56 protein-coding genes (1 of these 56 running past the window's edge) are annotated in these 57,671 nt (G+C 42.6%); 29 read left to right on the top strand and 27 right to left on the bottom strand.

Going from position 1 to position 57,671, the window contains the following annotated elements:
* The 7 genes from BK820_RS15060 to pal form a co-directional block, all read left to right on the top strand.
* A protein-coding gene (locus BK820_RS15060) for a hypothetical protein (protein ID WP_081409045.1) crosses the window boundary here: on the top strand, positions 1-288 show its 3' portion. Its footprint begins 108 nt before the window's first position; the window shows 288 of its 396 coding nt (coding positions 109-396); its start codon lies off the left edge, out of view; its stop codon occupies positions 286-288.
* A 225-nt stretch (positions 289-513) separates the two neighbouring features.
* Entirely contained in the window at positions 514-921 is a 408-nt protein-coding gene (gene ybgC / locus BK820_RS05630) for a tol-pal system-associated acyl-CoA thioesterase (protein ID WP_004815113.1), read from the top strand.
* A gap of 27 nt (positions 922-948) precedes the next feature.
* Positions 949-1,647: a protein TolQ gene (gene tolQ, locus BK820_RS05625; protein ID WP_004815111.1), complete on the top strand. Its 699-nt coding sequence runs from the start codon at positions 949-951 to the stop codon at positions 1,645-1,647.
* A complete protein-coding gene (gene tolR, locus BK820_RS05620) occupies positions 1,647-2,096 on the top strand; it encodes a protein TolR (RefSeq protein ID WP_071320355.1) in 450 nt (149 codons plus the stop codon). The genes tolQ and tolR overlap by 1 nt, the downstream gene beginning before the upstream one ends.
* Positions 2,097-2,099: 3 nt before the next feature.
* Positions 2,100-3,350 (top strand): cell envelope integrity protein TolA, encoded by a 1,251-nt coding sequence (gene tolA / locus BK820_RS05615; RefSeq protein ID WP_071320354.1) that lies wholly within the window; start codon positions 2,100-2,102, stop codon positions 3,348-3,350.
* A gap of 204 nt (positions 3,351-3,554) precedes the next feature.
* Positions 3,555-4,838 (top strand): Tol-Pal system beta propeller repeat protein TolB, encoded by a 1,284-nt coding sequence (gene tolB, locus BK820_RS05610; RefSeq protein WP_008302437.1) that lies wholly within the window; start codon positions 3,555-3,557, stop codon positions 4,836-4,838.
* A 40-nt stretch (positions 4,839-4,878) separates the two neighbouring features.
* On the top strand, positions 4,879-5,451 hold the full coding sequence (gene pal / locus BK820_RS05605; RefSeq protein ID WP_004815103.1) for a peptidoglycan-associated lipoprotein Pal: 573 nt from the start codon (positions 4,879-4,881) through the stop codon (positions 5,449-5,451).
* A 78-nt stretch (positions 5,452-5,529) separates the two neighbouring features.
* Here the strand turns inward: pal and BK820_RS05600 are convergent, their stop codons facing one another.
* Positions 5,530-5,715, bottom strand: a complete 186-nt coding sequence (locus tag BK820_RS05600; RefSeq protein ID WP_004815102.1) for an NF038105 family protein — start codon at positions 5,713-5,715, stop codon at positions 5,530-5,532.
* A gap of 181 nt (positions 5,716-5,896) precedes the next feature.
* Between BK820_RS05600 and BK820_RS05595 the strand changes: the two genes are divergently transcribed.
* The 5 genes from BK820_RS05595 (at position 5,897) to BK820_RS05575 (ending at position 9,184) form a co-directional block, all read left to right on the top strand.
* Positions 5,897-6,871: a class 1 fructose-bisphosphatase gene (locus BK820_RS05595; RefSeq protein WP_071320353.1), complete on the top strand. Its 975-nt coding sequence runs from the start codon at positions 5,897-5,899 to the stop codon at positions 6,869-6,871.
* Between the two features lie 51 nt (positions 6,872-6,922).
* On the top strand, positions 6,923-7,699 hold the full coding sequence (locus tag BK820_RS05590) for a TrmH family RNA methyltransferase (RefSeq protein WP_008302432.1): 777 nt from the start codon (positions 6,923-6,925) through the stop codon (positions 7,697-7,699).
* Between the two features lie 168 nt (positions 7,700-7,867).
* On the top strand, positions 7,868-8,482 hold the full coding sequence (locus BK820_RS05585; RefSeq protein WP_004815096.1) for an RNA polymerase sigma factor: 615 nt from the start codon (positions 7,868-7,870) through the stop codon (positions 8,480-8,482).
* On the top strand, positions 8,479-8,796 hold the full coding sequence (locus BK820_RS05580) for a hypothetical protein (protein WP_004815094.1): 318 nt from the start codon (positions 8,479-8,481) through the stop codon (positions 8,794-8,796). Before BK820_RS05585 ends, BK820_RS05580 begins: the two co-directional genes overlap by 4 nt.
* On the top strand, positions 8,786-9,184 hold the full coding sequence (locus BK820_RS05575) for a DUF3106 domain-containing protein (RefSeq protein ID WP_004815093.1): 399 nt from the start codon (positions 8,786-8,788) through the stop codon (positions 9,182-9,184). Before BK820_RS05580 ends, BK820_RS05575 begins: the two co-directional genes overlap by 11 nt.
* Positions 9,185-9,274: 90 nt before the next feature.
* Here BK820_RS05575 and BK820_RS05570 read toward each other — a convergent pair whose 3' ends face one another.
* From BK820_RS05570 to cxpE, 4 genes are all read right to left on the bottom strand, one after another.
* Positions 9,275-11,713 (bottom strand): CSLREA domain-containing protein, encoded by a 2,439-nt coding sequence (locus tag BK820_RS05570; protein ID WP_071320352.1) that lies wholly within the window; start codon positions 11,711-11,713, stop codon positions 9,275-9,277.
* 103 nt (positions 11,714-11,816) lie between these two features.
* Positions 11,817-13,676, bottom strand: coding sequence for a rhombotarget A (gene rbtA / locus BK820_RS05565; RefSeq protein ID WP_071320351.1), 1,860 nt, complete (start codon positions 13,674-13,676; stop codon positions 11,817-11,819).
* Between the two features lie 122 nt (positions 13,677-13,798).
* Positions 13,799-14,503 carry a DnaA regulatory inactivator Hda gene (gene hda / locus BK820_RS05560; RefSeq protein WP_004815088.1) on the bottom strand — a complete coding sequence of 235 codons (705 nt, stop codon included), beginning with the start codon at positions 14,501-14,503 and terminating at the stop codon, positions 13,799-13,801.
* A gap of 14 nt (positions 14,504-14,517) precedes the next feature.
* Positions 14,518-15,738 carry a chloramphenicol efflux transporter CxpE gene (gene cxpE, locus BK820_RS05555; protein ID WP_004815086.1) on the bottom strand — a complete coding sequence of 407 codons (1,221 nt, stop codon included), beginning with the start codon at positions 15,736-15,738 and terminating at the stop codon, positions 14,518-14,520.
* Positions 15,739-15,872: 134 nt separating this feature from the next.
* Here cxpE and purM point away from each other — a divergent pair, with 134 nt between their 5' ends.
* Together purM and purN are read left to right on the top strand one after the other, a co-directional pair.
* A complete protein-coding gene (gene purM / locus BK820_RS05550) occupies positions 15,873-16,943 on the top strand; it encodes a phosphoribosylformylglycinamidine cyclo-ligase (protein WP_004892154.1) in 1,071 nt (356 codons plus the stop codon).
* Positions 16,944-16,947: 4 nt separating this feature from the next.
* A complete protein-coding gene (gene purN, locus BK820_RS05545) occupies positions 16,948-17,577 on the top strand; it encodes a phosphoribosylglycinamide formyltransferase (RefSeq protein WP_071320350.1) in 630 nt (209 codons plus the stop codon).
* A gap of 56 nt (positions 17,578-17,633) precedes the next feature.
* Here the strand turns inward: purN and BK820_RS05540 are convergent, their stop codons facing one another.
* Positions 17,634-18,440: an alpha/beta fold hydrolase gene (locus tag BK820_RS05540; RefSeq protein WP_071320349.1), complete on the bottom strand. Its 807-nt coding sequence runs from the start codon at positions 18,438-18,440 to the stop codon at positions 17,634-17,636.
* On the bottom strand, positions 18,437-19,459 hold the full coding sequence (gene sppA, locus BK820_RS05535) for a signal peptide peptidase SppA (RefSeq protein WP_004815079.1): 1,023 nt from the start codon (positions 19,457-19,459) through the stop codon (positions 18,437-18,439). The genes BK820_RS05540 and sppA overlap by 4 nt, the downstream gene beginning before the upstream one ends.
* Positions 19,460-19,587: 128 nt before the next feature.
* On the opposite strand from sppA, the gene BK820_RS05530 reads away from it, so the two are divergent.
* Positions 19,588-20,598, top strand: a complete 1,011-nt coding sequence (locus BK820_RS05530; protein WP_034591971.1) for a lysophospholipid acyltransferase family protein — start codon at positions 19,588-19,590, stop codon at positions 20,596-20,598.
* Here BK820_RS05530 and BK820_RS05525 read toward each other — a convergent pair.
* The 3 genes from BK820_RS05525 to BK820_RS05515 all read right to left on the bottom strand — a co-directional run bounded on the left by BK820_RS05525 (position 20,585) and on the right by BK820_RS05515 (position 25,046).
* On the bottom strand, positions 20,585-23,038 hold the full coding sequence (locus BK820_RS05525) for a DNA internalization-related competence protein ComEC/Rec2 (protein WP_071320348.1): 2,454 nt from the start codon (positions 23,036-23,038) through the stop codon (positions 20,585-20,587). The two genes, BK820_RS05530 and BK820_RS05525, sit on opposite strands and share 14 nt — an antisense overlap.
* Positions 23,039-23,134: 96 nt before the next feature.
* The gene (gene lolD, locus BK820_RS05520; RefSeq protein ID WP_004815072.1) at positions 23,135-23,818 is read right to left on the bottom strand and encodes a lipoprotein-releasing ABC transporter ATP-binding protein LolD; all 684 of its coding nucleotides are present in this window, start codon (positions 23,816-23,818) and stop codon (positions 23,135-23,137) included.
* Positions 23,811-25,046: a lipoprotein-releasing ABC transporter permease subunit gene (locus BK820_RS05515; protein WP_004815071.1), complete on the bottom strand. Its 1,236-nt coding sequence runs from the start codon at positions 25,044-25,046 to the stop codon at positions 23,811-23,813. Before BK820_RS05515 ends, lolD begins: the two co-directional genes overlap by 8 nt.
* A 26-nt stretch (positions 25,047-25,072) precedes the next feature.
* Here BK820_RS05515 and BK820_RS05510 point away from each other — a divergent pair, with 26 nt between their 5' ends.
* On the top strand, positions 25,073-25,639 hold the full coding sequence (locus tag BK820_RS05510) for a PilZ domain-containing protein (protein ID WP_004815068.1): 567 nt from the start codon (positions 25,073-25,075) through the stop codon (positions 25,637-25,639).
* Positions 25,640-25,649: 10 nt separating this feature from the next.
* Here BK820_RS05510 and BK820_RS05505 read toward each other — a convergent pair whose 3' ends face one another.
* Both BK820_RS05505 and BK820_RS05500 read right to left on the bottom strand, forming a co-directional pair.
* Positions 25,650-26,552, bottom strand: a complete 903-nt coding sequence (locus tag BK820_RS05505; protein WP_071320347.1) for a DMT family transporter — start codon at positions 26,550-26,552, stop codon at positions 25,650-25,652.
* 15 nt (positions 26,553-26,567) lie between these two features.
* Positions 26,568-27,071, bottom strand: coding sequence for a YaiI/YqxD family protein (locus BK820_RS05500; RefSeq protein WP_163165409.1), 504 nt, complete (start codon positions 27,069-27,071; stop codon positions 26,568-26,570).
* Between the two features lie 229 nt (positions 27,072-27,300).
* On the opposite strand from BK820_RS05500, the gene BK820_RS05495 reads away from it, so the two are divergent.
* Positions 27,301-28,230, top strand: a complete 930-nt coding sequence (locus BK820_RS05495; RefSeq protein ID WP_071320346.1) for a hypothetical protein — start codon at positions 27,301-27,303, stop codon at positions 28,228-28,230.
* A 608-nt stretch (positions 28,231-28,838) separates the two neighbouring features.
* Here BK820_RS05495 and serC read toward each other — a convergent pair.
* Entirely contained in the window at positions 28,839-29,921 is a 1,083-nt protein-coding gene (gene serC / locus BK820_RS05490) for a 3-phosphoserine/phosphohydroxythreonine transaminase (protein ID WP_008302395.1), read from the bottom strand.
* 145 nt (positions 29,922-30,066) lie between these two features.
* Positions 30,067-30,693: a hypothetical protein gene (locus BK820_RS05485; RefSeq protein WP_228145418.1), complete on the bottom strand. Its 627-nt coding sequence runs from the start codon at positions 30,691-30,693 to the stop codon at positions 30,067-30,069.
* 413 nt (positions 30,694-31,106) lie between these two features.
* Here BK820_RS05485 and BK820_RS05480 point away from each other — a divergent pair, with 413 nt between their 5' ends.
* The 4 genes from BK820_RS05480 to BK820_RS05465 are packed head-to-tail and all read left to right on the top strand — an operon-like array spanning position 31,107 to position 35,888.
* The gene (locus BK820_RS05480) at positions 31,107-32,570 is read left to right on the top strand and encodes a TolC family protein (protein ID WP_071320392.1); all 1,464 of its coding nucleotides are present in this window, start codon (positions 31,107-31,109) and stop codon (positions 32,568-32,570) included.
* Positions 32,571-32,581: 11 nt separating this feature from the next.
* The gene (locus tag BK820_RS05475; protein WP_071320345.1) at positions 32,582-33,667 is read left to right on the top strand and encodes an HlyD family secretion protein; all 1,086 of its coding nucleotides are present in this window, start codon (positions 32,582-32,584) and stop codon (positions 33,665-33,667) included.
* The gene (locus BK820_RS05470) at positions 33,667-34,797 is read left to right on the top strand and encodes an ABC transporter permease (RefSeq protein WP_071320344.1); all 1,131 of its coding nucleotides are present in this window, start codon (positions 33,667-33,669) and stop codon (positions 34,795-34,797) included. The genes BK820_RS05475 and BK820_RS05470 overlap by 1 nt, the downstream gene beginning before the upstream one ends.
* On the top strand, positions 34,794-35,888 hold the full coding sequence (locus tag BK820_RS05465; protein WP_071320343.1) for an ABC transporter permease: 1,095 nt from the start codon (positions 34,794-34,796) through the stop codon (positions 35,886-35,888). Before BK820_RS05470 ends, BK820_RS05465 begins: the two co-directional genes overlap by 4 nt.
* 26 nt (positions 35,889-35,914) lie before the next feature.
* Here BK820_RS05465 and BK820_RS05460 read toward each other — a convergent pair whose 3' ends face one another.
* The 6 genes from BK820_RS05460 to BK820_RS05435 all read right to left on the bottom strand — a co-directional run bounded on the left by BK820_RS05460 (position 35,915) and on the right by BK820_RS05435 (position 43,307).
* Positions 35,915-36,331, bottom strand: a complete 417-nt coding sequence (locus BK820_RS05460; protein ID WP_008302383.1) for a DUF4878 domain-containing protein — start codon at positions 36,329-36,331, stop codon at positions 35,915-35,917.
* A gap of 67 nt (positions 36,332-36,398) precedes the next feature.
* The gene (gyrA, locus tag BK820_RS05455; RefSeq protein ID WP_071320342.1) at positions 36,399-39,374 is read right to left on the bottom strand and encodes a DNA gyrase subunit A; all 2,976 of its coding nucleotides are present in this window, start codon (positions 39,372-39,374) and stop codon (positions 36,399-36,401) included.
* Between the two features lie 586 nt (positions 39,375-39,960).
* Complete coding sequence (locus BK820_RS05450) at positions 39,961-40,227, bottom strand: hypothetical protein (protein ID WP_228715851.1); 267 nt, start codon at positions 40,225-40,227, stop codon at positions 39,961-39,963.
* A gap of 214 nt (positions 40,228-40,441) precedes the next feature.
* A complete protein-coding gene (locus BK820_RS05445) occupies positions 40,442-41,374 on the bottom strand; it encodes an electron transfer flavoprotein subunit alpha/FixB family protein (RefSeq protein WP_071320340.1) in 933 nt (310 codons plus the stop codon).
* A gap of 18 nt (positions 41,375-41,392) precedes the next feature.
* Positions 41,393-42,145, bottom strand: a complete 753-nt coding sequence (locus BK820_RS05440) for an electron transfer flavoprotein subunit beta/FixA family protein (protein WP_004815037.1) — start codon at positions 42,143-42,145, stop codon at positions 41,393-41,395.
* A gap of 556 nt (positions 42,146-42,701) precedes the next feature.
* On the bottom strand, positions 42,702-43,307 hold the full coding sequence (locus tag BK820_RS05435; RefSeq protein WP_048882434.1) for a LysE family translocator: 606 nt from the start codon (positions 43,305-43,307) through the stop codon (positions 42,702-42,704).
* Between the two features lie 114 nt (positions 43,308-43,421).
* On the opposite strand from BK820_RS05435, the gene BK820_RS05430 reads away from it, so the two are divergent.
* Positions 43,422-43,916, top strand: a complete 495-nt coding sequence (locus tag BK820_RS05430; RefSeq protein WP_071320339.1) for an Lrp/AsnC family transcriptional regulator — start codon at positions 43,422-43,424, stop codon at positions 43,914-43,916.
* Positions 43,917-43,971: 55 nt separating this feature from the next.
* Here the strand turns inward: BK820_RS05430 and BK820_RS05425 are convergent, their stop codons facing one another.
* The 6 genes from BK820_RS05425 to BK820_RS05400 all read right to left on the bottom strand — a co-directional run bounded on the left by BK820_RS05425 (position 43,972) and on the right by BK820_RS05400 (position 49,488).
* Positions 43,972-44,352 (bottom strand): hypothetical protein, encoded by a 381-nt coding sequence (locus BK820_RS05425; RefSeq protein WP_071320338.1) that lies wholly within the window; start codon positions 44,350-44,352, stop codon positions 43,972-43,974.
* 197 nt (positions 44,353-44,549) lie between these two features.
* Positions 44,550-45,482, bottom strand: a complete 933-nt coding sequence (gene xerA, locus BK820_RS05420) for a site-specific tyrosine recombinase/integron integrase (protein ID WP_071320337.1) — start codon at positions 45,480-45,482, stop codon at positions 44,550-44,552.
* 109 nt (positions 45,483-45,591) lie between these two features.
* Positions 45,592-46,437, bottom strand: a complete 846-nt coding sequence (dapF, locus tag BK820_RS05415) for a diaminopimelate epimerase (protein ID WP_008302374.1) — start codon at positions 46,435-46,437, stop codon at positions 45,592-45,594.
* Positions 46,438-46,449: 12 nt separating this feature from the next.
* A complete protein-coding gene (gene lysA / locus BK820_RS05410; protein WP_071320336.1) occupies positions 46,450-47,694 on the bottom strand; it encodes a diaminopimelate decarboxylase in 1,245 nt (414 codons plus the stop codon).
* A 24-nt stretch (positions 47,695-47,718) separates the two neighbouring features.
* Positions 47,719-47,952, bottom strand: a complete 234-nt coding sequence (gene lptM / locus BK820_RS05405) for an LPS translocon maturation chaperone LptM (protein ID WP_071320391.1) — start codon at positions 47,950-47,952, stop codon at positions 47,719-47,721.
* 132 nt (positions 47,953-48,084) lie between these two features.
* Positions 48,085-49,488, bottom strand: a complete 1,404-nt coding sequence (locus tag BK820_RS05400) for an amino acid permease (RefSeq protein WP_004815018.1) — start codon at positions 49,486-49,488, stop codon at positions 48,085-48,087.
* 322 nt (positions 49,489-49,810) lie between these two features.
* Here BK820_RS05400 and BK820_RS05395 point away from each other — a divergent pair, with 322 nt between their 5' ends.
* Complete coding sequence (locus tag BK820_RS05395; RefSeq protein WP_048882429.1) at positions 49,811-51,157, top strand: alanine/glycine:cation symporter family protein; 1,347 nt, start codon at positions 49,811-49,813, stop codon at positions 51,155-51,157.
* A 74-nt stretch (positions 51,158-51,231) separates the two neighbouring features.
* Here the strand turns inward: BK820_RS05395 and BK820_RS05390 are convergent, their stop codons facing one another.
* Complete coding sequence (locus BK820_RS05390; protein WP_004815014.1) at positions 51,232-51,660, bottom strand: hypothetical protein; 429 nt, start codon at positions 51,658-51,660, stop codon at positions 51,232-51,234.
* Positions 51,661-51,847: 187 nt separating this feature from the next.
* On the opposite strand from BK820_RS05390, the gene radA reads away from it, so the two are divergent.
* From radA to BK820_RS05360, 6 genes are all read left to right on the top strand, one after another.
* The gene (gene radA / locus BK820_RS05385) at positions 51,848-53,233 is read left to right on the top strand and encodes a DNA repair protein RadA (RefSeq protein WP_004815011.1); all 1,386 of its coding nucleotides are present in this window, start codon (positions 51,848-51,850) and stop codon (positions 53,231-53,233) included.
* A gap of 121 nt (positions 53,234-53,354) precedes the next feature.
* Entirely contained in the window at positions 53,355-54,362 is a 1,008-nt protein-coding gene (locus tag BK820_RS05380) for a Tim44 domain-containing protein (protein WP_004815009.1), read from the top strand.
* A 230-nt stretch (positions 54,363-54,592) separates the two neighbouring features.
* On the top strand, positions 54,593-54,955 hold the full coding sequence (locus BK820_RS05375; RefSeq protein ID WP_004815006.1) for a hypothetical protein: 363 nt from the start codon (positions 54,593-54,595) through the stop codon (positions 54,953-54,955).
* Position 54,956: 1 nt separating this feature from the next.
* Positions 54,957-56,645, top strand: coding sequence for a PepSY-associated TM helix domain-containing protein (locus BK820_RS05370; protein ID WP_004815005.1), 1,689 nt, complete (start codon positions 54,957-54,959; stop codon positions 56,643-56,645).
* Entirely contained in the window at positions 56,642-56,980 is a 339-nt protein-coding gene (locus BK820_RS05365; protein ID WP_071320335.1) for a DUF3325 domain-containing protein, read from the top strand. The genes BK820_RS05370 and BK820_RS05365 overlap by 4 nt, the downstream gene beginning before the upstream one ends.
* Before the next feature lie 97 nt (positions 56,981-57,077).
* The gene (locus BK820_RS05360) at positions 57,078-57,602 is read left to right on the top strand and encodes a tetratricopeptide repeat protein (protein ID WP_004815000.1); all 525 of its coding nucleotides are present in this window, start codon (positions 57,078-57,080) and stop codon (positions 57,600-57,602) included.
* Positions 57,603-57,671: the final 69 nt, after the last annotated feature.

Below are 57,671 nucleotides of genomic sequence, written 5' to 3'. Positions count from 1 at the left end.
CCAAATTGTATTAAAAACCCATCTAGTTCTTCACCAGATAAATTAACAATCTCAGTCAATCGTCATAAACATGTCTCCATCTGTGCCGAAAATGCCTGCTGGAATGGTGAAGCTTCAGTGACTTACGTCAACGCTCAACCCCTACTTCAACTTCCTCAAATTCGCTGGGTAGATCGTGATCACCCTCATAACAGTCCAAGTTATGTACTGTCCATAAACCGCGATACGCAATCCATTTTCTTTAAAGGCGACTATGACAATCATCCAGTTCAATGTAGGACTGTTTAAAAATTAATTGATTAGTTCTTATCGCTAGCGGTCTCTCTAATACCGCCCCTACAGGTAAAATTTTTCACGTCTTTGAAATCTTGTGCCATTGGTCAAAGAAGTCAGTATGCTAAACTGCCCAGCCTGATATCACTTGACTTGTAGCCTGATTTTGGCAAATTCTAAGCTCAAAATTAGGTGCAGAAAGCAGCATTAATCTGCATGTAAAACCAATGGAAAAGCATTATGGCGAATAAATTTGAATTCAATATCCGCGTTTATATTGAAGACACAGATGCGGGTGGCATTGTCTATCACGCCAATCATATTCGCTTTATGGAACGTACACGTACCGAATGGCTGCGTGCATCAGGCATTAGCCACTACTGGCATCAAAAAGATTACAATTTTGTCGTACATAAAATTAACGTGAAATATTCGCGTCCTATTATGATGGATGACTTAATTACCGTCACTGCAAGTGTCGTTTCACTTAAAGCTTCATCTTTTGTATTGCAACAAAATATTTATCGTGGTGAAATCATGCTTGCATCGGGTGAGGTAGAGCTGGCCTGTATCGGCGCTGATATGCGTCCACGTCGCCTACCTGATGAAATACGCGACCTGATTCGACAAGAATTGGAACAAGATTAAAAAAATGAATTGGCACATGTAAACACTATGGCAACCGAGTTAGCATCATCCCTACAAGTATCAGATCTTATTTTACAAGCAAGCCCTGTCGTACAACTGGTTATGCTGTCTCTTTTACTGGCATCTCTGTATAGCTGGTATCTGATTGCCAAGCTTTACATGGGCTACAAAAAAGCACAGGCTGAAGATGAACATTTTCAGAAGATCTTCTGGTCTGGTGCTGAACTGAATACCCTTTATAACAATGCTCAGCTGAACTCTAAACGTACCGGTCTGGAAGATATTTTCTATCAGGGCCTGGGTGAGTTTCTTAAACTGAAAAAACGCAATGCCTCTACCACCCAGTCGATTGAAGGCACTGAACGTATTCTGCGCGTGGGCTTAAGCCGTGATCAGGGTAGCCTGGAAAATGGCTTAGGTGCCTTGGCCAGTATTGGTTCAGTTGCGCCTTATGTCGGTCTGTTCGGTACAGTCTGGGGCATCATGAATGCTTTCATTGGTCTGGCAGATGTGGATCAGGTCACGCTAGCAACTGTAGCGCCAGGCATTGCGGAAGCTTTAATTGCAACCGCAATTGGTTTATTTGCTGCCATTCCAGCAGTATTGGCATTCAACCATTACACAGCTAAAGGTGAAGCAGTTTATTCTGATCGTGCCCTGTTCGCAGAAGAAATGGTGGCCCTGTTACAACGTCAGTCACTTGGCCAGCCTCAGGACAATGACTAATGACTATTCAACGTTCAGGACGCTTTGAGCGTATTAAAAAACCACTGAAAAGTGACATGAACGTCGTGCCTTATATTGACGTGATGTTGGTGCTTCTGGTGATTTTTATGGTGACGGCACCTATGATTACTACCGGTATTAAGGTTGATTTGCCACAAGCCAATAGCAATCCAATTCAAGCTGAGGACCGCCCTGCGATCGTGACTTTAGAAGCAGATGGTACGATTAAATTAGAAGATAAAAATCACGCAAATGATGTGTTAACGCTCGATGAATTAAAAACAGTCCTGACCAATGCACAAAATGAAGCACAGACTGCGAACAAACAGCTTAGCGTTTTGATTAATGGGAGTGAGACTCGTCCTTATGGCGAAGTCATGAAACTCATGTCTGCCCTACAGGATGCCGGTCTCGCACAAGTCGGCTTGCTTACCGCCCCTATAAAGTAATTTATGAAAGATTTCAAAAAGCCACCCTCTAAGCAGAAAGTGCTTGCGATTGGATTCACGATTGGAGTCCATACAGTCGCTTTGGTGGGATTACTTTATCTGGGGATGAGCAAACCGCCGGAACCGCCAAAACAGATTAAAACTGTACTGGTAAATCCTGAAGACTTAAAACCGGTCACACGTGAAGAAACCGAGTTTGATGAAACTGCCCATGAAAATGTGGCAGAACAGATCACGCAGACTGCTGAGCCTACGGAAGCAGCCCCAGTAATTCCAACTGCTGCTCCGCCAGTTATATCGCCTGCAACGCCACCAACACCAAAAGTAGACATTCAGAAAGCAGCACAAGAAGCCAAAGCCGCAGAAGCAGCACAACGTAAGGCTGAACAGCAGGCAGCAGAAGCAGCAAAACGTGCTGAGGCTGCGGAACAGGCCAAGGCAGCTGCTGCTAAAGCAAAAGCCGAAGCTGCAAACAAATCAAAAGCTGAACAAGAAGCTGCCCGCCGTGCAGAACAGCAAGCTCAGCAGAAAGCAGTTGCTGCAGACAAAGCAAAACTAGAAGCACAAAAGCGAGCTGACTTAGCAGCTAAACAGCAAGCGGATGCACAGGCGAAAGCCAAGGCTGAAGCTGCTGCTAAGGCAAAAGCCGATGCTGCTGCGAAAAATAAAGCTGCCGCTGATGCAAAAGCGAAAGCTGATGCCGAAGCAAAACGTAAGGCTGATGCTGCCGCGAAAGCCAAAGCAGATGCCGCTGCCAAGGAAAAATCGGATACCGCTGCAAAAGCGAAAGCCGATGCTGAGGCCAAACGCAAAGCAGAAGCAGATGCTAAAGCTAAAGCGGATGCCGCCGCCAAAAATAAAGCTGCTGCCGATGCGAAAGCTAAAGCGGATGCCGAAGCTAAAGCACAGGCTGAAGTTGAAGCAAAAGCTTCTGCTGCTAAACAGGCTGCTGAAGAAGCTGCCCAGAAAAAAGCTGAAGTAAAACGGATTGCCTCTACAGCAAAACGCGACTTTGAAAATAAGATCAAGCGTGCCTGGGATACGCCTACTGGTTCTTCCGGTCAGAAAGCGACTGCCCGGGTTACCTTAAGTGACAGCGGTTCTGTGGTTTCTGTGATCGTGAATGCTAGCGATCCGGACATGAAAGCCAGTGTAGAAGCCGCAGTTCGTGCTGCTGCACCTTACCCGATGCCATCTGATCCAGATGCACGGCGTGAAGCCCGGAGTTTCACCTCTACCTTCACTGCACAATAAAAATTTAAGCCATAATCTGAAAAACAGTTATGGCTTTTATTTTTTTAAGTTAAACTTCAGCAAAAAGCGGCAAAATAATATTCACTTTTCACAGTGTTATAACAGTTTGATCATTGCTGAGTGGTTTCATTCAGCCAAATTCATGCGATGATGTAACGCAATCATATTCACAATAAATCCGTTGATTTGAGTAAATAACGAATGATGGAAAAAACGCGCAAACACTTACTCTGCCTTGCCATATTCGCTGCGCTGGGTACACTGACTGCAACACAATCACAGGCGCAACTGCATCTTGAAATTACCAAGGCCCCTGAAGCAGCTCCAAAGATTGCGATCGTGCCATTCAGTCAGGACCAGAGCATCTACCCGATTGTGGAAAATGACCTGAACCGTTCTGGCAAGTTTACTAGTGCTTCAAAAAACCTGCCAGCAACAGCAACCCTGAATAATCCGAATGCGGATGCCTGGGCGGCTGCAGGTGTCCCTTATGTGGTAACAGGCTCATCCAAAACCAATGCTGATGGTTCTTATGAAATTCAATATCAGCTCTATGATATTGAGAAAAAACAGTATCTATTGAATGAACTGTTAACAGTACCGGCTACACGTACCCGTCAAGCTGCTCACATGATCAGTGATGCCATTTTCCAAGCATTGACCGGTATTCCGGGCGATTTCAGCGGCCGTATTGCCTATGTACTGCGCAATCCTGCGACACCTGATCAGCGTTATACCCTGCAGATTGCTGATACCGATGGTGAACAACCAAAAACCATCCTGACTTCACGTGATCCAATCCTGTCCCCAGCCTGGACACCAGATGCGAAAAAGATTGCCTATGTTTCATTTGAAACCAAACGTCCGGCAATTTATCTACAAAATCTGGCAACTGGTCAACGTGAAAAATTGGCCAGCTTCCGTGGTCTCAATGGTGCGCCAAGTTTTTCCCCAGATGGCAAGAGCATGCTATTTACAGCTTCTATGCATGGCAATCCTGAAATCTATGAAATGAATCTGGAAACTCGCCAGTTAAAACGTCTGACGAATGACTCAGCGATTGATACTGAGGCGCGTTATGCACCAGATGGCAAATCTTTTATTTTCACCTCTGACCGCGGCGGTTCGCCACAGATCTATCGTTATGATTTTGCCAACAGTGCAACCAAGCGTCTTACTTTCCGTGGTGCTTTCAATGCTCGCGGTACTTTAAGCGCAGATGGCAAAAAACTGGCATTGGTTCACCGTCCAAGTGGCAGCAATTACAAAGTTGCCATTCAAGACTTGAATTCAGGTGTGAATAATATCCTCACGCCTACCAGTCTGGATGAATCACCAAGCTTCTCACCAAATGGTCAGATGGTAGTCTATGCAACACGTGAAGGTTCACGTGGATTGCTATCGATTATGTCACTTGATGGCCGTTTCCGTATGAACCTGCCAAGTGAACAAGGTGAAGTTCGTGAACCAGCTTGGGCACCTAAATAATCCATTACTTCAACATACTCAAAACTTCATGGAGATGAAGATGAAAAAAGTACAATTATTCGCACTTCCATTACTGGCTGCTGCACTAGTGATGACTGGCTGTGCCAGCCGTAAACCGGCAACACAAACGCAAACTGGTGAACTTGGCACAGGTTCAGCAACAACTGTCGACACTCAAGGTTTGAGCGAAGATGCTGCACTAAATGCACAAAGCATGGCTGGTGCATCTTCTAAAGGTGTGACTGCTGAAAATAAAGCTTATCTGGCAAAACGTGTGGTGCACTTCGACTATGACAGTAGCGAACTGTCAAATGACGATCTTCTTACCCTGCAAGCCCATGCCCAATTCCTGATGGCAAATGCCAATTCACGTGTTGCTTTGACAGGTCACACCGATGAACGTGGTACACGTGAATACAACATGGCACTTGGTGAACGTCGTGCCAAAGCGGTAGAAAGCTTCCTGATAACAACTGGCGTGAATGCAGGTCAACTTGAAGCGGTGAGCTATGGTAAAGAAATGCCAGTGAATCCAGGTCATGACGAAAATGCCTGGAAAGAAAACCGTCGTGTAGAAATTAACTACGAAGCGGTTCCACCACTACTCAAATAAAACTGCCTGAACTGTTCTCAGTTCTGCAAATAAAAAAGCACTCATTGATGAGTGCTTTTTTTGAATGCGAAAAATATTTTAGTGCTGAGCTTCTTCGTCCTCGGGATGCTGCATCGACTCAATCATGTCGTGTTTATTGAACTCTTTATACTCCGGCTTAGCCTCATAAGCCTTCCAGGCTTCCTTCATCTTATCTTCAGAAATTTCATCTAAATTAATGGCTTCGCTCGGCGTAGGAGTCGCATCAAACTTTAATGTTGTCATATTTGTGCTCCTGAACCTATGTTTTCCTTTTAATCAACATAGCATTTTCTAGCGGACTTGCAAGTGTAAAATCATAGCAAATAGTCTCAGTTTAATTTTTCTTTTACCACGTTCTCATCTAAAATATAGCCCAATTACATTTTTATCATTCTGATAAATTTTTATTCGGAGTTTTTCTGACATGTCTTACCTAAGCCTTTCCCAATTTTTACAGCAAAAAACTGGGAATCTCACACCTGAACTTGCACAAGTGATTGAAACAATTGCAAATACATGTAAGACAATTGATCAAGCACTGCAAAAAGGTGCATTGGCTGGCGTATTGGGCAGTGCTCAGCATGAGAACGTTCAGGGCGAAGAACAAAAAAAACTGGATGTCATCTCTAATGACTATTTGATCGATGCATTAAAAGTTCATCCAAATGTAGGTGGCTTGGCATCTGAAGAACTGGATGAGTTCACTCCTGCACAGGAAAATGGTCAATTCCTGGTATTGTTCGATCCACTTGATGGTTCAAGCAATATTGATATCAATATGTGTGTTGGCACCATCTTCTCGATTTTACCTGCTAAAAATGCCCTAACTCAGGCAGAAGACTTCATGCAAGCGGGTGTCAATCAGGTTGCAGCAGGTTATGTATTGTACGGTCCATCTACCATGATGGCGCTGACTGTAGGTGCAGGTACAATCTTTTTCACTTTCGATCCAGAAACCCAGGAATTCCTGCTGACTTCTGAAAATATTCAGGTTGCTGCAGATACTAAAGAATATGCAATTAATGCATCAAACCAACGTCATTGGGAAGAACCTGTAAAACGTTATATCGATGAACTTCTTGCAGGCAAAACTGGTTCTCGTGAAAAAGACTTTAACATGCGCTGGGTTGCATGTATGGTAGGCGATATTCACCGTATCCTGTGCCGTAGCGGTATCTTCATGTATCCATATGACCTGAAAGATCCGAAAAAAGCTGGCCGTTTACGTCTGATGTATGAGGCAAATCCAATGAGTATGTTGATGGAACAGGCAGGTGGTGCATCTACGACTGGTCGTGTTCGCATTCTTGACATCCAGCCTACTGACTTGCATCAGCGTGTTCCAGTGATCATCGGTTCGAAAAACGAAGTTGCTCTTGTCACTAGCTACCATAACTAATATTTAAAAACGGCAGTTGGCGTTCTACTGACTGCCGTGGACTTCTCTCCCATGCCAACAATCTTCCTTGAATCTAAAGATAATCCTAAAATTAAGCACTTGCGTGGCTTGATTGAACAGAATTCGTATCGAAAAAAGCAAGGACAAACTGTGCTTGAAGGCACACACCTGTGTCTTGCATGGCTTCATGAAAGCAAGAAAATCAATTCTATTTTCACCACCGAACATGCCCTGCAACATCCGGACTTTGAGATCATTTTACAGAAATACACCGGTATCGTTTTCGTTATTGGTGAATCTTTATATAAAGACTTAAGTACATTAGGAACTTCGATTGCCTGCATGGCGATCGTGGATATTCCAAGCTCTAGCCAAGCATTGGATTACACCGCAGACACACTAATTCTTGAAAATGTTCAAGATCCGGGCAATGTTGGTACCCTGCTCCGCTCAGCTGCTGCGGCTGGCATTGATCAGATCATTTGTACCAAAGGTTCTGCATCGCTCTGGTCTCCACGGGTATTACGTGCAGGAATGGGTGCACATTTTTCTTTACAGTGTTTTGAAAATGTCACTTTAGAAGAAGTGCTCAACAACTTTAAGATTCCCGTTTATGTGACCAGCTCTCACCGTTCTAGCAGTTTATATAGCAAAGATTTGCGTAAGGCCTGTGTATGGATTCTGGGCAATGAAGGTCAAGGCGTTTCTGACTATGCACTGGAACATGCCGAAGCAGTTACTATCCCTCAACCAGGCGGTCAGGAATCACTGAATGTTGCCATTGCAGGTTCAATCTGTTTCTTTGAAATGGTCCGTCAACGTATCTGATCACACATTTAAGTTACTTTATTTTATTTCTCAGCGACCTGCATAAAAAATAGATTACACTAGAAAAAATAATCAAGTGTAATGTCAACCAAACCATTATTTTCAACGTTATATAGACATGTACTTGAAAATAATGGTGGGTATCCAATGACAGGATTTTCCATCTCTATGGATTTAGCGCCAAAACAGCTTCAGTCGCAAGATGCCAGTACTCTAAAGAGTACAGCTGAGTCACGCCTGAAGAATTTTATGCAAGACGTAACAGGTCGTGCATTGGTGATGATGGAAAGTGCAACCCAAAGCCAGCATGGCATTGCCATGGATCTGGTCCAGGAAGCGTTTATTTCCCTGCATAAATCCTATGCAGATCGATCCACTGAAGAATGGTATCCCCTGTTCTACACCATTTTAAATAATAAGTTACAGGACTGGCGACGTAAAGAAATGCGTCGTAATCAGCCATTTTCATTTTTTAAAAAAGTTCAGCTCGATGACGATGATGCCGAACTCAATGATGTCGTCGATGAAGCAACGCCATCCCCATTAGAGTTTCTGGATCAAGCCGTTACAGCTGAAGAAATCCAGCAAGCCATTGCCCAATTGCCTGTTCGTCAACAACAGGCTTTCATGCTTCGTGCATGGGAAGGCTTTGATACGCATACCACCGCACAAATTATGAACTGCAGCGAAGGCAGTGTGAAAACTCACTATCACCGTGCAATCCAGGGTCTGCGTGCCTCACTTGCACATTTAAATCCATTTCTGGGAGGGTCATCCGAATGAATCAAGATGATTTCTTAAAAAAAGTAACTTCCAAACTTGATGGTATGGCACAACAGCATAAGGACAAACCTGTTGTGATGAACCGTGTTCTTGAAGAAATTCAGGAGACCAAGCATTCTCGTTTTGCATTCTTCAAAATGTCAGGTTTTGCACTTGCAGCTGCCATTGCAGGTATTGTTGTTTTACCGAATGTCGCTAATCAAGAGGAGCCTCAAACCCAAGTCGTGTCCGTACCTAAGCTTTCACCCCAAATGGTTGAAGACTTGGAAATGTTAATGGTTTTAGGTGAGGACCAGGTTCCACATGGCAGCTAAAAAACTCGCACTCGCATTTTGTGCATTCGGCTTTCTGCAAACCAGCTTTGCCGGATTTGAGCGCTTTTGGATTTTTTCCAAAGATGCTGATACACAAGTCAATGAAACCTGGAATAGTCTTTCAGATGCAGAACAGGTCGCTTTAATTAAGCGTTATCAGACATTAAAAGAACTTCCTGCAGAGCAAAGCGTAAGCTTACAACAGCGCATGGACTGGTTTACCCAACTGCCTGAAACTGAAAAGCAAAAGATGCGCGAAACCTGGCAAAAAATGAGTTCTCATGAACGCAAAGAGTTAGCTTCACGTATGCAAAAAGCGACGCCTGAACAACGCCCTGCGATTCGTGAAGAATATTTCAACAAACATTTGATAGTTGCTGAAAACTAATTCTCCCAGCCCGACTATTAAAATTATTGCTAAAAATAAAAGATATTAAAAAAGCCTCAATTGAGGCTTTTTTATTGTTTCTATAACGCTTTAACTCTTGAATAAACGACGTGAACGATAAGCTGCAATGCCAAGCAGACCGAATAAAGCAATGATATTAATGGCACCACCACCGCTGCTCTCATTATTAGTATTTTTTGCACTATTTTTCAAATAAATTGTAGCAGGTTTAGATTTAGCCCCTTCTTCATCATACAAATAATATGTGATTGGATAATCAAATTGACTCAGATTATTTTTAACCTCAAATGTAATTTTCCCCCCATAACATTTATCTGTTAATGTTCCATCTACACATAAACCTTCACGTTCAGCTCGCATAGTAAGTACCGAACTATCAATTTTGTCAAAACGAATTGGCGTTGCTGTGTTACTTAAATTGATTGGCGTTTTTCTGAACTCTGGAGCAAGGTTATCTATTGGACCATCATCATCAAAGTCATTACTTAATGGATTAACTTCTACTCTTAGATTATTTTCTGGTCGAAGAGTATAAACATCATCTTTAGCTACTGGCGCGATATTATTGAAAGTGGCAGTCAGTATTCCTGAAGAACTTTCTGGAACTACACCATTACTATTAGATAACACCTCTGTGATGGTATATACACAAAATTCATTTAAGCCCGTTGGAGTTAAAGCTCCATCCTTACGGTAGAACATAATACGTTTTAGCTCCGGTACCCATTCACAAACCTGTTGATCATCTGGGTTAAAAGGAAATAAATTTGTTCCATCAGTGATATTCTCAGGTATTCTTCCTACACCTTTGGCCTGCGCACTGACTATGTATTGAGTACTCTCAAAAGGCTTGTTGCGTAATTCACCATTGATTTCAATTTGCTTAGGCAATGCTAATTCAAATGGATCAATATAAATCGCTCGATATTTTGCATATTTTTTTGTATTAGATGACAGAGCATTAAAATCATTGAGTTCAGCCTGAATTTGTAACTTTCTTGACGCATTCTCTGGATCATTTAGCATAACTTCTAACTGATTGATTCGATTATCATAAACAGCTAGCATTTCACTATAAGCAGTATTATTAAGAGATTGAATATCAGCTGCAGTTAGGCGCATCAGTTCAACAGAACCAATATCACAGGTATTGGCATTCTCTGGATTGAGCAATAATGTTCCATTCGAAACACGGAAAATTTCACGCTGATCACTTTCACTACAGGTCATATGCCCTGCATTGACAAAATCTGCATTATTATTTTTATCTAAAGGATAATATAATGGTAAATATATATTATATGGAGAAGCAGGTTTATAATCTGAGAGCAGATCAGAACGTTTTGTACCTACTGGGATAATAATGTTTTTCGTAGCCTCTGTTAAATAACTTGATGGAATTGTACAACTAGCATCCAATGCATTATTAGCGATAATCATTGTAATTGTCTGGTCTACTGTATTACCTCCATTTAAAGCATAGCTACAAGATTTACCTGTATTAAATGCCACAATATTGGAATTGAACGCTTTCATACCCTTATTATCATACAGGACAGTATTAGCAGCATCGTTTTCTACGATCGTATTACTAATTAAACCTAATAATGATTTACCATCTAGCGGTTTTGCAGGACGAGAATTAAACTGAATAATGCTTCCGTCTTGCTGATTGACTTTATTTTTAGCGATGGTAGAGGCATTAATATCTATACTGCCAGCTCCGCAATAATCAATAATACTTGAACTGGAGTTCATTCCCGTTTGATAGTTACCATTCTCAACAATACTACTATGACTGATACTGGTTGGTGAAGTAGTGGGTATTCCTTTGCGCTCACAATCCATAGCCCATACACTACCTAGAGGTGCGTGGTTACGCGTGATCAAGGTTTTTATAAGAGATACCGTTCTTTCACTATCACTCCCAACAAAATAAATTGCCCCACCTTCACGATCCGCTTTAGAATCCATAATTGCGGAATTGTACATCGTTAGCATTCCACCAATGAATAGTGCACCACCATTACCATAATCTGTTGTACTTGCCTTCGCATAGCCATTCTTTAAGGCTATATTATTAATTTCCAGTCTTGCCCCTGAATCTACAGTATTAAAAATACGTGATTGTCCTTGAGCATTAATACTGGTCTGTATATCTAATTGCGCTGGAAAAGTACCTTTTAATGGGTCTTTAGCTTGTTCATCAAACGGTAATGCACCATAGATAGAAATGGGCGAATTTAACTTCAGTTCACCTCGTGTCAACATATATTCACCTTTCTCTAGTTGAATATAATCTCGTTGTCCTGGCAACTTATTACCTACATTACAGCTTCCATAACTTTTATTTTCATAAGCTGTTCTAATCGCCTGTCGCAAGGAACAGGAATTATTATCATCAGTATCCAGCATGGTAGTAACTTGAATGGTCTTACTTTCAGCTGCCATTAAAGACATAGTAGACAAAAAGGTAGCCGTAAAAATTCCTTTTTTATAATTCTTCATCACATATTTCCAAATTATTTTTTTATTTTTAATAGATTAGGTCAATCATTAGCAACATAAGTAAAAATTAAATCCCTTACCTAATGTTTTAACCTTATCACTATTATTTTTTTAGTTTTCGCCAAGTCAGGCTACCTAGCAGTAACATAAGCCAGTACATATCCAGCGCGCCACCAGATGTTTTAACCTTATCACTTTTCAAATCATTTTTAGCCTCAAGTACAATGTTCACTCGAATAGAATTATAAGCTGCATTTGGATCAAAACGGCTCGTAGTAGTTACGACACGAATCGTAAACAGGTCTGCACCTGGTTTTGGATTTATAGGGGTATAGACCAGATTACCATCTAGATCCAGAGTCACTGTACCCTTAGAACTTACATGTGGCTGTTGTTCAATCAGCAAGCATCCATCCTGCCACTCCTCACCGCGAGGATGAGCAAGAACAGTATCTTTACACCTTTCTTTTGGCAATAAATCACTATCCCCTAATGCTTCCAGAATAGAAATACGAGCAATTTGACCAATGAGCAAATCTGCTCCAACTAGACTGGTTGGAGTGGATTCCTGGATTTCAATTGCACCTCGATCACATTTTCCAAGTAAACCCATACCTCTTTGGTCAGAACCAGCACATTCAATCTTGATCTCTTTATTAATACTCAATTCACCTTTATTTAGAATTGACGTATTATTTATACTTGAATATGACATCAGGACTCTTGGACGGAAATAACCCAAGAATTGTTGTTCAGTTTGAAAGTAAGGACACAGAATAGCATTCGGAGAAGTAATAATATTCGGACATTTACCTTCTAACTGCCCATTTGCCAAAACAGTATAATTATTATTTAAAACTTCATTAGGATATACAGAAGCTCCTAGGCCACAGCTACCATTAACTAAATTATTTTGCAGGATAGAACTTGTTTTTGCATTGTCAGAACTGAACTGGCAACTTTGATCAATGTTACTCGCAGCATTTAAGGGATTATCCAGTACAATACTATGGGCAAGATAACCAGGTTTCCTTTCTACATCAAACTTCACACCGATAGAATTACCAATAATTGTGGCATTATTAACAGCAATCCCATCAAGAATAGTAACTGCCGCACCTGTATTACCATATAGAGTAGAACTAAAAATATAGGATTGCGGTTTAGCCAATACATCTGTTTCTTCATTGGATAATACATCACGAGTATAAATATTGGATGAACGCGTATTTATATTGAAAGTAGTATTTTTAGCAATTACAGACTGTCGAATATCGAAGCTGGGTAGTTCACTATAAATAGCTCCTCCTTCATCTGCTTTGTTATTCTCAAACAAAGATTGCAGGATATAAAGGCTACCAATTTTACTTAAATCTGTTTTATCAGTACCAGCCACATAAATCGCACCACCTTCATTTGCCATACCACCATATAATTTGACATGTCTTAGTGTAAGCTTGCCTTGGTTATAAATTAAACCTCCTTTAGATGATTTACAGCTATTAACCTTACATCCTTCTAAAGTCACTTCACGAAATTCAACCGCTACCTGCTTACTTATTCCCGAAATAATTTCAGTATTGGCAATATTGAATATGCCACCAAAAGTAGAAGCATCCAAATTATCAGCAACACGAATAATGGCATTGCTCAAGCCTTCAGCTCGATCATCACCAATATTTTTATCATAAACAGTACGGATATTTACTGAGTGCAATATCTGTAAGGGAGAGTTTAGTTTATAGATTTCTTTTTCTTTCAAAGTAATAATAGCGATTGGCGTGTTGTCTCCACAGCCCATATAAGGCTTATCCATCCCCTGATTAATATATTGCACAGCCTCACGTAGGGAACATTCTTTATCATCCCTGACGATATCTTCAGTGGTGGTGACGACAATTTCAGCACTGTATGCCTGCCCCATAATACATAGCAAAGCAATGCCTAAGCTCTTCTTGAGCATGACCTTCTCCTAATTTCTTATATTCTTTCTTTTTATTCTAAAATCGCATCATCCTAGCGATATTTGAATTATTTTGCTCTAATCTGTCATAACTTGAGTAATTACTCAAGATTTTTTATTATTTATCGATATTCGTCAATCAATGCATAAATCTGCCTTAAATTAGCATTACTCACTTTGAGTTTCTCGCCCTTTAAAAGTTGAATAATCTGTTCAAGTGTTTGTAAAAGTACTGAGGTCTGATGCGGACCATGACTCAGCAGGTAATCAAAAATTTGCTGATCCAGATGAATCCCACGTCTATCCAATACTGATGATACCAAGGCAAAACGGTCAGCATAAAGACTTCCGTTCGGAACGCGCGTACTTACGGCTTGGGTCAAACGAGACTGTAAATCCGGTAATTCCAGCTTAAGTTCAATCGGAGCAAACCTTGAAGAAAAGACCAGCTGACCACCGCCTTCATTATTATAATTAATTAAGTGAAAAACTGCCTTTTGCCAGTGGGGTACGCCACTAATCGCTTCAATATCATCTAAAGCTACCAGATCATAGCGGTCAAGTGAGGTAATGGCTTCTGTAGGTGCATCCAAAAGTTCCAATAAAGAGACCTGAATTGCAGTTTTCCCCACTTCCAGATAAGAATCACAAATTGCAGAAAGCAAATGACTCTTACCTGTTCCCGCACCACCATAGACATAGAAACGATTAATTAGACCCGCATGGAGCTGGCGAATCGCATCAATTACATGTCCCCATCCCGGACCCGAAAAATCACTGATTCGGGCATCGAGCTGGGGTTCAATATCAAGTTGCAATTGACGCATATCTATTTTTTGGCCTATCCATCTTTAAGCTGGGTTTTTTCAATCTTACTCGATTTTTCATCTGCTTGCAGTGCTTTCTCATGAGGTGATTTCAGGTCAATATCTACATCTACATTAGGAGTTTCAATATTGATAGAGCCAGTAGAGGCTTTTTGGATGATGAGGGTTCTATTATCGTAGAGTGCACTTTTTTCATAGAATTCACGCGCATGACGCAGCAATACAACGATCACCGCAGCGACTGGCAAGGCAATCAGCATACCCAGGAATCCTGCCAGTTGAGCACCTGCCAATACGGCAAATACCACAGCGACTGGTGACAAGCCTATTTTATCGCCAAGCAGGAATGGTTGCAGGATATAGCCTTCTACCGCCTGACCTACCATGAATACAATACCCACTAGAACCAGTTGCCACCAGTCAATTCCAAACTGGAATAAAGTCGCCACTACTGCTGCAATAATCCCAACTGCAAAACCCAGATACGGGATAATACTGCACAGGCCTGCGACCATCCCGATGATCAGGCCGATTTCCAGGCCAATTAATTGTAAACCGACGGCATAAACAACGCCTAGTAATACCATGACCAGAAATTGTCCTTTCACAAATGCACCCAAAACTTCGTGACATTCACCAACAACTTCCAAAGTACTACGCTCGTATGGACGTGGAATGAGTCGGCGCATGCTGTCGAGCATGCGTTCCCAGTCGAGCAGGAAATAAAAAGCAATGATAGGAATAAGAACAATTGTTCCACCAATCTGAATAAAACTGATCCCTGATTGTGCCAATTTCAAGGCCATTGCCTGAATGCTGTCGGCACTATAATTGGTCTGGACATAATCCATGACCACACTGGAAATCTGGTTGGTGTCAATTTCCATTGGCACGAGATTAAAGGTATCAGACAGCCACGGCAGGAAAGTATAATTGACCCAGTGAATTCCAGCAGGAATGCTGTCGCGGGCATACATTAACTGTTTCCACACCAACGGCACCAAGTACCACATGGCTAGGGTCAGCACCACCCCGATCCCGATAAAAACAATACTGATAGAGAGCCAGCGCGGCAGACCAATACGATGTAAACGATCAACCAAAGGACTAAATAGATAGGCGATAAAAAATGCGCCGACAAATGGAACAACAACAGGCTTAAGCAGGTATAACACCCAAATAATCAAGGCGATACCAGCCAAGATAAAAATGCGACGTAAGGTACGATCTACCATAAAGTCTTGCCTTTTCTCTATTAATCATTATAAAAAGTAAAATATTTGAATAAAGATAGCATTTTAGGACATAAATAACATAAGAGTTTCGTATATTCGGGTATAATCAGCGCCGCGAATGCGGAGACTTCATTATGAGCAACTCAACTTCTACCCCAAACACTGGTTTAAGCTACAAAGATGCAGGTGTCGATATTGAAGCGGGAGACGCGTTAGTCGACCGAATCAAGTCCGTCGCTAAGCGCACTAAACGTCCTGAAGTTATGGGCGGTCTTGGTGGCTTTGGTGCACTTTGTAAAATCCCTAAAGGTTATGAAGAACCTGTTCTCGTATCTGGCACTGATGGTGTTGGTACAAAATTACGTTTAGCATTGAATTTGAACCGTCATGACACAATTGGTCAGGATCTGGTTGCAATGTGTGTAAACGACCTTCTCGTTTGTGGTGCTGAACCACTGTTCTTCCTGGATTACTATGCAACTGGTCACTTGAATGTTGATGTCGCAGCAAATGTTGTTACTGGCATTGGTGCTGGCTGTGAACTTGCTGGTTGTGCATTGGTTGGCGGTGAAACTGCTGAAATGCCAGGCATGTATGAAGGCGAAGACTACGACCTTGCAGGTTTCTGTGTGGGTGTTGTTGAGCAAAGTAAAATTATTGATGGCTCTAAAGTTAAAGCAGGCGATGTGCTAGTTGGTGTTGCATCTTCAGGTGCACACTCAAATGGTTACTCACTACTTCGTAAAATTCTTGACGTGAAAAACGTTGATTTAAACCAGATCATCGATGGTCGACCACTTGCTGACGTAGCAATGGAACCAACACGTATTTATGTAAAACCGATTCTTGAATTACTTAAACAGGTAGATGTGCATGCAATGGCACACATCACTGGTGGTGGTTTGCCAGGTAACCTGCCTCGCGTACTTCCAAACGGGGCTCAAGCAGTTGTGAATGAGTCTTCTTGGGAATGGCCTGAACTATTCAAGCTTCTTCAACGCGAAGGTGGTGTAGAACAGTTTGAAATGTATCGTACATTTAACTGCGGCGTAGGTATGGTACTTGTTGTTGACGCAGCAGATGCAGACAAGACTGTAGACGTACTGAACAGCCTTGGCGAAAAAGCATGGACGATGGGTCACATTGCGGACAATGCCGAGTCTGTAGAAGGCGCTGATGAAAAAATCCGTGTAATTTTCGCATAATCGCATGATTAAAATTGCTGTTCTTGTTTCAGGCAGTGGATCTAACCTGCAAGCCTTGATTGATGCCAATCTGTCAGGGCAAATTGTCGGCGTAATTTCCAATAAGCCTGAAGCTTATGCTTTAGCGCGTGCGCAAAAAGCTGGAATTCAGACTGCAGTCATTGAACACAAGCAGTATCCGAATCGTGAAGCCTTTGATGATGTAATGCATCAGCAACTGTTAGATTGGGATGTGGATTTAGTGATACTGGCAGGCTTTATGCGAATTTTAAGTGAAAAATTTGTTAAAGCCTGGGAAGGTAAAATGGTGAACATCCATCCTTCTCTCTTGCCGAATTACAAAGGTATGCACACGCATCAACGGGTGCTGAATACTGGTGATACCTTGCATGGCTGTACCGTACATTATGTAACCGCTGAACTGGATGCTGGTCAGGCCCTGGCTCAAGGTATTTTAAAAGTGTCTCATCAAGATACGACACACTCTTTAGCTCAGCGCGTTCATGTACTGGAACATTTGATTTACCCGCAAGTGGTGGAGTGGATCTGTACAGGTGCCATTCAGCATACTGCTGCTGGCGTGATGTATTGTGGTCAGTTAATGCAGGAACCGGTTCAATTCTGCAAATTCTAAAGAATACACTGCATAAAAAAACGCATCCGAGGGTGCGTTTTTTTATGATTCATTTTTCACTTTAAAGACTGCTCTGCGATGAGCTGCTTGATCAGACCGACGACTTCATACGGTCTTTCTAAAGGAAACATGTGTCCACCTAGAGTTACCGTAAAGGGAATACCAAACTTCTTCTGGACCAATCTTGGAAACTGTCGTTTATGAAACAGGCTTTCATCACCTACAACAAGATGCATCGGCAGTTTGACCTTTGCTTGCGGTAACCACCATAAGGATGGATTGGTACGAAAGATATTCACTTCATCCATTTTGGGAATGGTCAGCTCAACCCCACCCCGCACTGGGTCATCTTTCAAGGCATGATCAATATAGGCTTGAAAACAATCCTGATCAAAATCTTTATAAAAGCCTTTTGAACGTAGTAATTCTGCTGCCTGCTCACGGGATTCCCAATGATCACGACGGCGTAAAGATAAAGCAGCAGGTGACATCGTATCCACAGCCTTTAGCTTGAATACTTTTGCCATATGCAGCATCAATGAAGACGGTCCCATAATCAAAGGTGGGTCCAGCATGATCACCTGCTCGAACAGTTCGGGCCGTTGACGAGCAGCCATCATGGTTAAGGCTCCACCTAGCGAATGCCCCAGACCAATCACCTGGCGACCTTGTGCTTGGCGTACGATACTGTCGATTACTTGCTGGGTCAGGCTATTCCAATGATTATCAATCGGATAACGTTTATCTGGACCCAGCAACGGCACATAGATAATGTCATACTCATCTTTTAGTCCATCAAACAGTTTCTGATAGACACGAGAAGGCACGCCATTCGCGTGCGCAAAATGAATAATTGGCTTCATTGCAGTTTGGTCTGACTTTCAGTACTGAGTTTCTGAGCGACCGAGCTGGCAATACCTTCACCTAGGGAAGCCCCCATACGGCCCAAGATAGACTCAAATGGGCTGTATTCAACGGTGTAGTTCAAGGCTTTATCAGTTTTCAGCTCACGCTTCAGGGTTTGTAAGCTACCGGTACGGTCAGCAATACCTAATTGTACTGCCTGTTCACCCGTCCAGAACAGACCAGAGAAAATTGCAGGATCAGTTGATTTAAGCTTTGCTCCACGACCTTGTTTCACTGCATTGATAAAGTGAGCATGCACATTATCCAACACACCTTGAACATGGGCTTTCTGTGCAGCATCAACTGGCTGGGTCATCGAAAGTAGTGCCTTATTTTCACCCGAAGTCATGGTACGGTCTTCCACACCCAGTTTCTGCATCAGGTTACTCACGCCATAGTTCGGCATGATTACGCCAATTGAACCGACCAGACTCGATGGATTGACAATAATTTCATCTGCAGCAGAAGCAATATAATAAGCACCCGAAGCGCCAGTATCACCAATTACAGCATACAGCTTTTTCTGCGGATACTGCTTTTTCAGGTACTGAATTTCCTGCCAGATTTCATCAGATTGCACTGGTGAACCACCTGGAGAATTGATATTCAGAACCACTGCTTTCGCCTGCTTACTTGCATAAGCTTTCTTCAGCGACTTGATGGTGTTGTTACTATTCACACTTTGCTTGTCTGATGCAATCGTGCCAATAATATCAACCACCGCCAGATGCTCATCTGATGTTTTAGTGGCATCAGTCGATGCTGTACTGCAGCTTTTGCCCATGGCAAGGATAATAAACAGCAAATAGGCAAACGTCAGGAATTTAAAAAAGATCCCCCAACGACGTGCGCGGCGCTGCTCTTCTACAGAGGCAAGTACCGCTTTTTCAAGCAGTTTCCACTCAGGTCCTGTCGGTTGCTGAGGTTGTGGCGTATTTTGTATTTGATTTTCAGGTTTTGGTGGCCAATCGGACATAAACAATCCAACACATAATTATATTGTGCCCATTATATACACCGATTTGAGTATTTCTGTCTAAACCAGCAGTTTTATCCTATAATAAATTTCAATTATTCCTTCCCATTGCTCTTAATATCAATTCAATGACTGCACAAAGCTCAAAGAATTCAACCTATGGTTTGCTTAAATTCGTCAGCCGACTTCCGCTCCCAATTACGAGATTGATGGCAAGCAGTCTTGCGGGCATTGTAAATCTATTGAAGACTTCCAAGACCTCAGAAACTATTCGCTTTAATCTGAAAATTGCACTTCCGGAGCTTTCAGAGCAGCAACGTGAAGAGATTACGCGTGCCTCAATCCGGAATGAATTGATGTCTTATTTTGAGTTCTTTAGTATTTGGGGCTCGAGCAATGAAAAAAATCTTCAACGTATCCATCATGTAGAAGGACAACATTTACTTAAGGAAGCACTTGCAGCAAATAAAGGGCTGGTACTGATTGTGCCGCATTTTGGTACCTGGGAAATCATGAATGCTTATCTCGCTCAATTTACTCAAATGAGCATTATGTACAAGCCAGTCAAAGATCCTGCCGTGGATAACTTTGTTCGTGAGGCACGGAGTCGTGAGCAGGCCACCTTATTACCCACCGATGAAACAGGCGTTCGTCAGATTTTTAAAGCCTTGAAACAAGGCGGCACGACAGTGATTCTTCCAGACCATACCCCAACTGCAGGCGGTGAATATATTCCTTTTTTTGGTGTACCACTCAGCTCAAGCAACCTCAGCGCCAAACTGATTCAAAAGACCAAGGCAAAATGCCTGTTCCTTTTTGCAATGCGTAATACTGAAGGAGGCTTTGATGTATTCTTCGAGCCACTCGATGAGCAAATCTATAACTCTACCCCGAATCAGGGTACCGAGATTATTTTCAAGAAAATGGAAGAATTGATTCATCGTTACCCGGAGCACTACCATTGGAGCTATAAACGCTTTAAAGCGCATGAGTCTCTGGGCGGCACCATTTATCGCATTCCACAGGATGAAGCACTGGCTAAAATTAATGATCTGCGCCAGGCTTATCAGGATGAACAGGCAAAACTTGCAGCAGAAACTTTACAGACTTTAAATACGAATACAGCTATTGAATCTTAAGATCTTCTCTCTGCAACCATCTATATTTAGATCGATAAGATGCAAGGTGTATCTGTTGTTCTTTAATAAAAAACTCGACGCTACCGTGCTCTGGCGTACTTAACAGTGGAATATTTAAAGCTTGTAATCGTGCTTGAGTCAATCGACTGGGATGGCCATAACGATTAAATCGCCCAGCAGAAGCAATCGCGATTTTGGGGCGGTAATGCTGTAAAAACTGATAGGCTGAACTGTGCTGGCTACCATGATGCCCCAAGATCAACACATCGACTTTTAAATCCGGATAATCTCTTAGCAAATGAAACTCAGTTTGCCAGCCTGTATCGCCCATCAGTAAAAAATGCTGATAAGGCCAGGCATCTTTAACTTGTACATGGATAACACAGGAATTTTCATTTTTATCAGGTTTAAACTGATTAAGTGAGTCTGACCGCGGTGATAACACCTGAAAATAAACCTGTTCATTCCAGTTCCAGGACTGTCCCTGCTGACATAATTTAAATTGAGTACTTTCATTCAGTTCAGGCTGTTCACTGGCGATAAGCTCTGAAACCTTAAGTTGATCACGGATATGCATATAAGCTCCGCTATGATCCTGATCCAAATGGGTCAATACCAGCTGATCAAGCTTAGATATTCCCTGCACGGATAGAAATGGAAGAATAATCTGCTCACCGATACTAAAACGACTTTCATCATAATTACCACCAGTATCCACCATCATGTTATGTTGGCCTTGACGGATAAAGATGCTTTGACCCTGCCCCACATCCAGCACATGCAATTGAAATGGCGAATGATAAAGCGGTATTGCCATGATGGGGACCAGTCCACACGCTGCCCATGACTTAGGTACCGCTCCACGCGGTATAAAAAGAATTACAAGAATAACTACACTCAATATCAGTAGCCATGGTGTCATAGCGACCGGGATCAGTTCAGGTGAAAACAGATGATCCAGTAGATTTAAAAGACCAAGTAACATACTGATCATCAGATCGTTCATTTGAAAGATCAGTGCCGCGAATGGTTCCACAATGAAGAAAAATAGAGCAGCAATAATATCCAGTGGCACAATAAGTAGACCAATCCAGGGAATCGCGAAAAAATTACTCAATGGTGCGATCCAGGCCAGCTGTTTAAAGAAAATAATCATTAAGGGAAATAAGGCGACAAAAATTTTCCACTGAGATTCGACTAAAACTTTTACTGCAAAATATAGACGTTGTCCTGGACTTTGGATTACATCTCGTGGTTGTCGCTGTATGGTCTGATAAATTCGCAGCAAGACAAAACAGGCACCATAAGACAACCAGAAAGCTGCGGACAAAATACTAAAAGGATCCAGTAACAGTAATATTGTTGCACTTAAGATCAGTAACTTTAAAGGTTGCACATACTGCCTCAACCAGATACTGGCCGTGATCATTACACAGATCAACAAGGTACGTAGGGCCGGAATTTCAAAACCCACAAAGGCGCAGTACAGCAAGACACAAAGTAAAAAAGGTATACTCAGGTAATATTGTCTGGGCCATTTCAGATAGAGAGCTGGAAAAAGCCTGGCTGTCAAAAACTGTAAACTCGCACAGAATATCAGTGCAAAAATCACCACATGCGGCCCAGAAATTGCCAGCAGGTGACTCATGCCGAAACGGCGAAACTGCTGTTCAATTGCTGGATCTAGTAAACTCTCATCTCCCGTTAGCAGAGCCAGCATCAATCCTTTGTTTCGTATTGGCTGTTGGTAAATAAATACTCTTAACTCTAATCGTTTTTGTTCAATCCAAAGAAGTAGCTGGGATCTTAAACTTTGCTGTTGGCGTAAATGCTGGCTAAAACCGAGTGCATAAACTTCTTGCTGGGTTAAAGGCTGAATCTGTTGAATACGAAATCCTGCCATCAGGTTCTGCTCAAGGTGCCATTTCTCTACATCGAATACACCGGGCGTGGCATAGGCATGTGCCGGTCGTACTTCCCCGTTTAGTCGATAATACTGTCCCAGCTGGAGTTGATTTGACATATTAAACGCAGCCTGCACTGGTCCTTGCTGTTTAACAGAACCCAGCCACTGCACTATCGTCCCATTCGGCTGTAATACCTGTAAGGATTGCTGAATACTGGCGGTATTTATTTTGTTGAGCCGGGAGATATAAACGATAACTTCTCGCTGCCCAACTTCTTTCTCGATAAATTGCAATCGCTGATTAAGAGCATGATTGGCAAAGCCCTGCGCTAATAAAAAGCTCAGACTTAGGGAAAATAAAATAGAAATAAAACGTAGATAAACATGATGCAGCCTTAAATGGATGACCCGGTAGATAAGCAGCCATACCAGCATAATCAAGCAGACTGATCCTGCTGATAACTGGTATTCAGCTTTATTCCACCCCATTGTTGTCAAGCCAAGAATCCAGCCTACACCTAGCCATTGCAGCATGATTTTTCTTTTTATTGTTATTTTATGACGCAATAATAAAGCCCACCGGAGTGAGCTTCAATCAAAGAGGATTATTCCAATATTTTTAGGACAATATCAGTCATTCACCCATAATCCATCCTGCATATGCAGAATACGGTCTGCTGACTGAGCCAATTGCTCATCATGGGTTACAATCAGCATGGCCATATTGAACTCCTGACGTAATTCGGTCAGGAGTTCAAATATTTTTACCGCAGTTTTACGATCCAGATTCCCGGTCGGTTCATCGGCCATCATCAATTTTGGTTTCCCCACCAAGGCACGCGCCATGGCCACACGCTGGCGTTCACCACCAGACAGCTCGCCCGGTTTATGGGTTAAACGATGACTTAGGCCCACACGTTCCAGCAGATACTCAGCTTGCTGTTTCACTTCCTTGAATTTGCTGCCCTTACGTAGCATCAGTGGCATCGCGACATTTTCAAGTGCAGTAAACTCAGGCAGAAGGTGGTGGAACTGATAGACAAAGCCTAAGTGCTCATTACGTACATAACCGCGCTCAGCTTCAGACAGCGTATCAAAACGCTGGCCGTTCACCATCACGTGACCCGAAGTTGGACGATCTAAACCACCGAGCACATGCAGCAAAGTACTTTTGCCTGAACCACTTGAACCAACAATTGAAACAAATTCACCCGCCTGCACCTGCAAAGACAGACCACGGATCACTTCAACTGTAGATTTACCATCGGTAAAAGATTTTTGAATATTCTGGGCATCTAGAATGATATTACTCATAACGTAATGCCTCCGCAGGCTGAATCTTCGCTGCACGTAGCGCAGGATAGATTGTTGCTACAAAACTTAAGACCAATGACAACACAACAATCAGCACTACATCCTGCCAGCGTAGATAAGACGGCAAGTAGTTAATGAAGTAGGCATCAAACATATGTAGACCCAAAGTATTGTTCAGCCAGCCCACCAGACTACTAATACTAGTCGCAGCAATGATACCCAGAATTGCACCGGCACAGGTACCAATCACACCAATGACAGTTCCCTGCACCATAAAGATTTTGGTAATCGTTGCAGGTGAAGCACCTAAGGTACGTAAAATGGCAATATCCGATTTCTTGTCAGTTACTACCATTACCAAAGAGGAGACAATATTAAACGCTGCGACCAAGACAATCAGGAACAGTAGCAAGCTCACCATTGCCTTTTCCATCTGAATGGCACTAAACAGGTTACCGTGAGTATAAGTCCAGTCAGAAGCATAGAAGTTTGCTGGCAAATTCATGACAATATCACGTGAAACTTGCGGTGCCAGGAAGATATCATCCAGCTTCATGCGGATCCCTTGCGCACCATCTGGCAGACGCAGCAAAGTTGCCGCATCATTCAGGGCGATATAGCCCATCATTGAATCCACTTCTGCACCAATGCTGAATATTCCGACCACATTAAAGCGCTTAAAGCGTGGCACTACACCAGCAGGTGACGGCGTGGCTTCCGGCAATACCAGGGTAATACTGTCGTTTAAACCGACCCCCATTGAGTCTGCCATCTGCTTGCCCAGCACAATTCCGAACTCGCCTTTTTTCAGCTGATCGATACTGCCTTCAACCATATGATTTTGAATGATAGAAACATTCTTTTCATAATCTGGTTCGATTCCTGTGACCATGATCCCGGCAACCTGCCCTTGCGCAGTCAACATTCCCTGTAACTGGGTAAATGGAGCAACACCTTGAACATGTTCATGTTGTTCAATTTTTTTTGCAAGTTCAGGCCAATTTGTTAAAATTTGTGTTGAAGAAACAGTGGCTTGAGGTATCATTCCTAAGACACGATTTTTTAATTCTCGATCAAAACCGTTCATTACAGACAGTACTGTAATGAGGACTGCCACACCAAGCGTGAGGCCGATCATAGAGACTAAAGCGATAAAAGAAATAAAGTGGTTACTGCGCCGTGCGCGAGTATATTTCAACCCTATGTACAGCGAGATTGGTTTGAACATAACCATCTAGTCCGAGGTAATAAATTATGGAAAATTTACAGCATCAGCATGGAGTTACTGAAAGACGTGTCATGTCACGCATCGATGCTGCCTTACGAATTAATTATCAGATTATTTCCGATGATGTAGCCTTAAATGATCCTTACGATGCTAATTTCGTATTGCCCCGCTATTTTCTACTACTTGCTGAGTTAGATCAATTTGATCATGCACTCAACTACGAATTAGAACAATTAGCTGAAAAAGATCAACAAATTGCTCGAATCTTATCCTTATTTAACCAAAAATTAAACCTGATCACCGGGTCTTTATACGATTCAATTGTACAGAGCATGTTACCTGTACCTGAAGACGTGAACTTTTCCGAGTCTGGCTTAAGCTTTTTCAGTAAACATCTCATCAAGGAAGGTACCTATATTCACCTGACCTTAAGCCATCCGGAGAACTTCTTCCATATTGCAGCGACAGCGCAAGTGGTTTATAGCCGTGCCGAAGATAATGGTCAATTCCGCACTGGGGCTTATTTCATTACTCTACATCCACAGGACCGGGCAAAAATTAGCGAATGTGTGAAAGCTTACGAAATTCCATAATCTGACTAAATTATTGATTTTTATGACGGGCCTGAATACTCGCCCGAATTTCTTTCAGGAAATATACAACAAGACCAGACAATAAAATTACGACCCCCACCAAAGCAATGAGGGGCAATTTTTCATTATTTAGTAAAGCGCCTATCATTAGTGCCAACATCGGTGTCAATACATTGGTAAGCGACAAGGTAGTCGGTTTGATCTTCTGCACCAGTTTAAAATAACAGAACATCGCAATCAGCGAAGCCATTATCACGGCATACCCTAATCCAAATAGGCTCTTGGCATGTGGCATGGCAGTGGGCGCATATTGCCAGATAAAAGGCAGCATACCGATAGAGAAGATTACCGACAAGCCAATCGAGCCTGCTGCCTGTGCCATCGGGTCAATTGGCGCATTAATCTTTTTCACCCAATACATGGACATGCAATAAACCAGCACACCAAACAGCGCAATCACAATCCCTACAGGTTGAATATGCTGATCCGCATCCCCCAGACAAATGGTGGAAAGTCCTGTTAAGGCAATTGTCATCCCTAGCCATTGATTGAGAGAAAGATGCATCCCAAACATGAAGCGCCCAATCAGGCCGGAAATCACAGGTGAAAGACCAAACATCAGGGCAATGATACCGGAGCTAAGATAGTCTGTAGACCAATAGGTAAAGGTCTGCGAGCCGATAAAACTGCAGGCCCCTGCCAGATAGCTGTGCAAGGAAACACGATCAAATGGTAACCGGGTTTTAAACAGCCAAAGTAGTCCCAAAGCCAAAGGCAGAGCCAGAAAGAACCGGATTGCCAATGCCCACATTGGATGTAGATCTTCCACACTCCAGACAATTGCCAGTGGTGTGGTGGACCAGATGAAAACCAGTAAGGCATAGGTTACCATCAGGTTACTTTGTTTGGGCATTTGAAAATTTTCTCGTTATTTTGCAGCTGTTTTACGCTTTTGCTTTTGAATGGTTTGATCGAGTGAACTGGAAAACTCGCGTTTATCACGCTCAGAAATTGGTGGCGGTCCGCCAGTTTGTACCCCTGCGCCACGCAGCGTATCCATAAAATCACGTAAATGCAGACGCGCTTTGACATTCGCCGTGGTATAGATTTCACCTCGTGGATGAATGGCAATACCACCTTTTTCAATGACCTGTGCCGCCAGCGGAATATCCTGGGTAATCACGATGTCATGTTCATTCATGCGATCTACAATTTCCTGATCTGCCGCATCGGCACCACTGAGTGCCTGAATCGAGTTAATACGAATTGAAGGAGTGATCCCTACAGGCTGGTTTGCTACAAAAGTCACTTCAAGCTGATAACGGTCTGAAGCGCGAATAATGACATCTTTAAGAATACGGGGTAATGCATCGGCATCTACCCAAAGTTTAAATGGCAACACGCATGGGTCCGGGATAGAAATGAATGTCATCTATTCTAGCAAATGCAGTGCTCATCGTTCCGGTTTTCTTTATACCCTTTTGATATGACCATGTTTGGTACACCCTTTGGACAATTACAACTATGCTGATCTCTAGACTGCGAATAAGAATTGACAAGAATCTGATGGCAATTTAATTTTAAAATTCATCTGATTGACTTGAAAAATCAGAATGACCCTCGATTAACTATAAATAAGCAATCCCAGATCAATTGTGCATATGAAAAATTCAAATAGTCCTGAGATCATCACTATCGATGATCAAAACTTCGGTAGTCATGTTGAACACTGGAATCTCCTTACAGACAATCCAGGTACCGATGTACCGAAGTGGTTAACTCAGGCACTTGATGCCCCGGTCATGCCGATGGGTCTCTGCAAACAAGAATGCGATATGGATGAAAACACCTGGCTGATTCAGGGTCCGAGCAAGGCCACGGTGCAGTTAAGCCAGATCATTGAGGTGGAAAGCAATAAACCCAAAGCTGTGAAAACCGCTTTTCCATGCTTCGACAGTCCTTATAAAGTGAAGGCACAAATTGAACGGATTATCAGCTGCAAGTCCAATACTCAAGCCGTATTACGCCTGAATCTGGGTCTGAACAATATTGTGTATGCGTTTGACAGTCTGTATAGCGTCAATCATACACAATACGATAAAGATCAAAATTATCTGGTGAATCTGAATGCCTGGGCTTATGAACTCGAGCCTGTAGCGGAACATGAACATCTGATTGTCGATGATCCGGCTTCAATCAAGCACCACCGTGCGCTGAATGATATTCTGGCAGCCAACAATGGCATTGCACCAGAAAATCTGCAGGAACAGATTGATGCGTGGGAACCTAAATCTGAAGATGATAAAGCTCCGGTTACTGTAGATTTCTCTAAAATGGTGGCTTACCTCTATGGTGAAACCATTGGTCAGGAAGATGAAGCCTGGTTCCAGGGCAATATTGTCGGTAAGACTTCAATGCAATTTATGGATCAGGAATACACTCTTTATGATGTCACCCTGATTCATGATGAAGGTCGCCCTGCCACCCTGCTCCGTGTTGCTACACGCAATCCAGCACATAAAGACTTTAGTATCGGGCAATATATCCGTGGCAATCTATGGATTCAGGCCAACATTTATAGCAAAGCCTAAAAATTTTATAGTTTAAATTCAAAAACAGGAGATATTCACATCCGTTGAATATCTCCTGTTTTTTTAAATAAAGATTTTCATTAACGATTTTATTGAGCTGATTATTTTATCCCCAGCTTACTCTTCTAAATACACTTTATGAATTCATAAATTAATCACTTATCCACAATTTTAGATTCAAATAAATTCATTTTTTAAAATAACGAATATTATTTATGATATTAGCAATACCTTGTAAACAGTGCTTCTTGCTTTTGCAGGATTAATAGGTAGATTTATTTAATGGATGAAAAAAATAATAACTTTATGCAGTTAAATTAAAAATGTACTTTATTTAACCAATTTTTTATGATAAAAAGGCTCATAACAAATAGTAATTAACGATAAATAGATCGGACAATAATATCTATGAAAATCGTACAGGAAGAAAATTTAAATCAAGTCGGGCATCATCTTCGCTCGAGCTATGACATTGACATAATGTCATGCTTGTTTTTTGCCTTGGGCATGCTGATCTGCGCCTTTCTACTTCATCTTTTCGTGTTTTAATTTTCAGAATCGGAAGATAAAAAAACCCAGCCTGAGCTGGGTTTTTTTGCATGCTGGATTTAAGCATTGCGTTTTGCAAACTCATCCATGAATTTTACCAGTGCCTGAACACCTTCAAGCGGAACCGCATTGTAGATACTTGCACGCATACCACCTACTGAACGGTGACCTGCAAGGTTCAACAGATGATTTTCTTCAGCTTCTTTCAGGAACTGTTTTTCCAGTTCAGGTTTCGCCAAAGTAAATGGCACGTTCATCATTGAACGGTTTTCTTTGGCAATCGGGTTTGCATAGAAATCGCTAGAGTCGATATAACCATACAGTAGTTCAGCTTTTGCGAGGTTAGCTTTATAAATTGCGTCTACACCGCCCTGCTCTAACAACCATTCAAATACCAGACCTGACAGGTACCAGGCATAAGTTGATGGAGTGTTCACCATAGAGCCGTTTTTCGCTTGATCTGCATATTTCAGGATGCTTGGAATTTCCGGTTTCGCTTGATCCAATAGATCTTCACGGATAATGACCAGCGTCAGACCAGCAGGACCAATATTCTTTTGTGCACCGGCATAGATCAGACCAAATTTAGTTACATCGATTGGCGCAGATAAAATGCTTGAAGAGAAATCACATACCAATGGCTTGTCAGTTTCAGGAATATGGGCAAATTGCAGGCCACCAATCGTTTCGTTATCTGCATAGTGCACATAAGCAGCAGCATCTGACAGGTTCCAGGTACTTTGCTCAGTAATCGCTAATTTACCGTCAGCAGTTTTAGTACCTGCTTCAATGACATTGATGTCGCCATAGCGTTTTGCTTCTTTCAGTGCTTTTTCAGACCAGATACCAGTATGGATATAGTCAGCCTTGTTGTTTTTACCTAACAAGTTCAACGGAATTGCAGAGAACTGTAGCGATGCACCACCCTGTAAGAACAATACTTTATAGTTCTCAGGAATGTTCATGAGTTTGCGTAGATCTGCTTCTGCTTTCTCAGCAACTGCGACGTAGTCTGCACTACGGTGACTCATTTCCATGATCGAAAGACCCTTGCCCTGCCAGTCGAGCATTTCAGCTTGAGCTTTTTCAAGAACGGCAGTAGGTAATGCAGCAGGACCAGCACAGAAGTTGTACGCGCGCATGATTTTTCCTTTCAGAGTGAAACACAATAAAATGATGGCATTTAACCATATCTGGGCTTAGCTTGCACAAAATTATTTCAATCCATGAATGAAGATAGAGTCAAAAAATCAATGTAGATTCGAGGGATAAATTTAATTTCTACTGTTAACTTAAAGTTTTCGTTAAATCGTTTATAGCGGCCTGAACAACCAACCAAGAAATACTAGTAGTATCTTTATTAGGATTAAAATTCGATATCATATGTTCATAAGGATGAATTAAATTTCTAAATTCTCTGAGAGAATGGGAGAATCTTTTTACATCAATTTCAATCCAACCTAATGAATGAGCAACATCAATCATTTCACTCAATTTCCATTCTGAAAAAGGTTTAACCTTTCCTTCTCGGGTTTTAGGAGCTGAATATGCTTGATTAGCAAGCTTAATGTTTTTATGAATTACTCCTAAAAGTAATCCTTCCAATAAGCTTCCCATAAGAATTACCGCCGATAAATTAGCATCAGCTTCGATACAACGTTGGATTTCGTCCCATCTATAATCAAGAATTTTTCCTACACCAGGTTCTAAACCTAATACTAGAAAATTGGGTCTAGGGATTGGCTTGAATTCAGGTTCAATCTTCTCACTAAAATTTATTTGTATTTTTTTAAACTTGGGTTCAATTTCTTCCAGATAAATTTCGAAGCCTTCTATATACAAAATTTTGTTAAGAAGTCTTAATGCACTTATTACTTTTGAATGATTTCCACTATATTCTTTTGGAGAAGCCAATCTTTTTAAAACATCAGCTAGCTGACTTTTACTACAACTTACAAGTTGCTCAAATACCCATTTAGCACGTGTTGATCCATCATGATAAACAGGTATACCTACACTATGAAAAAAGAAGTTAGATCTGAACCTTTTCGATAAACCGGATATATTTCTTCATTTGTTCCACATATGAATTCTGCTAAATTTTCTAATGTTTTTTATCCATTTTTTAGAATCAATCTCAATATTTATGTTTATATTTTACACAAAATATATATTTCGATATTAACCACAGAATTTGCTTCTTATATAAATGATTCCTACAAGTCGTGATTACAACACTATTACAACTTTCCTTTTCTCCTAACCTACAAGCACTTGACTTATAATACTCATAAAACTGATTTAATATGATTTTGCATCTCTACTTTATGAATATGAAGAAAAATAAACGATGTGTTTACTGGAGTCTGTCTGTACTTGCATCCATGATGTATGGCGTCTTTACCTATGCACAAACTATCAGCTTTCAGGATGCAGAACGACAACTGCTGCAACGTTCCTATACCAGTCAGGCTTTCCAGAATCTGGAACAGGCTGCAAACCTGGAAGCAGAAGCGGTTAAAGGCATTGGTCTGCCACGGGTTGATCTGAATGTCCGTGCTTATGCCTTTCGTAATGAATTAGACATTCCTTTAGGTGCTGTTAAAAATAACCTTGAGCAGTCACTTACTAATGGCTTAAATAATAAAATTGATGAGTTTAATTTAGACCAGGCTATTGCCGACCCGCTTAAAGAAAGCTTGAAGCAACCTATTCAGGATGGTGTTGGTTTAATTCCAGATTCATCCAATGTTGTACTTAGAGATGAAGTTATTCGCCCTACTATTTCAGTGATGATGCCACTTTATACCGGCGGACTTACCCGTAGTGCCAAAGAAATAGCCAGTATTCAGGCGGGACGCAGTGAATTGAGCAACCAGCAACAGCAGGATACACAACGCCTTGAACTGATTCAGACTTATTTTAATGTGCAACTGCAAAAACAGTTATTGGAAGCCGCACGTTTTAATTCAAATGCCATGCAGCAACATTACCGTAATGCGCTGAAAATGGAACAGCAGGGATTCATCAGTAAGGGTCAGCGTATGCAGTTTGAAGTGGCGCGCAACAATGCTGATCGAACACAACAAAATACTCAGGCGAATCTGAATGCTGCCTTATTCCAGCTGAATAACTTTCTACAGGACAGCCATATTACCGAACTGAGCACACCTTTATTTGTAAATCGTGCAGAACCTCAAAATGTAAATATTCTGCTCAGCAGTTTTAGCCAGAACTCTCCGCTTATTAAAAAAATGAAAATGGATACTGAGCTGGCCAAAGCCAATGTTAAAGCCCAGCAGGCAACAAAAAGACCCAATGTATTTGCCTTTGGTGAATATAGCCTGGATGAAAACCAGAACTGGATTGTCGGCGTTGCAGCACGTTATAACTTATTTTCCGGCATTGATAAAAACAAGAATATTCAGGCTGCCGAACTGAAGCGCCATGCAGCAGAATTGATGACGGCACGTACCCAGCAGGAAATTGAGAGCCTGATTTATAAATCATTTAGTGAGGCGGTCAGCGCCCAGCAAAGTGATCTGTTATTACAACGAAACCTGAAAGCAGCACAAGAAAATCTGCGTATTCAGGAACTGTCTTTTAAGGAAGATGTTGGCACCGCGACTCAGGTAATTGATGCGCAAAATATGTTGAGTGGCCTGAAAGCTGAAATGGCCCTGAATGCCTATAAATACATCATGTCACTTGCCACTTTATTGCAAAGCCATGGCTCAATTACTGAATTTCCAGACTATATGCAACATGCCAATACTCACTATATTCGTTAATGGAGCCAAACATGACTGATGAACAAAAGCCAGAATTTCCTGTTGATGAACCGGCTTCAGAAATGAATCACATCGATTCACCCAAAGAAAGTCCTGCTGAAACTAAACAGGACAAATCTACCAAGAAATACCTGCTGTTAGGTCTAATTCCAGTCATCCTGGTTTTAATTGGCTTTGGCTTGTGGAAAACTTATCAACCTAAAGACATCGAACTGCAAGGTCGGGTTGAGGCTGAAACCGTACAGGTCGCGACCAAAGTTCCAAGCCGGATTGAAAAAATTTATGTGCAGGAAGGTGATGACGTCAAGCAAGGTCAGGTATTAGTTAAGTTGCATAGTCCTGAAATAGAAGCGAAAAAACAGCAGGCATTAGCAAGCTTGCAATCTGCCTTAGCCTTACAATCGACAGCCGAACGCGGATCACAAGAAGAAAATGTCGCTTCACTGTATGCCAACTGGCAGTCTCTCAAAGCACAGGAACAGTTGGCAAAAACCTCTTATCAGCGCGGTGCAAACCTGTTTCAAGAAGGTGTAATTTCCCGTCAACGCCGAGATGAGCTATTTGCTGCCTCACAGTCTGCCTCCCAGATGACTGAAGCTGCTTATCAGCAATATATCCGCGCTAAACGTGGCAGCACCCCAGAACAGAAAATTTCAGCAGATGCACAGGTCGACATTGCCCGTGCAGCAGTCGCTGAAGCCAGTGCCCTGGAAGCAGAGACTGAACTACTGGCGCCTATTGATGGTACAGTATCTAAAACCTATGGCAATCTCTCTGAGCTGGTTGCAACCGCAGTACCTGTGGTCAGTTTGATTTCGGCAGAACGCTGGGTCAGTGTGAATATTCGTGAAGACCAATATGCTTCCCTAGGTGAACAAAAGCAGCTCGAGGGTTTTATTCCGGCACTTAATAAAAACGCAATATTTAAAGTAAAAAGTATTAGTGCTGAGGGTGAATTTGCCACCATTAAAACCACACGTCAGACTGGTGGCTATGATGTTCGCAGCTTCAAAGTCCACCTTGTACCAGCGACTACAATTCCTGAACTGAAAGTTGGCATGAGTGTGCTGTTTAAGCTGCAAGAGTCTTCAAAATAATGTGGGCAGGTATCCGGCGCGAACTGTGCTATTTACTCAGGGAAAAATGGGATCTGGCCTTGGTTGTACTTGCCCCTGCCTGCATTTTGATTTTACTCGGCAGCATGTTTGCTCAAGGCAAGCCCGATCATTTAGCGATTGCGATTATTGATCAGGATCAAAGCCGCCTGAGTACCGAGATTTATAATCATTTATCGCTAAATCATACCCTACAGATATATATCGTTTCTGATCAGACCATTGAAGTAGAAAAACTGCTGAATCAGAATAAAATCTGGGGTTATATCCATATTCCTGCGGGCGCAGAACAACGATTAGTCACAGCCCAGGATGCTGAAATTAGTATTGCCTTTAATCAGAGCTATTTTAGTATTGGCAATACCATTTCTTCGGCTATGTTATTGAGCACGCTTCAGGCAATGGCGGAATTTACTGGCAGGCAGTATCTGGGTAATACCCTACCTTATCTGGAGGTACCGACACCTAATATTAAAATTTCCCCGCTGTATAACCCGCAATTAAATTATGAATTTTATCTGGAACCTTATATGGTTCCGGCAATTTTGCATTTGTTATTGTGCTGCTGTGTAGCATTTGCTGTAGGACAGGAAATCAAGCGTCATACTTTTAATCATTGGATTAATGGACAAAATCTCTGGTCAGCATTACTGTCTAAAAATCTGGTCTATGTCGCAATTTTCTGTTTCTGGACCTGGGTCTGGATGCTGTGGATGGTGGAGTTTCGTGGTTGGTTTATTGCTGGTTCATTATGGCTGATTTTATTGGCACAAGTCCTATTCTATAGTGCCTATGCCTTTATCAGTAGCGCGGTCGTACTGGCAACGCAGGATCTAACCAAATCTTTTGGTTTGCTGGCAGTGTATGGTGGCTCATCGCTCAGCTTCGCCGGTGTCACATTGCCTCTCAATAATGCACCACTGTTTACCCAGCTCTGGGCCAATATTATTCCCTATACACCTTATGCCAAATTACAGACTGAACAATGGGTGATTGGTAGTCCCTTATATCTCTCAGCTCAACCAATATTCATACTGACTACCTATGTGGTGCTTTATGCTGTATTGGCCTATGTATTTTTAAAGAAAATAGTGAAAGGAGTGTCCACATGAAAGCACTCTGGGCCGCTTTCTGTAAAACTTTTAAAGATATTGTTAGCAATACCAGTATTTTTACTACGTTAATCCTATCTGTACTGTTTTACAGCTTTTTCTATCCAATGGCATATAAGGCTGAACACGCAGAAGCCTTACCCATTATTATTGTCGATGAAGAGCAAAGCGACTTAACCAATACTATTATCAGTCATGTTAGCCAAAGCCCGAATGTACAGATCAAGGCAGTTACCGGAAATTTTGCGGAGGCCAAACAGTGGGTGGAGGCTCAAAAGGCTGACGGGATTTTGTTATTACCAGACAACCTTTCACAATCCATTCGACACGGTGAAAATGGCGGGATTGGGCTGTATTTAAGTGCAGCGAATTTCCTGATTACCAAACAGATCGGTTTAGGCCTGGTTGGTTCTGTCGAAAATACCTTAAGTGAATATGCAGAACGCTTTAGCGAAATTTCGCATTTCTCTCCTGCCCTATCGATTCACCAGATTCCACTATTTAATCCACTTTCTGGCTATGGAAGCTATGTATTTCCAGCGGTTGCCCCACTGATTATTCATCAGACGATTTTTCTGGGGCTCAGCATGTTGATTGCGCTGTATCGTGAAAATAAACAGGTGATCAATTTGACGACCTTATGTGGAATCAGTCTGGCAATTTTGACCATTGGCTGTCTGGGGTGCTACTACCTGTTTGGTTTCACCTTCTGGTTGTTTGACTATCCACGTGGCGGGAATTTCTGGGGCATGCTGCTGGCTGTTCCGGTTTTTGTATTCTGCATAATCGGCATCACGACCCTGTTCGCCAGTTTTCTGGATATGCCAGAGCGTGCCGGACATGTTATTGTCTTTACCTCAATTCCCTTATTTATGCTGTCCGGAGTCGCTTGGTCACATGCTGCGATGCCCGTCTGGATGCAAATGTTTGGACAGGCCTTACCTTCCACACAGATCGTACAGATGTTTATTCAACTGAATCAGATGGGCGTACCGACCAGCATGATTTTAGGGAAACTCGCCTATCTGCTGATTGTTGGAATTTTTTGCTTTAGCTTAGGCTATTATCGCCTATGCTTACGCATTAAATAATGCTTGAACCCTGTTAAGCTAAAAGCTTATTCCCCATATACGCGGATATAAAAGTTCTGGATTTTGCTGCTGCCGTTGGGCTTGTCAAAGCTGACATCGTATTGCACCAGATTGTTTGGATAAGCGATTTCATAGCTGACCTTGTATTCACTTGGTTGACCTGATTTTTCAACAAAAGTTTTTACCATCAAGGTCTTAGACTTATACTCACCTTCAGGAATGGAATGCGAAAACTTCTTCATGGTTTTCTGATTTTCCTGAAAATACTGCTGTAATTTCGGATCCAGATAACTTAAAAATTCTTCATACTTACCATCACGCAAGTCATTATAGGCAATTTCTGCTGCCTGGGCTTGGGCTGTACTTGGATCTGCTACCTGTTCGGTAGTGCTACAACCGGCAAGAAGAGCTAGCCCAGCAAGTGACATCAATTTAGTTTTCATCATGGTCATTTCCAGTAAAGTCTGTAAAAAAGGACGCCGAAGCGCCCTTTTTATAAGAATTGAAGACTTAGTCTTCTGCTGTATTTTCGCCATCTTGAGCTGCATCTACAGCCTCAGGAGTTTCAGCCAGATTATCTTCAGAAACTTCTGTTTCTTCCAATACATCCAATTCTTCATCTTCAACGGCTTCAATCGCTTCTACACCAACCAGTTTTTCATCTTCAGCCAGACGGATCAGACGAACACCTTGTGCATTACGGCCAGTTTGTGCCACTTCAGATGCACGGGTACGAACCAAAGTACCGCCATCAGAAATCAGCATCAACTCTTTAGATGCATCAATTGCCACTGCACCCACCAGCTCACCGTTACGTTCAGAGGTCTTGATCGCAATCACGCCCTTACCGCCACGTTTTTTGGTTGGGAAGTCATCTACAGGCGTACGTTTACCATAGCCATTTGCAGAGGCACACAGTACTTCACCCGTTTCAGGCACGACAACCAGAGATACGATACGGCTAATGAAGTTCGCTTCAGTTGCATCTTCATCATCAGATTCAACCTCTGCATCTTCTGCATCTTCAACTTGCGAAGCACCGATGGTCACACGCATACCGCGCACACCTTTGGCTGAACGACCCATTGAACGTACATCAGTTTCTGCAAAGCGAATGGCTTTACCTTCGTTCGAGAACAACATGATTTGCTGTTCACCGTCAGTAATCGCAACACCAATTAAGGTGTCATCGCCATTCAGTTCAATCGCACGCAAACCGTTTGAACGAACATTTGAGAACTGTTCCAGTTCTACTCGTTTAATCGTACCGTACTCGGTCGCCATAAACACATAGAAATTCTTGCGAACGGCTTCAGCTTGCTGAGCAAAATCATTGATGATGTCGTCATCAAGATCAGTGGTTGAAAGCGCTAAGCCCAATTCTTTCAACTGAACACGCAGTGCATCAGAAATGTCATCTGCACCCTCTTCAGATTCAGTAAGTGCAGCTTCTAGTGCAGCAAAGTGACTGTTGATCACTTCGTTGCTTTGTAGCTGAGCAGCATTGGCTTTTACAAATGCTTTAAAGTCTGCCAAACGTTCTTTGAATTTCTTCGGTGCATCAATCACTGGCAAGATTGCAGTAATGGTTTCGTTGTCATCTAGTGGCAGCAAGTTCACCATTGGACGACCTTTGGCACCACGAGAGGCTTGTGGTACTTCGTAGACTTTCAGACGGTAAACCTTACCGACATTGGTGAAGCAAAGCACGGTTGCATGGTTCGAAGTAACCACCATATGCTGGATATAATCGTCTTCTTTCATGCTGGTTGCAGACTTACCACGGCCGCCACGACGCTGAGCCGCGTAGTCAGACAATGGTTGAGTTTTTGCATAACCAGTTTTTGAAACTGTCAGCACCATTTGCTCTTCAGGAATCAAATCTTCACGAGAGAAGTCAATACGTGATTCAACGATATCGGTTTTACGTGCATCGCCATATTGCTGAAGAATCAGTGCAAGCTCTTCACGAATGACATTCATCAATAAATTAAAGTCATTCAAGATGGCCGTATATTCAGCGATTTGCGCAAGAATTTCAGAATATTCAGCTTGCAGCTTATCTTGTTCAAGACCTGTTAAGCGATGGAGACGCAGCTCCATGATCGCGTTCACTTGGGTCGGTGATAAACGATAAATATCACCATCAATACCGAATGGACGATTAGGATCTTCACCTTCAATTTCGTCAGGACGTACAGAAACTGCGCCTGCTTTTTCAAGTAATGCTGCTACACCGCCTGCTGCCCACTCGCCCGCTTGTAGACGCTCACGCGCCTCAGCCGGGTTTGCAGAAGTCTTGATGGTTTCAATAATCTGATCGATATTTGCAAGTGCAACCGTCAAACCTTCCAGGATATGACCACGTTCACGTGCTTTGCGTAACTCAAACATGGTACGGCGTGTCACGACTTCCTGACGATGACGGATAAATGCCGCAATGATGTCTTTCAGGTTCATCAGCTTCGGTTGTCCATTGTCCAGACAAACCATGTTGATGCTGAATGAGTTTTCTAACTGGGTATTCTGGAACAGGTTGTTCACGATTACTTCAGCATTTTCACCACGCTTCAGGTCAATCGCAATACGCATCCCTTCTTTATCAGATTCGTCACGAAGTTCAGAAATCCCTTCGAGTTTTTTCTCTTTTACCAGCTCAGCAATACGCTCAATGGTTCTCGCTTTGTTGACCTGATAAGGAATTTCAGTGAATACAATCGTGCTACGACCAGTTTTGGCATCTTCTTCGATGTGGTATTTACCACGGATATGCAAACGGCCTTTACCGGTACGGTAGGCATCTACAATACCCGATTTACCGTAAATAATACCGCCAGTAGGGAAATCTGGACCCGAAATATGTTCCATCAGCCCTTCAGTGCTGATATTCGGATCATTGGCATAGGCTAAACACGCATTGATGACTTCAGTCATGTTATGCGGTGCCATATTGGTCGCCATACCTACGGCAATACCAGCAACACCATTAATCAACAGGTTAGGAATACGCGTAGGCATGACTTGTGGAATGCGCTCAGAACCGTCGTAGTTGTCTTCCCATTCCACTGTATCTTTTTCAAGATCAGCAAGGAGCTCATGGGTCAGCTTACGCATACGTACTTCGGTATAACGCATTGCCGCTGCACTATCACCATCGACAGAACCGAAGTTACCCTGGCCATCAACCAACTGGTAACGCAAGCTAAAGTCTTGTGCCATACGGACAATCGTTTCATAAACGGCAGAATCACCATGCGGGTGATATTTACCGATCACGTCACCGACTACACGTGCAGATTTTTTATATGCTTTGTTATAGTCATTGCCTAATTCGTGCATTGCGAAAAGCACACGACGATGAACCGGTTTTAAACCATCTCGTACATCTGGCAATGCACGTGACACAATCACGCTCATCGCATAATCGAGATATGAGCTTTTAAGTTCATCCTCAATGGCAATCGGTCTAATTTCCGATACGCTCATGCATACTCCTTATTCTACAGGTCCTGTTTGACCTGTATTTATATGTCGTAAATCCAGCTATAAATTGGTTCAAAAAACGCTGAACCAATATTTAAAATTCAGTCGGACAGTATAGCATAAATCAGGCTAAATTAAGCCGTTTCAGACCCAACTATCCAAAGGATTTTTGGTAGAAATTTTAACCACTTCACAATTTTTAACGCATAAAAAAACCTCTGCACACAGAGGTTCATTCTTAGCTTGAATTATCGCATTTTATACACGGAAATATCTTGTACTGAATCCCCTGTTTCTTTCTTGATCAAGTATACAAAGAAGATTTTCCTGCGTGCAATCCAGCTGCATCAATGGCTAGGTAATTAAATACTGGACGACAATCAATATCACCAGCATGCGTCAGGGTAACAGATCATCAAAGTTCACAGGAAGACGCCGCTAAACCGGCAAGTAAATTAAAATATGAATATTAGTATTACTTTTAAATCTTCTAAAGCTCGCTTAATATCTGCCCTATTAAGCACCAAAAGCAACATATCCAATCTTTATTTTCAGTCCAATTTTCTAATCATTATTCAAATTCTCATACTTAATTTTTAAATAATTTAGAACATCTATATAACAACCACGTAAGTAATACAAAAGGGAAAATAAACATCAATACCATCAGCGCATCGCCTTGGATACCATAAGCACTGTTCTGAAATCGCTGATTATCAAGCTCGATCCATTGCTCTGCTTTCGCAAGTACCTGTGCATCTGAAAGCGTATTCAAATAGATCAGGTAGATGAATCCTGCAAAGCTACAGGCAGCAAAAATAAGCCATAGTCCAGCGATCTGTATTAAGATGATCAAATAAGCCAATACAGCAAGAATGAATAGTATTAGAGTTGAACAAAACAATCGATAAAATCGAGCATTTTCGATTAAAGGCTGATATAGAGGCAATATAGAAACTTTCATTATTATTTTATTCATTTTTCATTATAAATAAAAACGCCCCTGAACAGAGCAGTAAGTATTCACTTACCGCTCACGCAAGAGCGTCTTTTTAAACTGTATTCAGGAATTAGATTTTAGATACTAACTCTGGAATAACAGTGTTCAAGTCACCTACTAACCAGTAGTCAGCGACTGCATTGATTGGTGCTTCTTCGTCCTTGTTGATCGCAACGATCACTTTAGACTCTTTCATACCTGCCAAATGCTGGATCGCACCAGAGATACCTACAGCGATGTACAGGTCAGGCGCAACGATCTTACCAGTTTGACCAACCTGCATATCGTTAGGAACGAAGCCTGCGTCAACAGCCGCACGAGATGCACCTTGAGCTGCACCCAGTTTGTCTGCAAGTGGATCAAGGATTTTGTGATAGTTCTCACCAGAACCAACACCACGACCACCAGAAACAACGATACGAGCAGCTGTTAATTCTGGACGTTCAGATTTAACGATTTCTTCGTTAATGAACTTAGAAATACCAGCATCACCAGTCGCTGTAGCAGCTTCAACAGCAGCAGAACCACCTTCAGTAGCAACTGGATCGAATGCAGTACCACGAACAGTTGCAACAACAACTGATTCAGAAGATTCTACAGTTGCAATCGCGTTACCTGCATAGATCGGACGTTTGAATGTGTTTGCAGAATCAACAGCAATGATGTCTGTGATCATGCTTACGTCTAGTAATGCAGCTGCACGTGGCAGGATGTTTTTACCAGTCGTGGTAGAAGCAGCAAGAATATGACTATAGCCTTTGCCCAATTCAGCAACCAGTTTCGCTACGTTTTCAGCCAACTGGTTTGCATAAGCAGCATCATCTGCAAGCAATACTTTGCTTACGCCAGCAACTTTAGCCGCTTGGTCAGCAACTGCTTGAGCGCCAGAACCAGCAACCAATACAGTGATATCACCACCGATTTTTTGCGCCGCAGCAACAACGTTTAAAGTAGCAGCGTTTAATGCTTTGTTGTCGTGCTCAGCGATAACTAAAATACTCATGATTTTTATCCTTCTGTATTAGATCACTTTCGCTTCGTTTTTCAATTTTTCTACAAGCTCGTCTACAGACTTCACTTGTACACCAGCTTTACGCTCTGCAGGAGATTCAACTTTTACTGTTTTCAGTTTAGTTGTAGTGGTTACACCGAAATCTGCAGGTGACTTGGTATCCAGCGGTTTTTTACGCGCTTTCATGATGTTTGGAAGAGCAGCATAACGTGGCTCGTTCAAACGTAAGTCAGTGGTAATGATTGCTGGCAAGTTCAATTCAACAGTTTGTAAACCACCGTCGATTTCACGAGTCACTTGTACTTTGTCGCCTTCAACTTTCACTTCAGAAGCAAAAGTACCCTGGCCTGCACCTAGAAGTGCACCAAGCATCTGACCAACCTGGTTAGAGTCGTCATCAATTGCTTGCTTACCAAGAAGGATCAATTGTGGTTGTTCAGCTTCAACAACACCTTTAAGAATTTTCGCTACTTCTAACGCACCTAATTGGCTGTCATCAGCTTCAACCAGGATACCGCGGTCAGCACCAAGAGCCATAGAAGAACGGATTTGTTCTTGAGCTTCTTTAGGACCAATAGAAACAACAACGATTTCTGAAACAGTTCCTTTTTCTTTTAAACGAACCGCTTCTTCCACTGCGATTTCACAGAATGGGTTAATTGACATTTTAACGTTTGTTAAGTCAACACCACTGTTGTCCGGCTTAACGCGAACCTTAACGTTGGCATCAACCACACGTTTTACAGCAACAAGAGCCTTCATGTAATCCTCGGCTGTTTTAGCAAATGTAAATATTTAGAAAAGTTATAATAACTCTTCACTTAAATTTTTTTAGGTGCCCTATCTTGCAATGCGTTCGGCATTTCGGTCAAGTCACAATTCACCAATAGGGTGTAAAAATGCGTAATTTTCCTTGAACGTCGCGTTCACATTTCAAGATTTGACATTTATACAGAACAAATTCTCATCATTTTATTTAAAATTTAACTATTGATTTTTAGTATCTTTTTATTTGATTATGCACATCAAAAGATTTGATCTATTTTATAAAATTTAATTTCATTTCTTGTCACTATTATTATAAAGAATACAAATTACTCCTATCTAAATCTGTCATTTCTGACATATGGTGATGGGTTCGATTCATTCTTCCAGATTTGGTCAAAATTCCCTCTTACTTATAAATAGATCAATGAAATAGCAGAAAATAATTTTTATAAGGAAATATATTAAAAAAGCACGCTGTGATCACGTGCTTTTAAATTTTTAAAACGAATGTATGACTTATTTGATGAACATTGGTGAATTTTATAGCTTATTAATTAATGATTAGCCATGAAGCAGCGAGTGCCAATAAACCACCTGAAGTCCCATCAATCCACTTTTGCTTACGTTCATCAATCTGAGCCGAACGGGTAAGTCGAGCAAATAAAAGGCTTAAAGCACAATACACCACAAAGATCATGGCAATAAAGATAAAAGACAGAATCAAACCCTGGCTCACCGTATTCCCACTTTTATCTATAAACTGCGGCAGGATTGCAAAGTAAATCAGCATGCCTTTCGGATTCAGTAACGCAGTAATGAAGCCTTTTTGTACCGGATTGCTGGATGATTTCTTTTCAATGATCAACGTATTTTTGCTAAATACCGATTTCACCAGACTAAATGCCAGAAATAACAGATAAGCAATTCCTAACCAGCGAATGGTTTCAAACAGCACTGGAAAAGACATAATAATTGCTGCAATTCCTAACGCCACCAGAATCGAATGCACCAGATAACCGCAACATACCCCAATAGTCGCCATCATGCCTGCTTTTGCATCTTTACCCATCACTTGAGACAGGATAAATAGCATATCTGGTCCAGGTGTAAAAATAAGGGGAAGCACGGTCAGTGCAAAAAGTGCAAATACAGACATTTCCTTGTTCCTCTGTACATGTCGGAAAGTGAAATTAGTATCTGCGATTTTTTACAAAATAGGCTTTCAATTTATTTTATAATATGAATTATTTTTAGAATATTATTCTATTTTATGAAGATATCTTCCAAGTCTATTCGAGTAAAACTCGATCGTATTGATAAAAATATCATTCGACATTTACAGGCCAATGGCCGGATTCAGAATAATGATCTGGCACGTGAAATTGGTCTTTCGCCTTCTTCGTGTTTGCGTCGGGTAAAACTGCTTGAAGATGCGGGGGTAATCCAGAGCTATACCACGATCGTGGACCAGCAGAAGATTGGTTTTCAGCTGATTTTATTTTCTCGTATCTGGCTAGTGGGTCAGGATGCTGAAACGATTGACACCTTTATTGAAGCCATGAAGGAACTGCCCCAAGTGATGGAATGCTATATTATTTTGGGTGAATGTGATGCAATGCTCAAAGTGGTGGTGCCCGATCTGGAAAGTTATCGTAAATTCCAGTCTACGCATTTAACTAAAAAGAATGGGATTACCAGTGTCAAAACCGATTTACCGAGTCAGATTATCAAGCAGAGTTTTCAACTACCTTTAGATGATCTTTAATATTGGCCAAATAAAAAGGACGATTGATATCGTCCTTTTTTACTGAAGATCAATTTTAGACACGACTTTCCAGAAAGTCACGGTGCACATGACTGAGGTCAATCAGTTCATAAGATTTTAAATCAAAGATCTTCCAGATTTCGATGGCATCTTCTTTTAAGTCCACTGCCTTGGTCGCACGAGTAGTCGCTTGCCATTGCAAGTCTGAAATCCAGATATAGTATTCATGGCTATCAGGATTGTAGGCTTGAACCTTACCATCTGTATTAATTCCCTGCACATGAGCACCTTCAGGTAAAGATGCTGCAATATTTGGCAGACTGATTTCCACAAAATGTTTGATCTGGCGCAGACCATAACCTGCAAAAATTTCTTTTTGTGCTTCGCTTAACCGATCATATTTTTGTTGTATATCTACAATAATTTCTGTGCCCATATACTTCCAGTCCTGTCAGGCTGAATTCTTTTCAGCCATACCCTGTTTTGTAGCTTAAATTCTGTTCTTTTGTTATACCTGAATTTTAGCTTTTCGCGAATAAGACCATAGTGAAATAATCTGCATGGTCATTCTATTTCTCTCAGCATAAATATTCTTTATGAAATTTTTATGCCAACTTATATTTTTAATAATGATTATTTAAGATTTTCAGGTTTATGTTGTGCCCGTGGATGCGCCTGATCATAAATCTGCGCCAGATGATCAAAATCGACATGCGTATAAATTTGGGTTGTAGTCAGATTACTATGTCCCAGCATTTCCTGCACGGCTCGTAAGTCCCGGCTATTGGATAACATGTGACTCGCAAAACAATGTCTTAACAAATGCGGATGCAGATCCACATTGACGCCTGCACGCTGCGCCTGAAGCTTGACCCGATTTTCAATCTGCCTTGCCCCTAGCGGATTACCCTTCTGAGTGATAAAGACATGTGCTTCTGGCACAAAATCACCATGCCATAGAGGATAAATCTGTAACCACGCCATGACACTGTCTTTGGCTTTGGAACCAAATGGCACAATACGGGTTTTATTCCCCTTACCCGTAATGCGAAGCAGCTGACGGTTGAAGTCAATATCTTTAATTCTGAGGCCTCGTATTTCAGCCAGACGTAGCCCACTGGAATAAAGCAGTTCCAGAATTGTCTTATCGCGTTTCCACATCTGCTGCTGCACCTCACCTTCAGGTTCAGGCTGATCCAGAATCTGATGAATGGTTTCAATATCAACCATACCGGGCAAAGGTCTGGATTGTCTTTTCAGCTGAAAATCATCTGCCGGATTAAAACTGACATGCTGTGCCTGTTCAGCCCATTTCATAAACTGGCGAATTGCTGAAAGTAGCCGCTGCAGACTGCTGGAACTTAGGCCCTGTTGTTCAACTTTTTCCGCCATAAACTGGCGTAAATCTGTTGATTCAATATCTCCGAGTGCTAAAGCATGACGCTGACAAAAATTCAGAAAGTCGGAAACATCACGCTCATAGGCCTGCAAAGTATGTTTGGACTGGTTCTGGATTTCACGTTCTTTGAGCCATATGGATAACAATTGCTGTGGATCAAGCTGCATTCTATCCTCCTTGGCTGTTTGAGCCTGACAAACATCAGTCTATCAAATAATGCAAAAATAATTTATTCGGCCTATATAAAAAAGCCCTGACTCTTCAGGGCTTTTTAAATTAAGCTTGGAAATAACGTAAGTCTAAGCGACCTTCATAAACAGTTGCGGTTGGACCAGTCATCCAGACTACATCCCCCTCGACCCATTCAATCTGCAACTTGCCGCCCGCCAGTTCAATCTCGACATTGTTGGCAAGTAGGCCACGGCGCATACCAGATACTGCGGCTGCACAAGCACCCGTACCGCATGCCAATGTTTCACCTACACCACGCTCATATACGCGTAAACGCGCATGCTTTTCATCAATGATCTGCATGAAGCCTGCATTGACGCGTGCCGGGAAACGCGCATGCGATTCTACTTGTGGACCAATACGGGCTACATCTGCATTAATCACATCCGGTACGACTGTTACCGCATGAGGATTACCCATGTTCACTACATCAATCGTGAGTTTTTCACCCTCTGCCAGATCGATGTCATACAGATTATCCGGTTCATCGGCCAGGAATGGAATTTCTTGAGGCAAGAATTTTGGATAGCCCATATTGACGCGCACCCAACCATTGGCGCCCAATTCAGGTTCCACAATGCCAGATTTGGTCTGTACTTTGATTTTAGTTTTCGTCGTCAGCTGACGCTCATGCACAAAACGGGCAAAACAGCGCACGCCATTGCCGCATTGTTCTACTTCAGAACCATCGGCATTGAAAATACGGTATTTAAAATCAGCACTCGCTACATCAGGTGGTTCTACAATCAGTAACTGATCAAATCCAATGCCAAAATTGCGATTTGCCAGACGCTGAATAGTCAGGGTATCCAGATAAGCACGCTGGCTGATCAGGTCAACCACCATAAAGTCATTGCCCAGACCATGCATCTTGGTAAATTCAAGTAACATTATTCTGTCTCCTTAAGGCAATAAACGCTCACGTTCCCACAATGATTCAATCGTTTCGCGTTCGCGAATCAAATGTCCTTGATCACCATCAACCATCACTTCAGCAGCACGGCCACGGCTATTGTAATTCGAGCTCATCACAAAACCATAAGCACCAGCACCGAGTACTGCCAGCACATCATTTTCCTTGATCGCAAGCTCACGCTCTTTACCGAGGAAATCGCCAGTTTCACAGATTGCACCCACCACATCCCATTCTTTCATCTCGACATCATTACGCGGTGTCACAGACTGAATGTCCATCCATGCTTCGTATAAAGCTGGGCGAATCAGGTCATTCATTGCCGCATCAATAATTGCAAAATTACGGTGATTGGTCGGTTTGAGCAGATCCACTTTGGTCAGTAGCACGCCTGCATTGGCAGAAATACTACGGCCCGGTTCCATATAGACTTTCAGGCCCAGCTTTTCTAAAGCCGGACGCAACGCATTGGCATATTCTTGAACAGATGGCGGTGTCTCATCTTTATAAGTCACCCCTAAACCACCACCGATATCGATATGTTTGAGGTGAATGCCCATCTCTTTTAACTGGTCGACCATCACGATGACACGATCCAGCGCATCTACAAAAGGCTGGGTTTCAGTCAACTGTGAACCGATATGGCAGTCAATTCCAACGACATCCAAGTTGGCTAAAGATGCTGCATACTGATAAGTTTCAAATACGCTATCCGATGGAATGCCGAATTTATTTTCTTTCAGACCCGTTGAAATGTAGGGATGAGTTTTCGCATCTACATCTGGATTCACACGCAGTGAGATGGGCGCTTTTAAACCCAGTTCTGCCGCAACTTTCTGAATACGATCCAGCTCGGCATAAGATTCTACGTTAAAGCAGGCAATACCAACTTCTAGCGCTTTCTTGATGTCCGCTTCTGATTTACCTAGACCCGAAAATACGATTTTAGAAGGTTCACCACCCGCTTTCAGTACACGTGCCAGCTCTCCGCCCGTGACGATGTCAAAACCTGCCCCTTGTTTTGCCAATACATTCAATACCGCAAGATTGGAGTTTGACTTCACGGCAAAACAGATTTGGTGATCAATAAAGTCAAATGCACGATCCATGTCCAGATAATGCTTTTCAAAAGTCGCTTTTGAATAAACATAGAGTGGTGTGCCAAATTGCTCTGCCAGCTGTTGCAGTGAACATTGCTCGGCATGCAATACCCCATTAATACGGGTGAAACTCATGAAGGTATCCTTTCTTTGAAAGCGTTAAGGTGTAATGGTTGAATCTGATGTTTCGGGCGCAGCAAACTGTTGTTGCACAGGGGCATCTCGTTCTTCATCGGAAGTTTTAGACTCAGCTTCGGTATTTTTATAGAGCAGATATTTGGCACGCTTGTCGTAATCCGGATCATTTGGAAAGTGCAAGGCACCTGACTGACCACAACCTGCAAGAGCAAGACCTGCTGCTAAGATACTGATGTAGCAAATGACTTGGCGCATCTGACCACCTAATTGAATAGTTTCGATGAAGTATAACGCGATCATTCGCCATGACCAAAGCGTTAAACGCTAGAGAGTATCTTTAGACAAAAAAAAACGCCAGCAGATCGCTGACGTTTTTATTGATATGGATTATTTATGTTTCTGTTTATAGAAGCCTAAATAGCCCAAAATCAGTAGAACAAACCAGATCGGACTGACCATCAAGGCACGGCGAGTATCATCTTCTAATGCCAGCACACCAATCATGCCGACAAAGAAAATAATCACGATCCAGCAAGTCACCAAGCCACCTGGTAGCTTGAATACTGATTTGGCATGTAGCTCTGGACGGGTACGGTAATAAATCATGTAACTCCAGATAATCATCAGCCATACACAGATAAACAGGATGGTTGATAATGTCGTTGCCAATGTAAAGGCTTCAACAGTATTCGGTACAAAATACTGTAACGCCGCACCTAATAATAAGCAGACTGCAGAGAAATACAGGGCATTGGCAGGTACAGCACGGGGGTTCAAACGACCGAAAGCTTTCGGTGCCTGTTCTTCACGCGACAGACCAAACAGCATACGGCTGGTCGAAAACACACCGCTATTCATTGAAGACATCACTGATGACAGCACCACCAGATTCATGATGATCGCAGCAGCTGCAATACCGGCTTGGCTAAACAGATTCACAAACGGAGAAACACTTGGATTAATCTGATCCCACGGCGTCACAGACATTACAATGACTAGAGCAAGTACATAGAAAATAATGATACGGATCGGAATCGAGTTCACCGCTTTTGGCAGGTTACGCTCCGGGTCTTTGGTTTCCGCAGCCGTGGTGCCTACAAGCTCAACACCCACAAAGGCGAAAATTGCAATCTGGAAACCAGCCAAGAAGCCCATGGCACCGGTTGGGAACAAACCACCATGATCCCAAATGTGCGCAAAGGATGCAACCGTACCGGCATCATTGGTAAAGCCGGTGAAAATCATCCACAGACCAACCGCAATCAGCACTACAATCGCAATAATTTTGATCAGGGCGAACCAGAATTCCATTTCACCAAAGAGCTTCACGGTGGCCAGATTCAGTCCCATGATAAAGACAATAGAGGCGATACTGATTAATACCCCTTCGCCCGGGGTAAATGGGAGACCATTATTAAAAAACTGTAAATAATAAATAATCGCAGACAGGTCGGCAATTCCGATCGTAATCCAGCATAACCAGTAGGTCCAGCCTACAAAATAGCCCGCCCATGGTCCGATCAGATCCGTAGAGAAGTCGATAAATGACTTATATTGTAAATTTGACAGTAATAACTCGCCCAATGCACGCATCACGAGAAATACCATGAAACCGATGATCATATAGATCACCAGAATCGAAGGCCCTGCCAGACTAATGGTTTTACCTGAGCCCATAAACAGGCCGGTACCAATAGCACCTCCAATCGCAATCAGCTGCAGGTGTCGATTGGATAAACTACGCTGCAGCTCGCCGTTTTCGGACGGCGAACCAGTATGATGACCTGACATTATTTTTCAACTTCGATGTCTAATCGCGACAAATTAACGCAAAAAAGGGGGAATACAAAAAGAAAATTCGCATCATTTGTATTTTCCACTTAATCTTAAAAGTTAATTTATTTTTCTTATATAACGAATAGGTTCTCTTTAGTCGTAGAAGCTCTGGATAAATTTCCTGCATATTTGTTGTAAAAGTTCCGAAACTGTGTAAAAAATAAACCTATAAAAATGTCGTGAATAGTGCTGAGGATGAGCACGTCTGGCATGTCATTTGCTTGATTAAAATTAAGTGAACTTTAAACTGATACTCAGGACGAATAAGAAGAACTTTATGCAAAATTTACAAAGCATCATGGAAACCCTCAGTGGTTGGGTCTGGGGTCCATATATGCTGGTACTGATTGTCGGTACTGGCGTATTCCTTACTTTCCGATTACTTTTCTGGCAATTCCGTATGTTGCCACTGGCCTTTAAACAGGTTTTTGGCAAACATCCTTCCCACGAAGGCGATATTTCCCAGTTTAGCTCACTCATGACCGCCCTTTCTGCCACCATTGGTACCGGTAATATTGCCGGGGTGGCAACAGCCTGTGTCTTGGGTGGCCCTGGTGCAGTTTTCTGGATGTGGATGACTGCCCTGTTCGGTATGGCGACCAAATATGGCGAAGGTGTTCTGGCGGTAAAATACCGGGTAAAAAATGAGAAAGGTGAAATGTCTGGCGGTCCGATGTATTACATCGAACGCGGCCTGAAATGGAAATGGTTAGCCTTAATTTTCGCATTTTTTGGTGCTGTTGCCTCTTTCGGGATCGGCAGCTCGGTACAGTCTAATACGGTAGCACTGGCCGTTGAAAATGGTTTTGGTCTGGAAACCTGGGTTACAGGCGTGATCATCACAGCCTTTTCTGCACTGGTGATTTTAGGCGGGATTAAATCCATTGCCAGAGCTTCTTCCTTTATTGTACCGATCATGGCGATTGGTTATGTCGCGGGCGGTCTGATCATTATCTTTAATAATCTGGAGCTGGTTGGCCCTGCCCTGAAAATGATCTTTACCTATGCATTCACCGGTGAAGCAGCAGTTGGTGGCGCCATTGGTGCAGCGATTCGCTACGGTGTGGCACGTGGTGTATTCTCGAATGAAGCCGGTATGGGTTCAGCACCCATTGCTGCTGCTGCAGCAAAAACGGATCACCCGGCTCGTCAGGGTCTGGTATCGATGACAGGTACTTTTATTGATACCATTATTGTCTGTTCGATTACCGGTATTGTGCTGGTGATGGGCTTTATCATGGCGGGCAATGATTTTGGTGGTCAAACTGGTGCGGTACTGACTATCGGTGTATTCGACAAACTGTTACCGGGCGTTGGTGGTTGGGTCGTGACTTTCGGCATTATCTTTTTTGCCTACTCCACTATTCTGGGCTGGAGCTACTATGGCGAAAAATGTGCGACTTACCTGCTCGGTGAAAAGTTTGTTCTGCCTTACCGCATTATTTACATTGCTACCGTATTCATTGGCTGTATAGCTACACTGGATCTGGTCTGGCTGTTTGCCGATACTTTCAACGGTCTGATGGCGATTCCAAACTTGATCGGCTTGTTACTGCTTTCAGGTGTGATTGCCAAAGAATCGAAAGACTTTATTGCCCGACGCAAGTCTGGTGAGCTTTATTAATATAATCTAAAGCCCTAAAGAAAAAGCCACTGTAAAAGTGGCTTTTTCTTACGGTCCCAGTGTTCTAAACGAAATCAGTTCAGACGACCTGAAAATTCATCGTCATCATGATTTTGATTAAGATTCAGAAATTCCTCACGATCTGCTTCAATCTCAAGCGCAGTTTCCAAAGATAAGACAAAAAATAGTACGCCAGGAATTTTCATTTCCCCTTCGCTATCTTCCAGATGGTCACTCAGCATTTGATAGATTGGGTTGGCTTCATCAAATGGCACATCGATATAAAGATCACCTGAATAGCTTTCAATCACACCGGGTTGTTCAATCCCCATACATGGTACAAAAGCAATTTGGCGTTGCTCCAGCCACTCCATCAGATTCTGGCGCAGGTGATAGGAGTCAGCATCTGCATTTTCATGTTCATAATTTTCAAAATGTACAAATAATACATCACGGTCTTTTTCACGTGCGATTGCATCAATATGTTGCATATGTTGTGGCATGTTTGGTTTCCTGTTCCCGTGATGATTAAGGTCATTATAGGGTGTATTTGATGCTTATGTAGAGTAGCAGATGCAGATACGTCATACGCTGACGTAAAACAGCGAATTTTTCAGGTGAAGATCTTGGTTTTCGGTGGCATTCACCGCTATGCTGTAGCCCTATTCCCAATCTTGTTTTTCGGAAACTATGGCTAAAGCAAAAAGTGTCTATCGTTGTGAGCAATGTGGTGCAGACCATCCTAAATGGTCTGGTCAGTGCGCTGAATGTGGTGAGTGGAACAGCTTGCTGGAAGTCAACATTGCACCTGCGGTGACTCATCGTGCCCAGCCTAAAATTGGCGGCTATGCTGGTCAGGCCGCTGCGATTACCACGCTTAATAAAGTTTCTGTTTCACATGAAAGTCGCATGCCGACCGGAATTGGAGAATTCGACCGGGTTCTGGGTGGTGGTCTGGTGACAGGTTCCGTTGTACTGATTGGTGGTGATCCAGGGATTGGTAAATCGACTATTCTGCTACAAACTGCCACACATATGGCCGCGGGTAACAGTTCCGCACTCTATGTGACAGGTGAAGAATCTTTATCACAGGTGGCATTACGGGCCCAGCGTCTAGACTTGCCAACTGAACATCTTAAAGTTATGGCAGAAACCTGTGTGGAACGCATTTGTGAAGTACTGGCACAGGAACGACCAGCGGTTGCAATCCTCGACTCGATTCAAACGCTTTATACTGAAACCTTGCAGTCTGCACCGGGTGGTGTATCACAGATTCGTGAATCAGCAGCGCTCCTGACCCGTTTTGCCAAAAATAGCGGAACTGCCCTGTTTATTGTCGGTCATGTCACCAAAGAAGGTGCACTCGCAGGTCCGCGTGTGCTGGAACATATGGTGGACTGCGTTCTATATTTTGAAGGTCAGTCAGATTCGCGTTATCGAATGATCCGTGCGGTAAAAAACCGATTTGGTGCGGTGAATGAACTTGGTGTATTCGGCATGACCGATAAGGGCTTGCGTGAAGTCTCCAACCCGTCTGCCATTTTTCTGAGTCGTTATGATGAAGCCATACCCGGTTCAATTGTGATGATCAGCCGTGAAGGTACACGTCCACTGCTAGTTGAAGTTCAGGCACTGGTCGATGATGCGCATGGTCAACCGCGTCGTGTAGCGTTAGGTCTGGAACAAAACCGTCTGAATATGCTGTTAGCCGTAATGCATCGTCATGGCGGCGTACAAACCTCTGGTCAGGATGTCTATGTCAATATCGTCGGTGGTTTAAAGATTACCGAAACGGGTTCTGATCTGGCAGTTCTACTTGCCTGTGCATCGAGTATCCGTGGTAAAGCTCTGCCGCAGCAACTGGCTGTGTTTGGTGAAGTTGGTCTATCAGGAGAAATCCGTCCGGTACCTAATGGTCAGGAGCGTCTCAAAGAAGCCATCAAGCATGGTTTTAAATATATTATCCTGCCGCGTGCTAATGCCCCGCAGAAAGAAATTCCGGGCGTACGCTTTATTGCGGTTGCCCGTCTGCATGAAGCCCTCAGTGAAGCCATGACTTTGAGTGATGAACTGTAGGATTCAATTTGTAGCACTCAGTTTGGAATTTCGGTAAAAAAATACAGTTTTTTGATTGAAATTCCATGTAAAGCCTATATAAATAGAGTGTTCAAATATATTTTTTACATAGGAAAATTGAATGGAAGTTCGACAGCGCGGTTTGATCGCGGGTTTCTTGACTGCAGCATTACTGGTTGCGCCTCTAGCTGCTGAAGCAAAACGTGCCGGTGGTGGTAAAAGCCATGGTATGCAACGTTCTGCTGCGCCGACTCAGACTTATCAACAACCTCGTCAGGCAGCTCCTGCACAACAGGCTCCGACTGCAGGTGCAGCAACTCAGCAGAAATCTGGTTCAGGTGTTGGTGGTATGGTTGCTGCGGGTGTAGCGGGTGCTGCAATTGGTGCCGTCGCAGCGAATGCTTTGGCAGATGACAACGCGGCATCTCAAGCACAAGTTGAAGCTGTTCAAGAAGAAGAACAAGGTGGTATCCCAGGCTGGATCTGGATCTTACTTGCTGCAGCTGTTGCCTTCTTCATTTTCCGTAAGATGGGCGCAAAAAAAAAAGTAACTTCTAGCAATCCATTCGCTCCAAACAATGGTGCTGGTTCGTCAGCACCATTTGGTCAAGCACCTGCTGCACCTCGCGGTGGCGATAGCACCAATATCTTTGGTCAGAATGTCGGTGGTCAAACACCAGGCAATAATGCCCCATTTGGTTCTGCTCCGGTAAATAATGCGCCGTTTGGTACTGCTTATACTCAAAGCGGTAGTCAGCTTCCTGATGGTACTGAACCTGCTGCCTTCTTGCGTGTTGCGCGTCAGCGTTTTAACCATATTCAGTCTATGAATACGGCAAGCAACATTTCAGAAATTCAGCGTTATCTGACCCCTGACCTGTATCAGTCTATGTATAACGACATTATGGCGAATCAGGATCAGGACGTTGCTGAGTTCTCTAACCTGAATGCCATGGTTGTAGATTCATCAAATGAAAATGGTCAATACGTGGTGAGCGTACGCTTTACCGGTACAGTAAGTGAAGACCTGAACAGTCTGCCACAGCCATTTGCTGAAGTTTGGCACTTTGTAAAACCTGCAGGTTCTAACCAAGACTGGTTGGTTGCGGGTATCCAGCAAGAAAGCTAAGACTTAAGTATTTTTAATGAAACAGCGGCCTTCGAGCCGCTGTTTTTATTTTCAGTATTGGGTTCCCATGCTGTGTTTCACAATCTATTTATCCCCCTATTTATACTGCTTAAACTCACACTTCAGTTTAATCATTTAAAAGATCTTTAAAAATAGTTATTTAAAATATAAACAATAATTGTTATCATTCGCATCAATGAAATTCCCACAGTTAAATAGCAGTATTTTCAATGACCAGCAGTCCTCATATGGATCTTACAGCTACTGAAAAATTAGCTGTCCCGAATCCAGTCATCCGATCTAAAAAGAAAGTGCAGCCCAAACTCACGGCTTATCGCTTTATGATTTTCTACCGTTTCATACTTGCTGCTTTAGGCGGATATGCTTTAGCCACTTTTGCAGCCATAGTCATTGCTCAGTACTTCAGTGATTATCAAAGTAGTGCTGCCATATCCGCCACTATGATCGCTTTTCTTTTACAGACAGGGGCTTTCATCTGGGTATTTATGGTCAATAAAACCCTAAAAGCGACGCTGGGCATTTTGGTTCCAGCTGGGTTGTTCTATATCGCTTACCAGTTTTTAGGGAAATAAGATGAGACCAGATGCAAAACCGGAAGGTCCACGCCAGTCAATGTCATGGTTGCATACTTGGGCCAGTTTAATCTTGGGCTGGCTGCTTTATGCGATTTTTCTGACAGGTACATTAAGTTTTTTCCAGAATGAAATTACTATCTGGATGAAACCAGAGTTGCACCAGTCTGTTCCGCAAGCCACCCAGATTGAACAGACCCGAGTGGCACTCGCCTATTTACAGAAAAATCATCCTGATGCGGGTAGCTGGGCCATTCAGCTGCCGCATGCGCGTCAGAACTATACCACGCTCAATATCCGTGGCGCTGGTGAAGATCCTCGTGCACGCCGCGGCGGCACACGAATTACTTTGGACAGTGCAACCGGTGAAGTACTAGAAGCACGCGAAACCCGTGGTGGTGGTTTCCTGTACCGTTTTCATTTTGATTTATATGGCATGCCACGTATGTGGGCACGCTGGATTGTCGGGATTGCGACTTTACTGATGATGGTGGGGATTATCAGCGGGATTATTACCCATAAGAAAATCTTTAAGGATTTCTTTACCTTCCGCCCAGGCAAAGGACAACGTTCATGGCTAGATGCACACAATGCAACCGCGGTATTTGCACTTCCCTTCCATATTATGATTACATTCAGTGGCTTATTGCTGCTGTTATTTACCATCATGCCTTGGGGCGTAAACCAGATTTATGAAAATCGTGGTGCTTTCCTCCAAGATCAGCGTAAAACTTTAGTTCAAGATAATAGTCAGGAAGCTGAATCTCGTGCAGGTCGTGGCGAACGAGGTAAAATGGCAGGTCGCGGTGAAGCACGTCGATCTCGTGACGAAAATTCCTCTGCCCGTCCAGCGCCTTTAACCGATCTGGCACCGGTTCTGGCAGCTGCGGACAAAGAATGGAATAACAATCCGGTTGGTACCATCACCATTATTCGGCCAAATACCAGCCAAGCTGAAATCGAATTACGTGCTCTGAATGGTATCAGTGTTGCCTATCGTAGCGTGTACCCAAGTCTGGAATTCAACGGCGTAACCGGTGCGCTCAAACCGGATCAAACCGAACTAAAAACCCCTTCAGTCGCGAATGGCATCTATAACGTAGTGACTTCACTGCATGAAGCACGCGGTGTGGATCTAGCCCTGCGCTGGTTATTGTTCCTGTCCGGTATTGTCGGCACATTGATGATCGCTACTGGTCTGATTCTATGGTGTGTGAAACGTGCACCGCAACAGCAGAAACAGGGCTATAAATCCTTTGGTTATCATACGGTGGAAGTGACCAATATCGCAGCAATTATCGGTCTACCTATTGCCTGTGCTGCTTACTTCTATGCCAATCGTTTTATTCCGGTGGAACTGGAAATGCGTGCCAACTGGGAAATCCGTACCTTTTTTATAGTATGGGTGCTGACTTTCTTCTATGCCATGATCCGGACGCATCGTCAGGCCTGGTTAGAGCTGCTGGCACTGGCAACTGCTTTATTTGCCCTGCTTCCGGTCATAAATGTCCTGACTGGTGGACAGCCAATCTGGAATACTATAGCGAATGGTCAATGGGTCATTGCGAGCTTTGATCTGGCTATGTGGCTACTAGCTGTTGTGTTCTGGCTTGCCCTTAAGAAAGTGAAAAATCACCAAGGCTTGCCTGCTAAAAAAGCCAAGACTACAGCTGTGGAGACTGAAGTATGATGTTCTTCTTATTCATCTGGTCTGTATCTTCACTGGGCTTTATTGCCCTGGCTGCTTCAATGTCTAAACATCAAAAACAGATATTTGGCAAAGAACTGGATGCTGGCAAAAACCGATTAGCCACACTTGCTGGCTGGGGACTACTGTTCATTGCGCTAATTTTTTGCCTGTTTAGCGGTACGATCAGCAATATGGTCAGCTATTGGCTAGGCAGTCTGACTTTTGCAGCATTAGCAGTTGGTCTGAGCCTAACTTACTTTGAATCAAAAATTAAAATAATCAGTATTGGCTTTGTGCTTATTGCCTTCATTTCTGGACTAATTTGCGTATTTTAAGCTCAATTTAATTCCTTTTATAAAAAAGCCAGTCTTCGGATTGGCTTTTTTATTTTGAACCTTTTAATCTACATGCAAAGATTTTTGAGATTTTGACATGACCGAGCGTGTTTCTCCCCCTGCCACTCTGGCAAACCGCGCACTGGCAGGCAATGCCGAAGCACAATTTGAGCTTGCCGAACTATATATGCACAGCGAGCATGAAGATGACATTATCCTGGCTGAAGAATGGGCACTGAAAGCGGCTAATGGCGGTCTGGTTGAAGCCATGTACTGGCTCGGTGAAGGTTATACGGTTTATGCCAAAGAAATTGCGGAGGAAGACCCGGAAGATTCTAAAGCTCACTTTGAGTTAGCCTATTACTGGCTTAGCAAAGCCAATTTCGAAAAACACCCAGCGGCGACTTTAGAACTGGCAGGTTTTTATCGTCGTGGTGATGTAGTTGAAAAAGATGTCGAAAAATCTATTGCACTGGTGAAACAGGCAGCTGAATGGGGTGAAGTTCAGGCCATGCGTGACCTTGCCTTTATCTATGCCAATGGTTTGGGTGTGGTAGCAGATGACATACAGGCAGATTACTGGACACAAAAAGCAGACGAAGCTGAGCAGGAAATAGAATAAAGAAGAAGCCCATCAGATGATGGGCTTTATTTATGGATTGTTCCAACAGAGACTGTAAATTAAATTGTG

Origin of the sequence: Acinetobacter sp. LCT-H3, from assembly GCF_001866125.1 — a bacterium.
Lineage (GTDB): Bacteria > Pseudomonadota > Gammaproteobacteria > Pseudomonadales > Moraxellaceae > Acinetobacter > Acinetobacter schindleri.
This window is presented reverse-complemented; position numbering and strand designations above follow the sequence as displayed.

Excerpts from the sequence above, each read along its gene's own strand:
- BK820_RS05570 (WP_071320352.1), bottom strand. The coding sequence starts at position 11,713 with ATGAAGAATTATAAAAAAGGAATTTTTACGGCTACCTTTTTGTCTACT.
- BK820_RS05365 (WP_071320335.1), top strand. The coding sequence starts at position 56,642 with ATGATGTTCTTCTTATTCATCTGGTCTGTATCTTCACTGGGCTTTATT.
- xerA (WP_071320337.1), bottom strand. The coding sequence starts at position 45,482 with ATGCAGCTTGATCCACAGCAATTGTTATCCATATGGCTCAAAGAACGT.
- cxpE (WP_004815086.1), bottom strand. The coding sequence starts at position 15,738 with ATGGTAGATCGTACCTTACGTCGCATTTTTATCTTGGCTGGTATCGCC.
- BK820_RS05375 (WP_004815006.1), top strand. The coding sequence starts at position 54,593 with ATGACCAGCAGTCCTCATATGGATCTTACAGCTACTGAAAAATTAGCT.
- BK820_RS05580 (WP_004815094.1), top strand. The coding sequence starts at position 8,479 with ATGAATCAAGATGATTTCTTAAAAAAAGTAACTTCCAAACTTGATGGT.
- pal (WP_004815103.1), top strand. The coding sequence starts at position 4,879 with ATGAAAAAAGTACAATTATTCGCACTTCCATTACTGGCTGCTGCACTA.
- BK820_RS05495 (WP_071320346.1), top strand. The coding sequence starts at position 27,301 with ATGAAAAATTCAAATAGTCCTGAGATCATCACTATCGATGATCAAAAC.
- BK820_RS05525 (WP_071320348.1), bottom strand. The coding sequence starts at position 23,038 with ATGCTGCAATGGCTAGGTGTAGGCTGGATTCTTGGCTTGACAACAATG.
- BK820_RS05600 (WP_004815102.1), bottom strand. The coding sequence starts at position 5,715 with ATGACAACATTAAAGTTTGATGCGACTCCTACGCCGAGCGAAGCCATT.
- BK820_RS05380 (WP_004815009.1), top strand. The coding sequence starts at position 53,355 with ATGGAAGTTCGACAGCGCGGTTTGATCGCGGGTTTCTTGACTGCAGCA.
- tolA (WP_071320354.1), top strand. The coding sequence starts at position 2,100 with ATGAAAGATTTCAAAAAGCCACCCTCTAAGCAGAAAGTGCTTGCGATT.
- tolB (WP_008302437.1), top strand. The coding sequence starts at position 3,555 with ATGGAAAAAACGCGCAAACACTTACTCTGCCTTGCCATATTCGCTGCG.
- BK820_RS05435 (WP_048882434.1), bottom strand. The coding sequence starts at position 43,307 with ATGTCTGTATTTGCACTTTTTGCACTGACCGTGCTTCCCCTTATTTTT.
- BK820_RS05595 (WP_071320353.1), top strand. The coding sequence starts at position 5,897 with ATGTCTTACCTAAGCCTTTCCCAATTTTTACAGCAAAAAACTGGGAAT.
- BK820_RS05515 (WP_004815071.1), bottom strand. The coding sequence starts at position 25,046 with ATGTTCAAACCAATCTCGCTGTACATAGGGTTGAAATATACTCGCGCA.
- tolQ (WP_004815111.1), top strand. The coding sequence starts at position 949 with ATGGCAACCGAGTTAGCATCATCCCTACAAGTATCAGATCTTATTTTA.
- lptM (WP_071320391.1), bottom strand. The coding sequence starts at position 47,952 with ATGCGCCAAGTCATTTGCTACATCAGTATCTTAGCAGCAGGTCTTGCT.
- BK820_RS05465 (WP_071320343.1), top strand. The coding sequence starts at position 34,794 with ATGAAAGCACTCTGGGCCGCTTTCTGTAAAACTTTTAAAGATATTGTT.
- gyrA (WP_071320342.1), bottom strand. The coding sequence starts at position 39,374 with ATGAGCGTATCGGAAATTAGACCGATTGCCATTGAGGATGAACTTAAA.
- ybgC (WP_004815113.1), top strand. The coding sequence starts at position 514 with ATGGCGAATAAATTTGAATTCAATATCCGCGTTTATATTGAAGACACA.
- BK820_RS05540 (WP_071320349.1), bottom strand. The coding sequence starts at position 18,440 with ATGAAGCCAATTATTCATTTTGCGCACGCGAATGGCGTGCCTTCTCGT.
- dapF (WP_008302374.1), bottom strand. The coding sequence starts at position 46,437 with ATGTTACTTGAATTTACCAAGATGCATGGTCTGGGCAATGACTTTATG.
- BK820_RS05470 (WP_071320344.1), top strand. The coding sequence starts at position 33,667 with ATGTGGGCAGGTATCCGGCGCGAACTGTGCTATTTACTCAGGGAAAAA.
- BK820_RS05460 (WP_008302383.1), bottom strand. The coding sequence starts at position 36,331 with ATGAAAACTAAATTGATGTCACTTGCTGGGCTAGCTCTTCTTGCCGGT.
- radA (WP_004815011.1), top strand. The coding sequence starts at position 51,848 with ATGGCTAAAGCAAAAAGTGTCTATCGTTGTGAGCAATGTGGTGCAGAC.
- BK820_RS05390 (WP_004815014.1), bottom strand. The coding sequence starts at position 51,660 with ATGCCACAACATATGCAACATATTGATGCAATCGCACGTGAAAAAGAC.
- BK820_RS05530 (WP_034591971.1), top strand. The coding sequence starts at position 19,588 with ATGACTGCACAAAGCTCAAAGAATTCAACCTATGGTTTGCTTAAATTC.
- lysA (WP_071320336.1), bottom strand. The coding sequence starts at position 47,694 with ATGAGTTTCACCCGTATTAATGGGGTATTGCATGCCGAGCAATGTTCA.
- hda (WP_004815088.1), bottom strand. The coding sequence starts at position 14,503 with ATGCGTCAATTGCAACTTGATATTGAACCCCAGCTCGATGCCCGAATC.
- lolD (WP_004815072.1), bottom strand. The coding sequence starts at position 23,818 with ATGAGTAATATCATTCTAGATGCCCAGAATATTCAAAAATCTTTTACC.
- BK820_RS05445 (WP_071320340.1), bottom strand. The coding sequence starts at position 41,374 with ATGAGTATTTTAGTTATCGCTGAGCACGACAACAAAGCATTAAACGCT.
- purM (WP_004892154.1), top strand. The coding sequence starts at position 15,873 with ATGAGCAACTCAACTTCTACCCCAAACACTGGTTTAAGCTACAAAGAT.
- BK820_RS05585 (WP_004815096.1), top strand. The coding sequence starts at position 7,868 with ATGGATTTAGCGCCAAAACAGCTTCAGTCGCAAGATGCCAGTACTCTA.
- BK820_RS05575 (WP_004815093.1), top strand. The coding sequence starts at position 8,786 with ATGGCAGCTAAAAAACTCGCACTCGCATTTTGTGCATTCGGCTTTCTG.
- serC (WP_008302395.1), bottom strand. The coding sequence starts at position 29,921 with ATGCGCGCGTACAACTTCTGTGCTGGTCCTGCTGCATTACCTACTGCC.
- BK820_RS05480 (WP_071320392.1), top strand. The coding sequence starts at position 31,107 with ATGAATATGAAGAAAAATAAACGATGTGTTTACTGGAGTCTGTCTGTA.
- BK820_RS05440 (WP_004815037.1), bottom strand. The coding sequence starts at position 42,145 with ATGAAGGCTCTTGTTGCTGTAAAACGTGTGGTTGATGCCAACGTTAAG.
- BK820_RS05400 (WP_004815018.1), bottom strand. The coding sequence starts at position 49,488 with ATGTCAGGTCATCATACTGGTTCGCCGTCCGAAAACGGCGAGCTGCAG.
- BK820_RS05370 (WP_004815005.1), top strand. The coding sequence starts at position 54,957 with ATGAGACCAGATGCAAAACCGGAAGGTCCACGCCAGTCAATGTCATGG.
- BK820_RS05425 (WP_071320338.1), bottom strand. The coding sequence starts at position 44,352 with ATGGGCACAGAAATTATTGTAGATATACAACAAAAATATGATCGGTTA.
- BK820_RS05395 (WP_048882429.1), top strand. The coding sequence starts at position 49,811 with ATGCAAAATTTACAAAGCATCATGGAAACCCTCAGTGGTTGGGTCTGG.
- BK820_RS05500 (WP_163165409.1), bottom strand. The coding sequence starts at position 27,071 with ATGACATTCATTTCTATCCCGGACCCATGCGTGTTGCCATTTAAACTT.
- BK820_RS05430 (WP_071320339.1), top strand. The coding sequence starts at position 43,422 with ATGAAGATATCTTCCAAGTCTATTCGAGTAAAACTCGATCGTATTGAT.
- purN (WP_071320350.1), top strand. The coding sequence starts at position 16,948 with ATGATTAAAATTGCTGTTCTTGTTTCAGGCAGTGGATCTAACCTGCAA.
- rbtA (WP_071320351.1), bottom strand. The coding sequence starts at position 13,676 with ATGCTCAAGAAGAGCTTAGGCATTGCTTTGCTATGTATTATGGGGCAG.
- sppA (WP_004815079.1), bottom strand. The coding sequence starts at position 19,459 with ATGTCCGATTGGCCACCAAAACCTGAAAATCAAATACAAAATACGCCA.
- BK820_RS05590 (WP_008302432.1), top strand. The coding sequence starts at position 6,923 with ATGCCAACAATCTTCCTTGAATCTAAAGATAATCCTAAAATTAAGCAC.
- BK820_RS05505 (WP_071320347.1), bottom strand. The coding sequence starts at position 26,552 with ATGCCCAAACAAAGTAACCTGATGGTAACCTATGCCTTACTGGTTTTC.
- tolR (WP_071320355.1), top strand. The coding sequence starts at position 1,647 with ATGACTATTCAACGTTCAGGACGCTTTGAGCGTATTAAAAAACCACTG.
- BK820_RS05475 (WP_071320345.1), top strand. The coding sequence starts at position 32,582 with ATGACTGATGAACAAAAGCCAGAATTTCCTGTTGATGAACCGGCTTCA.
- BK820_RS05510 (WP_004815068.1), top strand. The coding sequence starts at position 25,073 with ATGGAAAATTTACAGCATCAGCATGGAGTTACTGAAAGACGTGTCATG.
- BK820_RS05360 (WP_004815000.1), top strand. The coding sequence starts at position 57,078 with ATGACCGAGCGTGTTTCTCCCCCTGCCACTCTGGCAAACCGCGCACTG.